The 57,671-nt window shown below is 42.0% G+C and carries 46 protein-coding genes (2 of these 46 cut by a window edge); 31 read left to right on the top strand and 15 right to left on the bottom strand.

Features of this window, described 5'->3' with window-relative positions:
• Together POV26_RS05880 and POV26_RS05875 are read right to left on the bottom strand one after the other, a co-directional pair.
• A protein-coding gene (locus POV26_RS05880) for a threonine aldolase family protein (protein ID WP_272855541.1) crosses the window boundary here: on the bottom strand, nt 1-998 show its 5' portion. It extends 28 nt beyond the left edge of the window; only the first 998 of its 1,026 coding nucleotides appear in the window; its start codon is at nt 996-998; its stop codon lies beyond the left edge, outside the window.
• 4 nt (nt 999-1,002) lie between these two features.
• A complete protein-coding gene (locus POV26_RS05875; protein ID WP_272855540.1) occupies nt 1,003-1,632 on the bottom strand; it encodes a hypothetical protein in 630 nt (209 codons plus the stop codon).
• Between the two features lie 324 nt (nt 1,633-1,956).
• Here POV26_RS05875 and prfB point away from each other — a divergent pair.
• Nucleotides 1,957-3,064 (top strand): peptide chain release factor 2 gene (gene prfB / locus POV26_RS05870; protein ID WP_272855539.1). Its coding sequence is split into 2 segments (ribosomal slippage): nt 1,957-2,019 and nt 2,021-3,064, totalling 1,107 coding nucleotides; the frame shifts between segments, so codons are not numbered across the junction.
• Nucleotides 3,065-3,573: 509 nt separating this feature from the next.
• Here the strand turns inward: prfB and POV26_RS05865 are convergent.
• The 4 genes from POV26_RS05865 to POV26_RS05850 are packed head-to-tail and all read right to left on the bottom strand — an operon-like array spanning nt 3,574 to nt 10,032.
• The gene (locus POV26_RS05865) at nt 3,574-5,304 is read right to left on the bottom strand and encodes a hypothetical protein (protein WP_272855538.1); all 1,731 of its coding nucleotides are present in this window, start codon (nt 5,302-5,304) and stop codon (nt 3,574-3,576) included.
• A gap of 2 nt (nt 5,305-5,306) precedes the next feature.
• Nucleotides 5,307-6,515, bottom strand: coding sequence for a DUF4249 domain-containing protein (locus tag POV26_RS05860; protein WP_272855537.1), 1,209 nt, complete (start codon nt 6,513-6,515; stop codon nt 5,307-5,309).
• A gap of 2 nt (nt 6,516-6,517) precedes the next feature.
• Entirely contained in the window at nt 6,518-9,280 is a 2,763-nt protein-coding gene (locus POV26_RS05855) for a carboxypeptidase-like regulatory domain-containing protein (protein ID WP_272855536.1), read from the bottom strand.
• Nucleotides 9,281-9,297: 17 nt separating this feature from the next.
• A complete protein-coding gene (locus tag POV26_RS05850; protein ID WP_272855535.1) occupies nt 9,298-10,032 on the bottom strand; it encodes a hypothetical protein in 735 nt (244 codons plus the stop codon).
• Nucleotides 10,033-10,175: 143 nt separating this feature from the next.
• Here POV26_RS05850 and POV26_RS05845 point away from each other — a divergent pair, with 143 nt between their 5' ends.
• From POV26_RS05845 to POV26_RS05835, 3 genes are all read left to right on the top strand, one after another.
• The gene (locus POV26_RS05845) at nt 10,176-10,655 is read left to right on the top strand and encodes a hypothetical protein (protein ID WP_272855534.1); all 480 of its coding nucleotides are present in this window, start codon (nt 10,176-10,178) and stop codon (nt 10,653-10,655) included.
• Between the two features lie 15 nt (nt 10,656-10,670).
• The gene (arsC, locus tag POV26_RS05840) at nt 10,671-11,012 is read left to right on the top strand and encodes an arsenate reductase (glutaredoxin) (protein ID WP_272855533.1); all 342 of its coding nucleotides are present in this window, start codon (nt 10,671-10,673) and stop codon (nt 11,010-11,012) included.
• Between the two features lie 84 nt (nt 11,013-11,096).
• Complete coding sequence (locus POV26_RS05835; RefSeq protein ID WP_272855532.1) at nt 11,097-13,613, top strand: TonB-dependent receptor; 2,517 nt, start codon at nt 11,097-11,099, stop codon at nt 13,611-13,613.
• Nucleotides 13,614-13,685: 72 nt separating this feature from the next.
• Here the strand turns inward: POV26_RS05835 and POV26_RS05830 are convergent, their stop codons facing one another.
• Nucleotides 13,686-13,856 (bottom strand): hypothetical protein, encoded by a 171-nt coding sequence (locus tag POV26_RS05830; RefSeq protein ID WP_272855531.1) that lies wholly within the window; start codon nt 13,854-13,856, stop codon nt 13,686-13,688.
• A gap of 193 nt (nt 13,857-14,049) precedes the next feature.
• On the opposite strand from POV26_RS05830, the gene fumC reads away from it, so the two are divergent.
• Nucleotides 14,050-15,435 (top strand): class II fumarate hydratase, encoded by a 1,386-nt coding sequence (fumC, locus tag POV26_RS05825; RefSeq protein ID WP_272855530.1) that lies wholly within the window; start codon nt 14,050-14,052, stop codon nt 15,433-15,435.
• A 109-nt stretch (nt 15,436-15,544) separates the two neighbouring features.
• On the opposite strand, the gene POV26_RS05820 is transcribed toward fumC, so the two are convergent.
• The 4 genes from POV26_RS05820 to POV26_RS05805 all read right to left on the bottom strand — a co-directional run bounded on the left by POV26_RS05820 (nt 15,545) and on the right by POV26_RS05805 (nt 20,600).
• Nucleotides 15,545-16,522, bottom strand: coding sequence for a hypothetical protein (locus tag POV26_RS05820; protein ID WP_272855529.1), 978 nt, complete (start codon nt 16,520-16,522; stop codon nt 15,545-15,547).
• Nucleotides 16,523-16,644: 122 nt separating this feature from the next.
• A complete protein-coding gene (locus tag POV26_RS05815) occupies nt 16,645-19,839 on the bottom strand; it encodes a cytochrome c biogenesis protein CcsA (protein WP_272855528.1) in 3,195 nt (1,064 codons plus the stop codon).
• A 62-nt stretch (nt 19,840-19,901) separates the two neighbouring features.
• Entirely contained in the window at nt 19,902-20,309 is a 408-nt protein-coding gene (locus tag POV26_RS05810) for a group III truncated hemoglobin (protein WP_272855527.1), read from the bottom strand.
• Nucleotides 20,310-20,312: 3 nt separating this feature from the next.
• Nucleotides 20,313-20,600 (bottom strand): hypothetical protein, encoded by a 288-nt coding sequence (locus POV26_RS05805; protein WP_272855526.1) that lies wholly within the window; start codon nt 20,598-20,600, stop codon nt 20,313-20,315.
• Nucleotides 20,601-20,681: 81 nt separating this feature from the next.
• On the opposite strand from POV26_RS05805, the gene POV26_RS05800 reads away from it, so the two are divergent.
• The 11 genes from POV26_RS05800 (at nt 20,682) to POV26_RS05750 (ending at nt 30,981) form a co-directional block, all read left to right on the top strand.
• Entirely contained in the window at nt 20,682-21,269 is a 588-nt protein-coding gene (locus POV26_RS05800; protein ID WP_045079426.1) for a Crp/Fnr family transcriptional regulator, read from the top strand.
• 248 nt (nt 21,270-21,517) lie between these two features.
• Nucleotides 21,518-22,153 (top strand): Rossmann-like and DUF2520 domain-containing protein, encoded by a 636-nt coding sequence (locus tag POV26_RS05795; RefSeq protein WP_336375898.1) that lies wholly within the window; start codon nt 21,518-21,520, stop codon nt 22,151-22,153.
• Between the two features lie 15 nt (nt 22,154-22,168).
• Nucleotides 22,169-22,696: a KdsC family phosphatase gene (locus tag POV26_RS05790; RefSeq protein WP_272855524.1), complete on the top strand. Its 528-nt coding sequence runs from the start codon at nt 22,169-22,171 to the stop codon at nt 22,694-22,696.
• A gap of 131 nt (nt 22,697-22,827) precedes the next feature.
• Complete coding sequence (locus tag POV26_RS05785; RefSeq protein ID WP_272855523.1) at nt 22,828-23,742, top strand: geranylgeranylglycerol-phosphate geranylgeranyltransferase; 915 nt, start codon at nt 22,828-22,830, stop codon at nt 23,740-23,742.
• Between the two features lie 53 nt (nt 23,743-23,795).
• On the top strand, nt 23,796-24,383 hold the full coding sequence (locus tag POV26_RS05780; RefSeq protein WP_272855522.1) for a Maf-like protein: 588 nt from the start codon (nt 23,796-23,798) through the stop codon (nt 24,381-24,383).
• A gap of 34 nt (nt 24,384-24,417) precedes the next feature.
• The gene (locus tag POV26_RS05775) at nt 24,418-25,353 is read left to right on the top strand and encodes a septum formation inhibitor Maf (RefSeq protein ID WP_272855521.1); all 936 of its coding nucleotides are present in this window, start codon (nt 24,418-24,420) and stop codon (nt 25,351-25,353) included.
• A gap of 5 nt (nt 25,354-25,358) precedes the next feature.
• The gene (locus tag POV26_RS05770) at nt 25,359-25,919 is read left to right on the top strand and encodes a mechanosensitive ion channel family protein (RefSeq protein ID WP_272855520.1); all 561 of its coding nucleotides are present in this window, start codon (nt 25,359-25,361) and stop codon (nt 25,917-25,919) included.
• A 55-nt stretch (nt 25,920-25,974) separates the two neighbouring features.
• Nucleotides 25,975-28,467 carry a PIG-L family deacetylase gene (locus POV26_RS05765; protein ID WP_272855519.1) on the top strand — a complete coding sequence of 831 codons (2,493 nt, stop codon included), beginning with the start codon at nt 25,975-25,977 and terminating at the stop codon, nt 28,465-28,467.
• 83 nt (nt 28,468-28,550) lie between these two features.
• Entirely contained in the window at nt 28,551-28,772 is a 222-nt protein-coding gene (locus POV26_RS05760) for a hypothetical protein (protein WP_272855518.1), read from the top strand.
• On the top strand, nt 28,750-29,163 hold the full coding sequence (locus POV26_RS05755) for a putative toxin-antitoxin system toxin component, PIN family (protein WP_272855517.1): 414 nt from the start codon (nt 28,750-28,752) through the stop codon (nt 29,161-29,163). Before POV26_RS05760 ends, POV26_RS05755 begins: the two co-directional genes overlap by 23 nt.
• Before the next feature lie 111 nt (nt 29,164-29,274).
• Complete coding sequence (locus POV26_RS05750; RefSeq protein ID WP_272855516.1) at nt 29,275-30,981, top strand: sodium:solute symporter family protein; 1,707 nt, start codon at nt 29,275-29,277, stop codon at nt 30,979-30,981.
• Between the two features lie 135 nt (nt 30,982-31,116).
• Here POV26_RS05750 and POV26_RS05745 read toward each other — a convergent pair whose 3' ends face one another.
• Nucleotides 31,117-32,160, bottom strand: a complete 1,044-nt coding sequence (locus tag POV26_RS05745; RefSeq protein ID WP_272855515.1) for a WD40/YVTN/BNR-like repeat-containing protein — start codon at nt 32,158-32,160, stop codon at nt 31,117-31,119.
• Nucleotides 32,161-32,464: 304 nt separating this feature from the next.
• Between POV26_RS05745 and POV26_RS05740 the strand changes: the two genes are divergently transcribed.
• Nucleotides 32,465-33,676, top strand: coding sequence for an RsmB/NOP family class I SAM-dependent RNA methyltransferase (locus tag POV26_RS05740; protein ID WP_272855514.1), 1,212 nt, complete (start codon nt 32,465-32,467; stop codon nt 33,674-33,676).
• A gap of 78 nt (nt 33,677-33,754) precedes the next feature.
• Here POV26_RS05740 and POV26_RS05735 read toward each other — a convergent pair whose 3' ends face one another.
• Nucleotides 33,755-36,673, bottom strand: a complete 2,919-nt coding sequence (locus POV26_RS05735) for a GEVED domain-containing protein (protein ID WP_272855513.1) — start codon at nt 36,671-36,673, stop codon at nt 33,755-33,757.
• A 214-nt stretch (nt 36,674-36,887) separates the two neighbouring features.
• Here POV26_RS05735 and purL point away from each other — a divergent pair, with 214 nt between their 5' ends.
• A complete protein-coding gene (gene purL, locus POV26_RS05730; RefSeq protein WP_272855512.1) occupies nt 36,888-40,604 on the top strand; it encodes a phosphoribosylformylglycinamidine synthase in 3,717 nt (1,238 codons plus the stop codon).
• Between the two features lie 158 nt (nt 40,605-40,762).
• Here the strand turns inward: purL and POV26_RS05725 are convergent, their stop codons facing one another.
• Nucleotides 40,763-41,251, bottom strand: coding sequence for a DUF4199 family protein (locus POV26_RS05725; RefSeq protein WP_272855511.1), 489 nt, complete (start codon nt 41,249-41,251; stop codon nt 40,763-40,765).
• A 376-nt stretch (nt 41,252-41,627) separates the two neighbouring features.
• Here POV26_RS05725 and POV26_RS05720 point away from each other — a divergent pair, with 376 nt between their 5' ends.
• The 8 genes from POV26_RS05720 to POV26_RS05685 all read left to right on the top strand — a co-directional run bounded on the left by POV26_RS05720 (nt 41,628) and on the right by POV26_RS05685 (nt 52,039).
• The gene (locus POV26_RS05720) at nt 41,628-43,409 is read left to right on the top strand and encodes an AMP-dependent synthetase/ligase (RefSeq protein ID WP_272855510.1); all 1,782 of its coding nucleotides are present in this window, start codon (nt 41,628-41,630) and stop codon (nt 43,407-43,409) included.
• Nucleotides 43,410-43,415: 6 nt separating this feature from the next.
• Complete coding sequence (locus POV26_RS05715; RefSeq protein ID WP_272855509.1) at nt 43,416-43,742, top strand: DMT family transporter; 327 nt, start codon at nt 43,416-43,418, stop codon at nt 43,740-43,742.
• 78 nt (nt 43,743-43,820) lie between these two features.
• Entirely contained in the window at nt 43,821-44,342 is a 522-nt protein-coding gene (locus tag POV26_RS05710) for a DUF488 domain-containing protein (RefSeq protein WP_272855508.1), read from the top strand.
• Nucleotides 44,343-44,594: 252 nt separating this feature from the next.
• Nucleotides 44,595-45,035: a MarR family winged helix-turn-helix transcriptional regulator gene (locus POV26_RS05705; RefSeq protein WP_272855578.1), complete on the top strand. Its 441-nt coding sequence runs from the start codon at nt 44,595-44,597 to the stop codon at nt 45,033-45,035.
• Nucleotides 45,036-45,191: 156 nt separating this feature from the next.
• Nucleotides 45,192-47,600: a 3-hydroxyacyl-CoA dehydrogenase/enoyl-CoA hydratase family protein gene (locus tag POV26_RS05700; RefSeq protein WP_272855507.1), complete on the top strand. Its 2,409-nt coding sequence runs from the start codon at nt 45,192-45,194 to the stop codon at nt 47,598-47,600.
• Nucleotides 47,601-47,712: 112 nt separating this feature from the next.
• Entirely contained in the window at nt 47,713-48,903 is a 1,191-nt protein-coding gene (locus POV26_RS05695) for an acetyl-CoA C-acyltransferase (protein ID WP_272855506.1), read from the top strand.
• Between the two features lie 304 nt (nt 48,904-49,207).
• Nucleotides 49,208-51,019 carry an acyl-CoA dehydrogenase family protein gene (locus POV26_RS05690; RefSeq protein WP_272855505.1) on the top strand — a complete coding sequence of 604 codons (1,812 nt, stop codon included), beginning with the start codon at nt 49,208-49,210 and terminating at the stop codon, nt 51,017-51,019.
• Between the two features lie 153 nt (nt 51,020-51,172).
• Nucleotides 51,173-52,039, top strand: coding sequence for a TolB-like translocation protein (locus POV26_RS05685; RefSeq protein WP_272855504.1), 867 nt, complete (start codon nt 51,173-51,175; stop codon nt 52,037-52,039).
• On the opposite strand, the gene POV26_RS05680 is transcribed toward POV26_RS05685, so the two are convergent.
• Nucleotides 52,036-52,770, bottom strand: a complete 735-nt coding sequence (locus POV26_RS05680) for a helix-turn-helix domain-containing protein (RefSeq protein ID WP_272855503.1) — start codon at nt 52,768-52,770, stop codon at nt 52,036-52,038. The two genes, POV26_RS05685 and POV26_RS05680, sit on opposite strands and share 4 nt — an antisense overlap.
• A gap of 453 nt (nt 52,771-53,223) precedes the next feature.
• Between POV26_RS05680 and POV26_RS05675 the strand changes: the two genes are divergently transcribed.
• The 5 genes from POV26_RS05675 to POV26_RS05655 all read left to right on the top strand — a co-directional run.
• Nucleotides 53,224-53,871, top strand: coding sequence for a M23 family metallopeptidase (locus POV26_RS05675; protein ID WP_272855502.1), 648 nt, complete (start codon nt 53,224-53,226; stop codon nt 53,869-53,871).
• A 3-nt stretch (nt 53,872-53,874) separates the two neighbouring features.
• Nucleotides 53,875-54,870: an amidohydrolase family protein gene (locus POV26_RS05670; protein WP_272855501.1), complete on the top strand. Its 996-nt coding sequence runs from the start codon at nt 53,875-53,877 to the stop codon at nt 54,868-54,870.
• A gap of 133 nt (nt 54,871-55,003) precedes the next feature.
• Nucleotides 55,004-56,335, top strand: coding sequence for a M28 family metallopeptidase (locus POV26_RS05665; RefSeq protein WP_272855500.1), 1,332 nt, complete (start codon nt 55,004-55,006; stop codon nt 56,333-56,335).
• A 59-nt stretch (nt 56,336-56,394) separates the two neighbouring features.
• On the top strand, nt 56,395-56,751 hold the full coding sequence (locus tag POV26_RS05660; RefSeq protein WP_272855499.1) for a four helix bundle protein: 357 nt from the start codon (nt 56,395-56,397) through the stop codon (nt 56,749-56,751).
• A gap of 75 nt (nt 56,752-56,826) precedes the next feature.
• On the top strand, nt 56,827-57,671 hold the 5' portion of the coding sequence (locus tag POV26_RS05655; RefSeq protein WP_272855498.1) for a M1 family metallopeptidase. The gene runs 790 nt beyond the window's last position; the window shows 845 of its 1,635 coding nt (coding positions 1-845); the start codon lies at nt 56,827-56,829; the stop codon falls past the right edge of the window.

The raw sequence follows: 57,671 nt of genomic DNA, 5'->3' as shown, positions 1-57,671 counted from the left end.
AGAAATTTTGCGTGCATTTCATCTGTATAATCCAAATGCGTCACTATCCGTAGCTTACCCTGCCCCATCGAGCTGATTTTTATATTTTTCTGAAACAAATCGTTCGTGAATTTTTCTTCGGAAACAGCTTCAGCGAGATAGAAGATTACAATATTCGTTTCGGTTGGCTCCACTTTTTTGATGTAAGCTTGTTTTGCAAGCATTGTCGAAATCTCCAAAGCCTTTTTATGGTCTTCGGCCAGGCGTTCCAATTGATTATCCAAAGCGTAAATTCCAGCAGCAGCCATAAAGCCTATCTGCCGCATTCCGCCCCCCAGCACTTTACGGACGCGCATGGCTTTTTTCATTATTTCTTTTTTGCCAATCAGCACACTTCCCATTGGCGCGCCCAAACCTTTACTCAGGCAAACCGAAATAGTATCGAAAATCCTCCCATAGTCTTTTGGGTTTTGTCTTTGGGCAACCAATGCATTCCAAATTCGCGCGCCATCCAAATGAAAACCCAAACCGTGGCTATCGCAAACCTTGCGGATTTTTTCAATTTCTGAAAAATCATAACAGGCGCCGCCACCCTTGTTTGTAGTGTTTTCCAAACAAACGAGACTCGTTAATGGACTGTGGTAAAAATCTGGCGGATTGATGCTCTCCTCCACTTGCGAAGCGGTAATCATTCCGCGGTTGCCATCGATCAACTTACAGGAAACTCCGCTGTTGAAAGAAATGCCGCCGCCTTCGTAATTGTAAATATGCGCCCATTTATCGGCTATCAACTGCTCGCCGGGCTGGGTGTGCATTTTTATCGCGGCTTGGTTGGCCATGCTGCCGGTGGGGAAGTAAAGCGCTTCGTCCATTCCGAACATGGCTGCCAGTTTTTGTTCCAGTTTGTTGGCCGTGGGATCTTCTTTGTAAACATCGTCGCCTACTTCGGCATTCATGATTGCTTGCATCATCCCCGGTGTGGGCCGGGTTACGGTATCGCTTCTTAAATCTATGATCATATCTTTAATTTTCCCGGAAAAATTTTCCGCTTTCTTCAAAATGCTTTATCATTTCCGAAATTTCTTCATCTAACTTTATCAGTACCAACGATTTGTTGTGGGATGCATTTACATTTTTGTATTTGGAGTCATTGGTCAAATCAAATTCCTTAAATTTTTTTTCAAAAACGTCGCCCCCAAAAACAAATTTATATTCTTTGTGGCAGGACTGTACGGGCATATTTCCATAGGCATCGTTGTCTATCTTTTCGGCTTTATACGGTTTTACCTCTTCGGTTTTTAGAGCTTGCTTGTCCTTCAGCGCTTTCCTTATGTTTTTGGTGATCGCTACGGGAAAAGACATAAAACTTCCACAATTATCAAATTTCTGGACCTTCATAACATCTTCGCCTTCTTTCCAAAAAACATAGACCGAGTAATAGGTTGACTTTGACGCGCAAGTACTTCCGTCTGGCAAGATAAAGATCTGGATATTTCCATCACAATAATCCTTTCTTAAAAAATATTCAGGGTTTTGTTGCATTTCCAGCACTGCCATTTTTTGGGCAACCAGTGCATCGACAAAGGCCTCATCGTTTTGGGCGGAAATAACACTCGTAATTATGAATGCGAAAAAGAGCAGTGTTTTTTTCATAAGGGGAATTTTGAATGGAATAATACTGTTTATAAATATTTTGGGAATTTAGATTACCATGATTTTTTGCCCTCACCGTAAAGGGAAAACATAGAAATCTTCATTTTTACTAAAGTAGTTTTTAAATTTCGACATAATTGGCTGTATCAAAGATATCATTGCATAAAAAATAATCTATTTCTAAGAAAGCATAAAATTAGCCGAAAAATTCGTTTAGCTCATCAAGTTAATAGTATTTTTGCTACCGAAAGATTTTGAAATATCGTATTCAAAATACTAAAATTAACTTGTATTGAAAAGATACCCGCTTTCGCGGACATGAGTATGACCACAACAGACCAAATAAAAGACCTTAAGGTGCGGCTAGATGCCTTGAGGCGCTATCTTTGACATTGCTGGCAAAAGCATAGAGATTACCAACGACGAAGAAAAAACCTTTGACCCCAATTTTTGGAACAACCCGCGCGAAGCGGAAGCGTTTATGAAAACGCTTCGGACCAAAAAGAAATGGGTCACCGATTATGAAACTGCGAAAAACCTTACCGAAGAGGCAGAAATACTGCTCGAATTTTACAAGGAAGGCGAAGGAAAAGCAGAAAGTGTAAACGCTGCTTTTGAAAAGGCGGAAAATGCGATTGAAGCACTGGAGTTCCGCAACATGCTTGGCGAAGAGGGCGACGATATGAGCGCCGTACTACAGATTACTGCCGGCGCCGGCGGTACCGAAAGCTGCGATTGGGCACAAATGCTGATGCGCATGTACCTCATGTGGGCGCAGAAAAACGATTACAAAGTAAAGGAACTCAACTTTCAGGCAGGCGATGTTGCCGGCGTGAAAACCGTAACACTGGAAATTGAGGGCGAATACGCCTTTGGGTGGCTAAAAAGCGAGAACGGCGTTCATCGCTTGGTGCGCATTTCCCCGTTTGACAGCAATGCGAAACGGCACACCAGCTTTGCAAGTGTGTATGTATATCCTTTGGTGGATGATACCATCGAGATTGAAATAAACCCTGCCGATATTTCGTGGGATTTTGCCCGAAGCAGCGGCGCTGGTGGCCAAAACGTAAACAAGGTGGAAACGAAGGCCATCCTTACCCACCACCCTACCGGAATCATTATCCACAATAGCGAAACCCGCAGCCAGCTGGACAATCGCGAAAAGGCGATGCAAATGTTGAAATCGCAGCTCTATGAAATTGAGTTGCGCAAACAACTGGCACAGCGGGCCGAAATTGAGGACAGCAAGTTAGCCATTGAGTGGGGCTCGCAGATACGCAATTATGTTTTGCACCCCTATAAATTGGTAAAAGACGTCCGTACGGGCCACGAAACGGGAAACACTGACGCTATGCTTGATGGCGAGATTGATGAATTTTTGAAAGCGTATTTGATGATGACTGGGCAGAAGGAGAAAACGGATGAACTTTGAAAATAGGTTTTCAGTTTTCAGTCACAGTTGACAGGTGGAAAGAAACAAAGGGAACAAGATTTGAAAAAATCTTCGTTCCCTTTGCAAATCATATTCCTTCTGCTGGCATTATCCGTTTCGAAGTTTTACGGGTATATTCTCAGCTGTTTAAACTTAAGCACCCCGATATGATAGTTTGATAAAAATACAAAAAATATCGAATTGGATTGACTCAATATCAAAACTTTAACATCTAATTTTTTATCCGCGCTTTCTGCACAGAATATCCGTGGCCCAGAACGTCAACAATACGATTACAAATATCCCGCAAATATATTTGGCCGGCTGCAGCCCTCCATCACCAATACCGATAAAACCAACGACTCCAAAGACTATGGCTAAAATTATATATATTGCCTTCCAATGAAGCATAAGGGTAAAATTGGTCAGGTTGTTGAATAAACGGAACTAAAGTTAAAACATTTTTCTTTAAATTTTAACAAAATAACGAACAATTTTAACACAAAATGTTAATTGTCACTTACCGTGAAGTAATTTTTGGCTGAAATAATTGTACCATCCACGGAATAGCCTTCCAAGGTAATTTCAAAAACTCCAGAAACATCCGATGTATAAAAGAAAGTTGAATATGCAGCTTCTTCAAACGTTAAATCAGGCTGCCAAAGCAGTTGCACCCTAAAATCTGGAATTCTTGAAAGTGTAGTTTTATTTGCATAATCTGCGTGGTACGGTGCCTTTTTCTTAACGGCTGGCGGCAGATTTAGTGCTTTAACGTAGTTTGATAGAGTAGGTACAAAATCGCCCTTTTTGGTTTCAACAGAAATAATACCGCTGTATATCTTAGGGCCATAACGATAAGGCTGGGTAATAACACGGATGCTTTTAATTTCACGCGCATTGTAGTTTATCAGGTCATCATTGTTCTGAACCTGCATGCCATCCATGAGCACCAAAGGTGCAATATCATTAAATTTTGCAATTCCATTTGGATCGTAGGCATTGTTGACCGAAAACCTGCTGTTCTCCCCCGAACCCCGAAGCGCGGCCAGGGTAACAACTTCTATAAAGGTTTCCCGAACGGAGGGGAAACGGGTGTAGTCATCCAATAAAAAAACCGTTCCCAAATTATCGTAAAATGGGGGATTTATTTTGTGGTTCAAAATACTGTCCTTTTTAACGTCAAAATAAGCGTTCTCTACCTGAACTTGTACACTTCGCTCTTGCAGCCAGTCTTTTAAATTTGGATCCAACTTCAATTCTTTTGCTTCAGTTTCGCCCAAGTCAAAATTCTTTTTGTCCAAAATCAGCTTGTAATCGCTTGATTTTCTATCAGATTCATTCAATTGAACGATGCTCTCCCCCGCATCATATCCTTCAGTTACCGAAAAGAAAAACCTTCCGTTGGCATCGGTTTTCGCCATTTTGAATATAAAATCCTTTCCGGGGATGGTGAGTGAAACTTCTTTGTTTGCCACGGGTGCGCCATCATCATTAGAAAGCACAACTCCTGAAATCAGTTCGCCTCTCAGTTCAGGAACATAGAATATTCCCGAAGTTATATCTTTTGGTTTTGGTGAAACATTGCCGGAAATTTCAATGGGGCTTATTTTTCTCACTGAAAGAACATAATTCCCTTCACTATTGCCCGAACCGTTTTCAATTCTCAAGCTTACTTTTTCGCGAAAGCCAAAAGATTGTTTGTTTGTGGTGATTTGGATCGTTTCCGCATTGCTTATTTTTTCAGAAAAATCTGAAATGGGCTTGGCGGCGAAGTCCACTTTAACGGTATCGGCTGTTTTCTTTGTGCCAGTTGGCTTTATAAAGGTATTTATAACGTAAATGTTTTTTTGAAAATAGGCATCCTGAACGTTATTCCTTGAGAAATTGGTATAGCCAATAAGATTGTAAACACCTGTTTTTAAGGTGGAAGGAATAAAGAAATCTCCGTTTGCCGCTCCGTTTTCAACTTTCAGTTTATGGCTAAAAACCACTGAATCGTTTTCATTTCGCAGGGAAACGTAAAGAATTTTGCTGAGTTCGCTCGGCTTGTTTGCGACATTGAGATTGAAGGCCTTATATTGAAGCAATTCCCCTGCCAGCAATACGTTGGAGTTAATGGCGAGCGTAACTTTTTCCTTGGGGAAAACAGCTGTATCTACCGATACATCCTGCTTCGGAATTTGTGCTTTCGCCGCAAAAACGACACCAATAAACAATATGAAGAATAGCTTTTTTGTCATAATCAATCTTCCCAAAAATCGGGTCTTATGTTTGATGAAAAAGAGGTGCACACTGCGCATTCCTGTTTGGCAATAGTATATTGGAACCATGGGCCGTGCTGTACCACTTGGTATCCAAAATACTTGAGATAAGTATAAATTGATTCCCGGTCGTTTGGATCGTTATCCAAAACGGTATTATCGCGATAATCCAGAACAAGCACATCGCAATCCACAAAGTATGGAGGTTTTTCCAATCCAAAATCTTCATAATTGAAATAAATCCGCTTTGAGGTCATGGAAGAAGCTTCAAAGAAGCCCAGAACCTTTTCGCCCGGATTCGCTTCAGAAACCATATTTCCGGCCACATAGCCCGGTTGGCCTTGGGATAGCAAGCTTCCCACACTTCCAAGTTCGTTCACTATTTTATAAAAGGTGTATGCTTCCACGCTCTGCACGTATTGTTTTACCAAAATACTATAACGGGTCTGCATTTTGGCATCCAGTTTTGAGAGATATTTTACAGGGAACCGCACTACCCTATTTTCGTTGAGTTCTGTAGTAGAGGTTTGGTCGATCCCTGTGGAATATTCGGTTGTATAACAGATTATTTCAGGTTCGCGTGGCGTAAGGATAACATCGAAGGTATAGAACTCACCATTAAAATTTATTATTTCGGCAGTATATGGCGATGGATATGGAGCCGTAATTTTATAGGTTTCCTCATATTCGTACCTAAAATATTTTGCATTGCCCGTTGGGTCTTCGGTATTGACCAGAACCTGTACGCCGTCTTTATCTTTAGTTGGGTCAACGATGCGCTCGGTGTAAACTTCGTCCATTTCCACCGTGGGTGGCAAGGTTACTTCAGAAGAATTATAGTGTTTGCCATCTTGGGTAATAATATTTAAAGTATAGGAGGTATTTGGCACGGCACGGAAGGATTGATCTGAAACATAAAAACCCGTTTCACTATCCTGCGAAAAACTATAATTGTCGCCATTGTCCCCAACAACGGTTACAGTTGCATTGTTTTCGGTTAAAACATCCGTATTCTCAAGGGAAGAGGTTCTGCTGAGTTTTACAATTTGTGGCTTCACTTCATCGGTAATAGTACTTTCTACCACCAAAACGTTTTCATAGTCAACTGTTTCTATTTCATAGGGTTCTGTGCAACCCATTTGAAAAAAGAAAATTGAAACGAACGCTATATATAAAATTTTTGTCTTCATACCTAAAACTTAAAGTTATATGTTATCGTTGGCACCGGCACCGAAAAGATGGAAGTTTTATAGGCTTTTATCTGCCCTTCCTCATTTACAAAAAATACCGAGTACGGGTTGTTTCTTCCCAAAACGTTGTAAACTGAAATATTGATAAAACTGTGTGCAAGTTTTTTCAATTTGTGGTTTCCTTCAATGTTTACGCCCAAATCCAAACGGTAATAATCTGGAATACGGAATTTGTTGCGGTCGCTGTAAAGCACCTGCTCCTCACCAGCGAAAACATACCGTCCTATAGGGTATGTAATCGGCCGCCCAGTTTGGTAGGTGAAATTACCCGAAAAGCTGAAACGCTTGGTAAGTTTATAGTTAGCGACCACCGAGAAATCGTGCGGTTTATCATAATTTGCGGGGAAAAACTCACCATTGTTTACGCGTTCCTGCATAATTTGGCTGTCCAATTTTATTTGGGCGCGCGAATAACTGTAACCCACATAGCCGTTGAATCTGCCGCTATTCTTTTTCACAAGAAATTCCACGCCATAGGCTTTTCCCTCACCTTGCAAAAGCTCGGTTTCAAGATCGTCGTTCAAAATTAATTGGGCGCCGATTTTGTAGTCCAAAAGGTCGTCCATTGTTTTGTAATACCCCTCAATGCTGAATTCCACATCCTTCCCGGGAAGATTTTTAAAGAAACCCAAACTGTACTGATTGGCGCGTTGCGGCGCAATGTTCAAATCGGAAAGCTTCCAGATATCCGTGGGCGATTGGGTGGTGTTTGTGGAGAGCAGATGCAAATATTGAATGGTTCTGTTAAAACCGGCTTTTACCGAAAATTCGTTCCCCAATAAATAACGTCCGGAAATTCGGTATTCCGGGCCACCGTAGGTTTTGATGGATTCGTTGTTGCCGTACTCTCTTACTTCTATTATGGAACTTTCGCTTTTAGGAGCACCATCTTTATATACATTTTGGGTTGCAGGCCCAAGTGCTGAATAAAAAGAGTAACGCAGGCCCAAGTCGAGCAATAATTTATCCGTCACTTCAAATAAATCTGCGAGGTAAACCGCAGATTCCAAGCCTTTTTCGCGGTCAATTGTTTTTGCCTGTACATCAGAATTTGCTCCAATTGGCGCAATATTTCCGGGATCTATGGAGTACAGCTTGCTACTGAGGCCGTAACTGAGTTTGTGCTTGCCGCTCAGTTTATAATTGAAATTGAGTTTTGCTTGATATTCGTTCAGTTCATAACCAAAATCGAAATTTTCATTGGCGTCCGCTTCATAATTGATTCCGTATTTATATTGACTATTCACCAAAATGAGTTCCGCCCTGCTCTTTTCGTTAAAATTATGACCGTATTTTAATGAAATTAACCGGTTGTTATAATCAAAAATAGAATCGGAAGTTATGCTGAAACGGTCTTTGCTATAATAAAATGTACCCTGAATATTATTTTTATCGTCAATAATGTGTTTGTATTTTACGATACCATCATAAAATGAAGCCTCGCTGTTTTTCAATTCTTCCTCATCCAGACTTCTTAAAATCCAATCGGAATAAGTAGCCCTAAAACCCGCAATTACAGACGCTTTTTCCTTTACTACGGGAACTTCCACCGCAAGGTTGGCGGTTATGGGCCCTACGGAACCTTCGCCCTTAAACTTTTCCATATCGCCCGATTTGGTCTCTATATCAAAAACCGAGGAAAGCCGTCCGCCATATTCAGCGGGAATGCTCGCTTTGTAGATTTCCAAACTTCCCGTAGTAAAAGGGTTTACTGCCGAAAAGAAACCCAAAAAGTGTGATGGATTGTACAGCACGGCATCGTCCAACAAAATAAGGTTTTGGTCCGCCCTGCCACCACGCACGTTAAAACCGCTGGAGCCTTCACCCGTTGTTTTTATTCCGGGCATGGTTGTGGCGACTTTTAAAATATCGCGCTCGCCCAAAACCAGTGGAATTGTTTTTATGGTTTCAATGTCAATATTGGTAACGCCCACCACGGCATCGCGCACATTGGCGTCTTTTTTCGATTTAACCACCACTTCTTCCAAAGATTCGGTATTTTCGCGCAGCTCAATGTTCAGCGAGCCATCACCGTACATAATTACGTCCTGGCGGATCTTTTCAAAACCCAAAAGGTTCGTTTCCAATTTATTCAAACCATACGGAAGACGAATGCTGAAGCGCCCTTCAGAATCTGTTACGGCATATTTGGTTCTATCAACCGTTGAAATGGAAAGGTTTTGCAATGGCTCACCCGTTTTCGAATTTTTAAAAACGCCCGAGAGCACATAGGTTTTATTCGCCGCATTAGGCCGCTGTTTCCCAATGGTTACCAATTTTCGTTGATGGACCGTTTGCCGTTCGGCATATTCTTCCTGAAAAATTGGGGCGTTGTTGTTTTCCTCAATTACCTTTTCATCGGGCTTTGCCTCGTTAAAATAATCTGAAGGCAATTCCGTATAAACATAGGTATTGTTCAACAGAATTACGTTTCCGTCGTTCAAAATGAAATTGATGTTTGTATTGCTGAAAATTCCATCCAACACTTTTCTGAGAGATTCGTTTTCAAAAGTCTTGGTTACGAAATGACCTTTCAGCCAAGATGCTTCAAAATAGAATTTTTTGTCTGAAAGGGTTTCCACTTTTAAAACAGCCTCCTTTAAAGGCGTATTATTGAATGATACCGTTATGTTTTGCTCGGTTTGCCCGAACAGTCCCACAGAGATCAATAAAAATATAACGACGGCAAAAACTTTATTTTGCATAAAAAAATTACATCAAATTATTGTTGGTTTTTTTCTGTTTCCAGCCCGTCGAGATATTTTACCAGTTTTGTCATAAAACTGTCTGGGTCTGATTTATAAAGGGCTTTGTAACTTTTATAAAAATTTCGGATTTCGTCTTCTTTTTCGGGAAGCAATTTCCGAAGTTCCCTTTCCGAATTGATAATTGTGTAGTTGCCACTATTTTTTAGAACATAGAAATTATATTCGGAAAACCTGTATTGCACGCCATTTTTCAATGGTTTGTCCTTTTTCTTTTTGGTGTGCTTTATGTAAAGGTCCAGTTTATTTCCAAGGTAGGCCGCCTCAAAATATCCATTGCCCGTGATTTCCAAATTAGTGCCCGGCATGCTAACAAAGTTGCGGCCGTAAATGGAAAACGACCCAACGAACTCTGGAATCAATTTCACATTGAAAATACTCAGATTGTCATCAGAACGCGTTAACAAATTGTCTTCCAAAAGGTCGTATTTCAAAAAAACGTTTACATAATATTGACCGTTGTAGGTTACCGAACCCACGGCATAATCATAGCCGTTGAAATATCTGTACGTTCCGTCCGTGTTCAAAAATAGATCGGTGAACTCTGTGCCGTTGAACAAGCCCGTATTATCCAGCCCCACGATATTGTCATAGGTTTCGTATATTTTGTTTTGGGAATTGGTTTGGGAAAACGCCCCGGTTCCAAGGAGAAGAAAGAGCGAAAAAGGGAGAAGCGTGTTTTTGAATACCATTTTTAATTTTTGCGAATTTAAAAGTACATAAAAATGCTTCTCATTTGAAAAGTTGAAATGTTAAAGCTTCAAATAAATATTTTATCGATAATTCCCGATCGATTCTTAAATATCAATAGTATTTTTACTTCCAACGAAATTTTATGAAAGCCGCATCCTTAAAAGAAATAAAAACCGAACTCAACCACCGTTCCACCCAGGAATTGCTGGAGCTTTGTCTTCGACTTTCAAAATTCAAAAAGGAAAACAAGGAACTGCTTACCTATCTGTTGTTTGAATCTGCGGATGAAGAAATGTTCATTCAAAGCATAAAGGATAAGGTGGATGCAGATTTTGAAATGATAAATACCAAGACCTTTTTCTACATAAAAAAGAGCGTTCGGAAAATTTTAAGGGAGCTGAAAAAATTCATCCGCTATTCGCAAAACAAAACGACCGAAGTGGAACTTTTGCTGTATTTTTGCGAAAAGCTGAAAGATTTCAAGCCCTCCATAAAACGAAATGCAACCCTTACCAATCTATACAACCGGCAGATAGATTATATTTCAAAAAAAGTAGAAACTCTGCACGAAGATTTGCAATATGATTATAACTTGGAACTGGAGGAATTATCAAAAAAGTAAAATTTAATGTAAATTATGACAACCCTCTACCACAACCCCCGTTGCAGCAAATCGCGCGAAGCCCTTCACCTTTTGGAAGAAGAAGGCGAAACCATAGAAATTGTAAAATATCTCGAAAACCCGCCCACGCACCAAGAGCTGAAACAAGTTATTGAACTGCTCGGCATTAAACCCATAGCACTTGTTCGAACCCAAGAACCCGAGTGGAAGGAAAATTTCAAAGGAAAAAATTTGAGCGACAAACAGATAATCGATGCTATGGTCCAACATCCCAAATTGATTGAACGACCCATAGCCATAAAGGGAACGCACGCCGTGGTGGGCAGACCTCCAGAAAAAGTGCTGGATATTTTATAGTTTGAACATTTTTATTTAACAAGAATTTAGCAGTTTCCAATTAAACCCCTGTTATTTTCGTGGGTCAAAATTGCTAAAAATTACATGAAAATTATCCTTGCTATTCTGTCCTTATTTGCCACTACCCTAACATTGGCCCAAAACCCTGAAAAAAAACAAATTACCGTTAAAGGCACCATCCTTGAAGAGGGTACAAATTATCCATTGGAATACTCCACGGTTTCATTTATTAACAAGCAAGGAAAAATTGTTACCGGGGGAATTACAGATACGGAGGGCAATTTCAGTATTGAGGTACCCGCAGGCGTTTATACTGTTAAATATGAATTTATCTCCTATAAAGCCAAAGAGGTCCCAAACCAAAACTTGACTAAAAACACTACCCTTCCAACCGTAAAATTAGCTTGGGATGCGGCCAGTTTGGACGAAGTAGTGGTACGTGCCGAAACCACAGAGGTACACGTTAGGCTCGACAAAAAGATATACAATATTGGCAAAGACCTTACCGCGGGCGGTGCCACGGTTAGCGATGCGCTAAACAACGTTCCGTCTGTAACTGTGGATGTAGATGGCACCATTGCGCTACGCGGAAATGACAACGTTAAGATACTTATCAACGGAAAACCATCGGCCATTGCAGGCTTTGGCTCTACCGATGCCTTGCGCCAACTTCCGGCCGAAGCAATTGAAAGAGTGGAAGTAATCACCTCCCCTTCCGCGCGGTACGATGCCGAAGGAACTGCCGGAATTTTAAATATTATCCTGAAAAAGGAAAAAACACTCGGTTTAAACGGTTCGTTAAGTACCAGTATTGGCGTGCCCCTTAATAGCAATGCTACGGCCAACATAAACCTCCGTACGGATAAATTCAATATTTTTAATACTACTGGCGTTTATTACAGAAGCGGCCCCGGAAAAGCCTTTTTCAACAACAACTACTTTTCCCGCCCGCTCTTGGACGAAAATGGAGCGCCCATTCTGGACGATGAGGGAGAGCCCATTACAATCGATCCAAAATTTGATCAGGTTATTGAAGACCGAAAATACGACCGTATGGGCAAAGGCTTCAATACCAATTTAGGGATTGAATATTTCCTTACCGATAAATCTTCCATTACGGCGAGTGCTTTTTATAGAAAGGGAGACGGTAATGACGAGACTACCAATAATACTTCAAATTATAACTTTGGTGAAGTTAAGGAACGCATTACGAGAATTGAGAACGAGGCCGAAGACGATGAAACCTACCAGCTCGCCTTAAATTACGCAAATAATTTCAACGATCACGGCCACAAATTGACCGCTGATTTTCAGTATGAAAAGGACAAGGAAACCGAAAGTTCCACTATTACGGAAAGGCGAATATTTCCAAATATTGCGGTATTGCCTTCTGAAGATATAATTCAAAAGCAAAACCAGACCGAATATTTAGCGCAGGCAGATTATGTGCTGCCAATAGGGGAAAATGCACAATTTGAAGCCGGATACCGCGGCAATTTTGAAGAAAACATTACAGACTACACGCTGCTGGAAGAAATTGGAACCACGGGCGTCTTTGTAAGAAATGATAGCATCTCAAACATTTTTACCTATAACGAAAACGTGCATGCGTTTTATTCGCAATATGGAAATAAATTTGGAAAGTTCTCCTTTCTGCTCGGCCTGCGCGTAGAAAATACCCAACTAAAAGGAAAGGTAGATGCCGAAAATGTGGTAGGTGAAACACCCATCAATCTAAACTTTCATAAAAACTATACCGGCCTCTTCCCCACGGTAAACCTAACCTATGAATTAAAGGAAAACGAAAACATTACCCTCGGGTACAACAGACGTATAAACAGACCGCGCCATTGGTTTATAAACCCGTTCCCATCGCGCTCCAGTGAAGCGAACATATTTCAGGGAAATCCAGATTTGGATCCCGCCTATGCCAGCGCTTTTGATTTGGGCTATTTAAAACGTTGGAAAAAATTAACATTGACCTCTTCACTTTACTATCAATACGAAACCGATGCTTTCGAAAGAGTACAACAAGAAACGGGCGAATTGACCAGCAATGACATTCCCGTAATCCGTACACTTCCCATTAACCTTTCAACAAACGAGCGTTATGGCTTTGAGTTAGGTTTGCTTTACAACCCAACAAAATGGCTTAATTTAAACGGAAGTTTTAACTACTTCCTGTTTAAAACCGAAGGATTTTATAATGATGTTGATTACGGCGCCAAAAACACAAGCTATTTTGGGCGTTTCAGCAGTAAAGTAAAACTTCCCGCGAAAATTGAATGGCAGACCAATGCTTTTTACAGAGGCCCTTCGAATAATTCACAGACTGAAACAGACGGCATCCTCTCCGTAGATATGGCCATGAGCAAGGATATTATGGACGATAACGGAACCTTGGCCTTGAACGTAAGCGATCTTTTCAACACCCGAAAAAGAAATAGTCTTACCACCACCGATTATTTTACCAGTGAAAGCGAATTCCAGTGGAGACAGCGCCAAGTAACGCTTACCTTTACCTATCGATTCAACCAAAAGAAACAGCGCCAACGCCCGGAAAGAGGCGGCGGATTTGACGATGGGGGCTTTGAAGGATAAATACTTTATAATGAAACACAAAAAAGAGAACCGAACAGGCTCCCTTTTTTTATATCTATAAGTTTGAAGTTATTACTTCAATTCTTTTTTACGTTTCTCTTCACGCTTCATTTTCCAGTTTTCATAAAGCGAGCCGCCAATCCAGTAAGGAAGTATTCCCACCAAAAAAAACATTAGCCAAAACCCGATGGTTACTACTAACATAATCGCGATAAATCCTAAATATTGTTCAAAAGTAAACATGGTGTAGCGGTTTTAAATTGATGCCCCAAAGATAAAAGGTTTTTTTATAAAACAACAACAAAACCCGCTGATTTATTCACAACAAATAAACAGCCGTGCGGGTTGAACAACTTTTGGCTTTTCGCTACCTTTGTCTTAAAATACGGAAGCTTTGCTGAAAGCGAATAATTAATTCAAAATAAATCATTTCACCATGCAATATAGAATAGAAAAAGACACTATGGGCGAGGTAAAAGTACCTGCCGACAAACTTTGGGGCGCGCAAACCGAGCGTTCTTTTGAAAATTTTAAAATCGGCCCGCGTGCTTCCATGCCGATGGAAATTATTTACGGGTTTGCTTATTTGAAGAAAGCAGCCGCCTATACCAATTGCGACCTCGGCGTACTTTCCGAAGAAAAAAGAGATTTGATTGCCAAGGTTTGCGATGAAATTTTGGAAGGAAAGCACGACGACCAATTTCCGTTGGTAATCTGGCAAACCGGAAGCGGTACCCAAAGCAATATGAACGTTAACGAAGTGATTGCCAACCGTGCCCACCAACTTGCGGGAAAAACCATAGGCGAAGGTGAGAAAACCCTCCAACCCAATGACGATGTGAACAAATCGCAATCATCCAACGATACTTTCCCAACGGGTATGCACATTGCGGCTTACAAAAAATTGGTTGAAAATACCATTCCCGGTGTGGAGCAGCTTCAGAAAACACTTTCCAAAAAAGCATCGGAATTCAAGGATGTGGTAAAAATAGGCCGCACCCATTTTATGGACGCCACTCCCCTCACCCTCGGGCAGGAATTTAGCGGGTACGCCGCACAGCTTGAGCACGGAATTAAAGCCTTAAAAAACACCCTGCCACATTTGGCCGAACTCGCTTTGGGCGGAACCGCCGTGGGTACTGGTTTAAACACGCCAAAAGGCTACGATGTAAAAGTTGCGGCGTACATCGCGAAATTTACCGACCTTCCCTTCGTAACCGCTAAAAATAAATTTGAAGCCCTTGCCGCACACGATGCTTTGGTGGAAAGCCACGGCGCTTTGAAGCAATTAGCGGTTTCCTTGAATAAAATAGCGAATGATGTGCGGATGCTCGCCAGCGGCCCGAGAAGCGGAATTGGCGAAATAAACATTCCGGCAAACGAACCCGGCTCCTCCATTATGCCCGGAAAAGTAAACCCAACCCAATGCGAAGCGCTCACTATGGTTTGCGCACAGGTAATCGGGAACGATATGGCTATTGCCGTAGGTGGAATGCAGGGACAATTTGAGCTAAACGTTTTCAAACCCGTCATGGCTGCAAACTTTCTTCAGTCTGCCCAATTACTTGGCGATGCCTGTGTTTCATTTGATATTCACTGCGCACAGGGTATTGAGCCCAATTACGAGGTAATCAAAAGACAATTGAACAACAGCTTGATGCTGGTTACTGCCCTCAATCCAAAGATAGGTTATTACAAAGCTGCGGAAATTGCAAACACCGCCCATAAAAACGGTACAACGCTAAAGGAAGAAGCTGTAAATCTCGGCTATTTAACTGCCGAAGAGTTTGATGAATGGGTTAAGCCGGAGGATATGGTTTAGAGAAGTCGGTAGTCGGTAGTTTTTAGACGGTAGATTTTTTAGGCCACGAATTCACGAATTTTTATAAATAATAATTCGTGAATTCGTGGTTTTTTTAGAAATTTAATTGCTATTTAAAGAACTCATATTCATACCTAAAAGTGGATTCATTCTCTCCATTATTTTTAACTATTTTTTTGGGAAGTAAATTTTGATAAAAAAATGTCAAAACTGTAATTCCATTCCTGTTCTTTGTGGTTTTAGATTTAATTAATCCATTTGGATAATATTCGAAATTTTCGAGAAATGATGGATAATCATTTTCTATAACCTGATTTTGTTCATTAAATTTATGTGTAGAGACTAATTGCAATGTATCATTACTATAAGCAGAATATCTTTCGATCTTATTACCCCTTACATCCGTTTTATAGGCTGAATAATCTTTTTCAGAAATCTTCAATCCACCAGAATACGTTATTTTCTTCGTAAATCCTTTAAGCAGCTTAGAGTCATAATAGTGTTGAAATTCCTTATACAATCCGTCATTATTGTAATTTAATTCTCTTTCATATTCGCCTTTTGAATTTTTAATATAAATTCCGCTTAAAACCCATCCATCTGAGGTATATCGCGAATAAATTCTGATATTTTCTTCTTTTAACTCAACTTCCCTGTCAATAGGAATTGCATTGCCCGTTTCAAATTTTGTTTTATAAAGTCCGTCGTATTCATATCTGAAACCATCTGTAAATTCTCCATTTAAATCAAAATAGGAAATTTCAGAAAGACGATCTTTGCTATCATATTTAAATTCAGATTTAGAAATTATCCTGTTTGAAGTATCAAAATTTAGAATCACGTTTCCGAGTTTATCAAAATATAAATCGCTCTGAAGTTTGTTATCCTGAAAGCAAGAAAGCCTTTTCAAATTATTTTCAGAAGCAATTTCTTTAAATGCTGAATTACTATTTCTTTCATTGTCTGGAACATTTAAGGCCAGAACAAAAGCTTTTCTGGATTCTGACTGTCCAATACAAATATTAGTGAACAGAAACAATAACATATAAAATACTTTAATGCTCAGGATAGACTTAATTACAAACATTGATTGATTTTAAGTTTTATTTCTTCTCCATGAACTCAGGAATTTCCTGCAAGGGACGTACTAGTGCAAGGAAAGAAGCAATCATCTTTAAGGCTTTAAAAAATTCGTGAATTCGTGGTTTTTCAATTCCCCTTTTGGGGGTTAGGAGGCCTCTTCTTCCCGTAAAATTTCTTATACCTAAAATACGATACAACACTAAGAATTACCGCAAACAGGGTTATCCACCAAACAAAGGTTGGCGTAGCAGGCGCATCGCCGCTTGCGTAGGAATGTAGGCCGCTCAGGTAGAAATTTACTCCAAAATAGGTCATCATAATGGAGGCATAGGCAAAAAGCGCAAAGACATTAAACGTCCATCTTCCGCGTAAGCCGGGAACCAATCTGGCGTGGATTACAAAGGCATATACCATTATACTGATCAGCGCCCAAGTTTCTTTTGGGTCCCAGCCCCAGTAACGGCCCCAACTTTCATTGGCCCATTGGCCACCCAAGAAGTTTCCGATGGTTAGCAGTACCAAGCCCGCGGTCAATGCCATTTCGGTAACAACGGTCAGTTCGCTGATGTTGATCTCCATGTTTTTATAATTCTTCTTGGTGGTAAAAATCATAAGGAACAGCGAAGTGACCGCCAAAATCATTCCGAGGGTAAAGGGGCCGTAACTCATTACGATTACTGCCACGTGGATCATCAACCAATAGCTGTCCAGAACGGGCTGTAGGTTTGCAATGGATGGATCCAACCAGTTTTCGTGTGCCACCCAAAGGATGATTGCGCCCACAAAGGCTGTTGAGGCCACGGTCAAATCACTTTTACGCCCAAAAGAGAGGCCGAAGAAAACCGTCGCCCAGGCCACATATACCACAGATTCATACGCATCACTCCAAGGAGCGTGGCCGCTTACATACCAACGCAATGCCAAACCGAGTGTCATTAACCCAAAGAAAACCCACATCAGTACTTTTGAACTTTTTATGAGCACCCGCAATATCTTTCGATCCTTAAAAAGCTGTGCGATGATAAAGACGAACATCAAAATACCGAAAACCGCAAAATATTTATAGAGTCGGTTGAAAATGTCGGCTTTGTTATAAATAGTCTCTGCCCGAAGTTTGTTTTCCGAAGGCATCACTTCCTTTCCATATTTCTTTTGGAAATTGGTAATGCTTTCCAAAAATTCATTCGCCTGTGTATAATCGCCGGTTTCGCGCGCTTTCTTCAAGCTGTCAAAGTACAGCGGAAGAATGTTTTTGGCATACAGCGAATCCATTCCCTTTAAGTTGGCTTCGCCCAATTCTGGATAGGAAACCCACTTGTTGCCCGGATCTTCGGGAATTGGGAATATTTTTAAGATACTTCCGCTCAAAGCAGCATTTAAAAGTGAAAAGTTTTCGTGGGCCTTAATAAAATCCTTTTGAAACTGATTCGGATTTGTGGTTCGCGTAGCCGCTTCCAAATAAGGCTCCAGTTTATAGTTTCCTTTTTCATCAAAAAGATCGAGCAGGGCAATATCCTTTTGGCCCTCGGGCACGCCGGCCACGTGGCGGATACTGTCGTTGCCGCGTTTTAGATATATTAAAGGTACTTCAACCCAAAGTCTTGGAAACTCTGTCATTGAGATAAAAACCTGGTTGGCATCCAAACCTTCGTAATGGTCATCACGGCTTATTTTCCGCAACAATTCACTTGCAAAAGTATTGATAGGCTTCATCCGCCCATTGTCCTGGATTATCAAATGTCCAAACTTTGCCGCGTGTTCTTTGCTCACTGCATTCGCCTTTATCAACGAATCTATCTGCTGTTTGGGAACGGTGGTGTGTGCAGGTTCCTTTGCCACTTGCGCCATTCCCGAAAGCGAAACGAAAAACACCAGCAACATGGTCATTTTTGCTTTCTTTTTCTTGATGCGATTGAGAATTTTTTCCAAATTCTTAAAACGGCTTCCCTTAAAGAATAGAATTCCCATTAACCCTATATATAGGAAAAAATAACCTATGTATGTAATCCATGTGCCCCACCAGTCGTGGTTTACGGAGAGGATGGTTCCTCCCTCATCCGGGTCGAAACCGGACTGGAAAAAACGGTAGCCATGATGGTCCAAAACGTTGTTCATGAAAATGTCCGCATCAAAATGGGTTTTGTCCGCATCTATGACGGTAACTTTACTTTTGAAGGAAGAATATCCCTTTTCGGTACCGGGATATTTTTCCGCGATAAAATCGTTTAAGGTTATGCTGAAAGGAAGGTCGATCTCGTTAGAACCGTAACTCGTATAAACCTTTAAGCCTGCAATTTCGGTTTCCACGGGATTCGGCGCAGTCCCCTTTCCGCCTAGCATGGAAACGGTTTTTGTTTCATTGCCTGATGATATTTCAAGGATAAGTGCGTCTTGGTTGGCGGGTTCACCGGGCGCCGCTTTCACAATACCGAAGTTTCCTTTGGTTATAGGCTCTGGCACTACAAAAGAAATACCGCCCATTCGGTATAGCGAACGCAGATTAAATGTTTGAACGCTATCTGCTGCTACTTCTCCCTGCATTTGGTCTGCCATTCTCATAAAGTTGCCTTCAAAAGGGCTGGAAATGGTATAGTTGCCATCTTCGGAATAGCTGATATTTATGGCCCCCTCCGTTGGTTTGTTTATTGCGAAAAGAATATTATGGATATTGGAAACCTCCCCTACCTTTACCCAATGGTCGTGGCGCTCTCCATCACCGGATTCCACTATTTTAAGGTATTCCTCGCCATTTTCATCTGGTGTCAACCCTTCCGTGGCACCACTAATAAAATCTTTAAATTTGATAGTTACGGGCTGGCCGTTGTAATCTGTGTTTATGCTGAAATTATTGTTAAGCTTTTCAGAAAGCCGGAGTTTCTTCGGCTTTAGTTTTCTGCGCTGCGCAACGCCATCAATCATATAATCGCCATCAATAAAGACATCGAGATAGGTTTGTTCTGAAAGGATCGTATTTTCGGTCTGCCCTTCGCGAATGTGCATTACGCCCTCAAAACCAATATAGCGTGTAACAAAAGCGCCTATAATTACCAAAATAAAAGCCAAGTGCAACATCAACGAAGCCCACATTTCGCGTTTGTGGAGGTTATATCTAAAAATATTACCGACAAAATTTATTACAAAAAGCAACATGATTGCCTCAAACCACCACGCGTTGTAGATAAGTTCGCGCGTGTAGGGCGTTGGCGGACTTTGGGAGTCGGCGTCCATAAAGGTTCCTGCGGCCATGGCGACTGCAAAAACGATAAATAAAACGGCGGTTAAACGGGTGGAGAAAAGAACGGAAGCAATCTTTTTTTGCATTACAGGAAATTTTGGCGCAAAAATAAGGAATTACGCCCATTTAGACTACTTAAATCTGTTAACTATTCAGCCTTTTTTGAAGTCTCATTTCGGGCATTAAAAATGTTCAGGTGAATGAAGGTTCCCATATTTCTCGCCCGGTTTTTTGCGATATTGGCGGTTTCGCCCTCAAAAAGTTCGTCGATGGTTTGGTGCCATAGGTTAATCCACGTGCCAAAGTGAAGTTCGTTGATGGTTCCCCCCACTTTTTTATCAACCTCAATGTGTGCGTGCATCGGGTTTCCGAAGTATTTTCGTTTAAAGAAAAGATTGGTCTCCCAAAAATCGGTAAGGAGTTCAAGGTGGGTGTCCCAATCGGTTATGATTCCATTGAAAATAGGCCCGAGAAGTGCGTCTTTCCTCACTTTTCCATAGAATGTATTTACGAGCAAAGACACATCTTCGCGGGATTCAATTTTCTTTTTTGCCATTTTTTATAGCAAAGTTATTAAAATCAATAACATATTTACTGCTAAACTTACTAGCAATAGCCAAAAAGCAAACTTTCTGTTTGAACCAGCAAGCAAAGCTGCATTGTAGCCCATGCAAAGTGAAACACACAGCGTCAGTTCAATACCGGAAAGCAAGGATGTGCCCTGTGCCAAAATAGTCATGGCAGCAATAGAACCAATACAACTGTTCAAAATAATTGTTAATGGAACGTACATATAATAATCGTACACAAATTCGTCCTGCATTTTTTTAAGGGAAAGGGTTTTCATAATATAAATAGGGTTTTGATTTTTAAGGTGTAAATTTACAATGCAGAACAGGCCTTATTTTATGAGGCAAATCATAAACGCATGATTCCAGAAAATTTACTGTTGAACTACGGCGCAACCCTTGAAAATATTAAGGCTTCGGAAATAATTCTTCACGAAAAAAAGCGGGCAGATTTCTATTTTCAGATAAAGACCGGCGAGGTAAAAATGTTCAACATCAACGAACAGGGAAAGGAATTTGTACAGGGCATCTTTTACGACGGGGAAAGTTTTGGCGAGCCGCCATTGCTGGGCGATTTTAAATATCCCGCTTCCGCTTCGGCCGTAAAACAAACGCAGCTGTACAAATTGAGCAAAACAAAATTGTTTGAATTGCTTACCGAAAACCCTGAAATAAACCTAAAATTTACCAAAGCCCTGGCAAAACGGCTCTATTACAAAGCCACCATTTTAAAGGAAATTTCAGTACATCCGCCCGAACATCGCATCTTGACCTTGATAGATTTTTTAAAACGAAAATACGGTTCCGAAGAACTTTTTCAAGTAGAACTGACCCGTCAACAAATTGCCGACTTGACCGGGCAGCGCGTGGAAACCGTAATTCGCGCCATCAAGCAACTGGAACAGGACGGCGAGATAAAATTGATAAAGCACAAAGTATTCCGTTGAAAATTTTTGGCAGCGCAAAGAGGAAAGAGGAAAGACGAGTCTATATTACAACAGGAATTTTGGATTACATCTTTCTTTATTCTTTATTCTTTTTTTCTCTATTCCTTTTTTCTAAAAACCGCTAACTTCGCACTATGATAAAGGTAGTTTTATTAGGCTTCGGAAATGTAAATAGCCATTTACTCAATGCTTTACATAATAATTCGAAAGTTTCTGTAATACAGGTTTTTAACAGAAATTTTATCAAAATGATTTCTCCTTTTGAAAAGATTCCTTTTACCGATGATATTTCTAAAATTGCCGATGCCGATATTTACATAATCGGGATTCCCGATGATGCCATTTCAAGCTTTTCCGAGTCGCTTTCATTTCAAAATAAATTGGTAGTTCACACTTCCGGCGGCGCTTCAATGAACGCACTTGCCGCTAAAAACCGACGCGGTGTCTTCTATCCGTTGCAGACTTTTTCCAAGCAACGGAAAGTTGCCTTTAAGGAGATTCCTATTTGCATAGAAGCTGAAAATACCGAAGATTTGGAACTGCTGCGAAAATTAGGCGAGACCATTTCAGAAAATGTGGTTGAAATTTCTTCGGAAAAAAGAGCCAAGCTGCATCTTGCCGCGGTGTTCGTAAACAATTTCGTGAATCACTTATACGGCATTGGCAGTGAAATTTTAAAGGACGAAAAGTTGCCGTTCCATTTGCTGAAACCACTGATTGCCGAAACCGCTTCAAAGATTAAAACCCTTTCACCCGAAGAAGCGCAGACCGGCCCGGCAAAACGGAACGACAAAAAAACCATTGAAAAACATTTACATTTGTTGGAAAATAGCGCTTACAGAGATTTTTATGAAATGTTTACAAAAGCGCTGAAGAAAGACTAAAAAAACACCACATTTATGAGCTATAAAGAATATTTAAAACACATAACCACCTTCATTTTTGATGTGGACGGCGTTTTGACCGATGGTACAATCCAAGTAAACACCGAGGGTGAGATGTTCCGGACGATGAACATTAAAGATGGTTACGGACTAAAAACAGCGGTTGACCAAGGTTATAATGTTTGCGTTATCTCAGGTGGTTCCAATGAAGGCGTGCGCGTGCGGCTGCAAAATTTGGGCGTGAAGGACATCTTTTTGGGCGCCCACCACAAAACCAAAATTCTGGAAGACTATTTAAAAACCAACAACATAGAGCGCGAAAACACGCTATTTATGGGCGATGACCTTCCCGATTATGAAATTATGCAGGAAGTGGGCCTGCCTACGTGTCCGCAAGACGCTGTTCCCGAAATCAAAGCGATTTCAAAATACGTATCCCATAAAAAAGGCGGCAAAGGCTGTGTTCGCGATGTGATTGAACAAGTGCTGAAAGTACAGGGAAAATGGAAGGTTACGGAGGGCGTGAGCGCAAAGTATGATTGAGCGGGGTGCGGGGTGCTGGGTGCGGGGTGCTGGATGAAATCTGCCAAACTTCATCCGTCATCTGTCATCTGTCATTTGTCATTTGTTATCTGAAAAGCATTCATAGAATATAAAACTTTCAAAATTAAACCTTGAACTACCTAAACCTCATCCGTTACCAAAACCTGTTTTTTATTGCCTTAGCGCAGGTTTTCATAAAATACGGCCTGTTTCAGCCTTTTGGGGTAGATACGGCCTTGACCAATTACAGTTTTGCCTTGCTCGTAATAGCCACAATCTGCATAGCCGCTGCGGGAAATATCATCAACGATATTTACGATGTGGAAATTGACAAAGTCAACAAACCGAATAAGGTTTTAATCGGCAAAAGGATTTCGGAACGCAATGCGAACAGGCTTTTTGTACTTTTCAACATTGTAGGTGTGGCGATAGGTTTTTATCTTGCCAACAGCATCGGCAAGCCGAGTTTTGCTGCGCTGTTTATCGTTTTTTCGGCCTTGCTTTATTTGTATGCTTCCTATTTAAAAGGAATATTGCTCATCGGCAATCTCCTGGTTTCAGCCTTGGTAGCGATGAGCCTAATAATTGTAGTGCTTTTTGATTTATTCCCTGCAATTACGCCACAAAACCAAGCTACACAATCGGCCGTTTTTAAAATTGTGTTGCAGTATGCGCTCTTTGCGTTATTCATAAATTTCATACGTGAAATTGTAAAGGATTTACAGGACATCAACGGCGACAAAAAAGGAGGCATGAACACATTGCCCATTGCTTTGGGGCGAAAAAGAACCATTTCGATAGTGTTCCTTTTGGGTGTGTTTATGACTTTAGGCGTTGTTTATTATATGTATGAAAATTTATACAACCAACAAACCTTGCTGCTTTATTTTCTGTTTGCCATTGTTGCGCCGCTGCTCTATTTCTGCATAAAATCTTGGGATGCCGACTCGCCAAAGGAATATGCCTTCCTTTCAAAACTGTTGAAAATCATTATGTTTTTGGGAATATGCTCCATTCCGCTGTATCAATTTGTAATTTTGAAATAATTTACCCAAAACCTAATCTTGAAACTTGAACCTGAAACCTGAAATCTCAAAAAATGCTTCGCGAAAAATTAAAAAACCACAACATCATCCTCGCTTCCGGCTCACCGCGCAGACAGGCTTTTTTCAAGGAATTGAATTTGGATTTTACCATTCAGGTAAAGGCTGTTGATGAAACTTATCCGAATAATTTAACACGTTCAGAAATAACCGATTACCTTTCCCAACTTAAAGCATCCGTTCTTGTCGATTTAGGCGAAAATGACATTCTTATTACCAGCGATACGATTGTTTGGAAAGACGAAAAAGCCCTCGGCAAACCGAAAGATTTTGGCGAGGCCAAAGAGATGCTTAAAAATTTAAGCGGGCAAATGCACGAAGTTATTACTTCGGTGTGTTTTACTTCAAAAGAGTTTCAGAAAACAGTGAATGATGTTACAAAGGTTTGGTTTAAAAATCTTTCCGAAGAAGAAATTGACTTCTACATAAAAAACTATAAACCATTTGATAAAGCTGGAAGTTACGGCATTCAGGAGTGGATTGGCTATATTGGCATTGCAAAAATTGAAGGCTGCTATTTTAATGTGATGGGGTTGCCCACGCGACTTGTTTATAAAACGTTAACCGAGATTGCCAACCATTGAATTTGTGGTATTTTTGAGCAAAATTCTTCGAATAATGGACTATTTCAGATTCTTTCCTCTTCTCGTTTTTTTAATGTTGCTGAGCGGTTGCAATTCTTCCGAAGAAAAAAGTGATTCACAAAAAATTTCATCCAAAAAGAAAGCTGCCATAACTGCGACCCCACGGACCATTTCAAAGGAATTTAAAGAATATTGGTACAGCGGAACTGCCGAAATAACCTCGTATAGCCTGATGCAGGAGCGGTATGGGGAGATTCGCGAAGGAACAGCGGTCAACATCTTTGTTACGGAAGATTTTTTAACGGATGCACAGGTAAAAGCAAACAATGCTTCCGAAGAAAATATTTCGGTCATGAAACTGAACCAAATGAAGAATTTCAATACCGGAATTTATCCGTATTCCATAATGACTAGTACTTTCAGTCCGATTGCAACGAAAGAGCATCCGTTAAAAATCACCAACAGCGTGCAGGAATGGTGCGGCCAGGTTTATATGCAGCTCAACAACCGGGAGAATTTTGAAATTGAGAGCCACTCCTATTTTCAGGGCGAGGCAGACCAAAAACTCTCTTTGCCAAAAACCTATTTGGAAAACGAACTTTGGAACCTTATAAGAATCAATCCAGAAGAACTGCCCACAGGCGATGTGATGATTATCCCTTCGTTTGAATATTTACGGCTTCGGCACAAGGAAATAAGGGAACACAATGCTTTTGCCAGTTTGAAACAGGGCGATTCCATAACCATTTATACTTTGAATTATCCCGATTTACAGCGGCAGTTGATGCTTTTTTTCAGCAGCACCTTTCCGTATGAAATTGAAAAATGGGAAGAGGTAAACGCCGCCGACCAAAACGACACACTGCGATTGAAAACCACGGCTACCAAACTGAAAAGGATAAAAAGTGATTATTGGACCAAAAACAGAAATGAAAACCTCAACCTGCGCGATTCGCTTCAACTGAAATAGAAAATATGAACATTCAAGAACACACCCTTCAACTTATAGAGTCAGCCGTATTGATTCTGGTATTGCTATTTATCCGGGTCATGCTCAAAAGAACCGTCCGCAATTTCGCCAAAAAAATAGAAAGGCTGGAGCACCGCACAGGGCTTATAATGAAACATGTGGATTTTGGTATTTTCTTTTTTATGGTTTTGGGTCTCATACTTATATGGGGCGTGGATTTTAGAAATCTGGGGCTCGCCATGTCTTCCGTTTTTGCGGTTATCGGGATTGCTTTTTTTGCCCAATGGTCCATTTTGAGCAATGTTACGAGCGGTGTAATCATGTTCTTCACTTTCCCCTATAAAATAGGCGATTACATAAAAATTCACGACAAGGAAATGCCTTTGGAAGGCATTATCGAGGATATAAAAACTTTCCATATCATTCTCCATACAAAGGACAATGAAATTGTAACCTACCCCAACAGTATGATGCTCCAAAAGGGCGTAAGCATTGTAAATGTGGAGGAATTTTACGAACAGCAGCACGAGCTCGACAAAAATAAGGAAGGGCTTCCCCACGAATAATTTTCTCAAATAAGTATCTTTGAAGGGTTTTCGAATAAATCAGCACTTACAATTTATGCACAAACCGTTTTTTTTCCGACTTCTATTTTTATTTTTTTCGATAGTCGCCGTCGCGCAAGCTCCCAAAAAACCTACCGCTTCCGAAATATATCACGACCTGCAAAAGTTGAATTTTGTAGGTTCCGCATTGTATATTGCCGCACATCCCGATGATGAAAACACGCGGCTCATCTCCTATTTGGTGAACGATGTGCACGCAAATACGGCCTATCTTTCCATAACCCGTGGCGATGGCGGACAAAACCTTGTCGGTCCCGAACTCCGCGAACTTTTGGGCGTAATCCGCACCCAGGAATTGCTGGAAGCACGAAAAATTGACGGCGGACACCAGTTTTTTACCCGCGCGAACGATTTCGGTTACAGCAAAAACCCGGAGGAAACTTTTGAGTTTTGGACAAAAAATGAGGTGCTGGGCGATGTCGTGATGACGATTCGCAAATTCAGGCCAGATATTATCGTAAACCGTTTTGACCATCGCAGCCCGGGCAGCACGCACGGCCACCACACGGCCTCGGCCATGTTGAGCTTGGAGGCTTTTGATATGGCTGACGACGCTTCCAAATTTCCAAAATCGGCTGCCGAATATGGCGTTTGGAAACCGCAGCGCCTATTTTTCAATACTTCGTGGTGGTTTTACGGCAGCCAGGAAAAATTCGAAAAAGCCGATAAATCGCAAATGGTCTCGGTTGAAACGGGCAACTACTTTCCGGCGCTCGGGCTTTCCAATGGCGAAATAGCTTCGTTGAGCAGGAGTATGCACAAATCGCAGGGCTTTGGCAGCACGGGCTCCCGTGGCAGCGAAACGGAATATCTGGAATTATTAAAAGGAAACAAACCGTCGGACAACAACCTTTTTGAAGGCATAAACACAACTTGGTCCAGACTGGAAGGCGGAAAGGAAATCGGGGCGATTTTGAATCCTTTGGAAGCGAATTTCAACTTTAAAAATCCTTCGGAAATGTTGCCGCAGCTATTGAAGGCGTATCCCTTGGTCGCAAATTTGAAAGATACCCATTGGCGAAAAATAAAGCTCAAACAATTGAAACAACTCATTTTGGATTGCGGCGGTATTTTTATTGAAGCCGTTTCCGAAGCAAATTCAATCAATCCGAACGAAAATTTCAAAGTAACCGTTGAAGCCGTCAATCGCGGCAATGCCGATGTGGTTTTGCAATCGGTAAAAAATTCGGAAGATAAAATGCTTTGGAATGAATCTACAGTCCTTCCCTTTAATGAAGATAAAAAACTGGAGATAACGGTCAATTCGGGGGTTCACAACCCCAAGTATTCTTCGCCCTATTGGCTGAACGAAAAGGGAAGCGTCGGTATGTACGTCGCGCCGGAAGCCTTGATTGGATTGCCCGAAACGCCCGCTTTGGAACAACTTACTTTTGAACTGCAATTCGGGAACGTTACCATTCCTTTTACGAAAGATATAATTTACAAATTCAACGACCCCGTCAAAGGCGAAGTCTATCGTCCGTTGGAGGTTTTGCCCGAAGTTACCGCTTCCATCCCCGAAAAAGTCTTGATTTTTGCCAACAATGAAGCTGAAACTGTTTCGGTAATCGTGCGCGCGGGAAAGGATAGCATTTCCGGAACCATAAGCCTTCAACATCCCGAAGGTTGGCAAGTAGCGCCTTCGCAGCAAACATTTCAGCTTGACAGAAATGGCGAAACCAAAACCTTTACTTTTACGGTAACGCCACCAAGCGGACAAAGTGAAGGTTTTTTAAAACCAATTGTAAATGCTGAGGGAAGAATTTTCGACAGGGAATTGGTAACCATCGATTACGAGCACATTCCGTATCAAAGTGTGTTATTGCCTTCCGAAGCGAAAGTTGCAAAAATCGACATTCAGAAAAAAGGCCAAAAAATTGGCTACATAAACGGCGCGGGCGATGCCATTCCCGAAAGTCTGAAGCAGATTGGCTATTCGGTTACAACCATTGACCCTTCAAATATTTCCGCAGAAAACCTTCAAAATTTTGATGCCATTGTTGTCGGTATCCGTGCGTACAACACCGTCCCCGAGCTCGCCTTTGCGCAGCCCGCTCTAAATAAATATGTTGAAAATGGCGGAACGCTCATCGTGCAGTACAATACCAGTCGCGGTTTGGTTACCGAAAACCTGGCGCCCTATGAACTGAAACTATCGCGCGACCGCGTAACCGATGAATTTTCAGAAGTAAAAATACTTGCCCCCGAAAACCCTATCTTAAACACCCCAAATAAAATCACCCAAAAAGATTTTGAGGGTTGGGTACAGGAACGCGGCCTGTACTTTCCCGATGAATGGGCCAAGGAGTTTACGCCAATCCTCGGAATGCGCGACAAAGGCGAGAAAATGACAAAAGGCTCGCTGCTGGTGGCCAAATACGGAAAAGGGTATTATATTTATACGGGGTTGAGTTTTTTCCGCGAACTGCCCGCCGGCGTTCCCGGGGCTTATCGATTGTTTGCGAATATGCTGTCAATCGGAAAATAGGGTTAAAAAAGAACGTGTTTAAATCTTCCCGAAAAAAGAAGGTCTAAAAAAATTATCGTAATTTCGAAGAAAATGTTGGTAATATGGACACTTTGAGAATAAAAATATTGAATCCTAAGGCGGAAAAACTTTTGAAGGATTTGGCCGACAGAGATTTGATTGAGATTACAAATCCCGAGAAAGAATTTTTGGAGCTTTTGGAACGTCTAAGAAGTAAGGCCGACAAGGCTCCCTCACTCGAAGAAATCACGAAAGAAGTAGAAATAGTGAGAAAAGCGAGATATGAGCAAGAGAATAATCGTTGATACCAATTTGTGGATCAGTTTTTTGATCACCAGAAAATATCAAGCCTTTAAAAATCTTATAATATCCAAAAACATAACGCTACTATTCTCTTCACAATCCGTTGGAGAATTTTGGGATGTCTCCCAAAGAACACATCTTCAGCAGTTATTTCCCATTGAAGAGGTTCAAATTCTGTTCGCCATCTTTAAATTTTATGGTACTTGGATAGAACCGACCTCCGATTTAAAAATTTGCCGCGACGGTAAAGATAATTTTCTTTTAAATTTAGCCGTGGATGGCAAGGCAGATTATTTAATAACCGGCGACAAGGATTTGCTGATTCTCAAAAAAGTTGAAAATACAAAAATCCGCACCTATTCTGAGTTTGTGGCCGAAATGGAAAAACAATAAATGAAAAACCAATCCCAAAAATTCACCTGGAAATGGAGCTACACCTTAGTGCTCCTATTCAATGCCGTTTACATCTATCTGTTTTATTTACTAATGCAAAACTTCGCCTAAATGCAGCAGATTGATTGGATTGTTTTAATTGGGACCCTTCTTTTTATCGTGCTTTACGGCACTTGGAAATCGCGGCAGCAGCGCGATGTGGGCGATTATTTAAAAGGTGGAAGCACCGCGCATTGGTGGACTATTGGGCTTAGCGTTATGGCTACCCAGGCCAGTGCCATTACCTTCCTCTCCACTCCCGGACAGGCCTTTCACGATGGGATGGGCTTTGTGCAGTTCTATTTTGGGCTGCCCATTGCGATGGTAATTATCTGTTTGGTCTTTATCCCCATCTATCACAAACTCAACGTTTATACGGCCTACGAATATCTGGAAAGCCGTTTCGATAAAAAAACCCGGACGCTTACTGCAATATTATTTCTAATCCAACGCGGTTTGGCCTGCGGCATCACCATTTTTGCGCCTTCCATCATTCTTTCGGCAGTTTTGGGCTGGAATTTGATTTATCTGAATATCATCATCGGCGTACTTGTAATTATCTACACCGTTAGCGGCGGTACAAAGGCTGTGAGCGTTACGCAGAAACAACAAATGGCGGTCATCTTTTTCGGGATGCTGATAGCCTTTCTTTTGATACTGAACTATCTTCCGCTTGATATTTCTTTTTCCAAAGCGCTTGAAATTGCCGGGGCCAATGGCAAAATGGACATCCTCGATTTCTCCTTTGACTTTGACAACCGTTATACTTTTTGGAGCGGAATTATTGGCGGAACTTTTTTAGCCCTCTCCTACTTCGGGACCGACCAAAGCCAAGTGCAACGCTATCTTTCGGGCAGAAGCGTGAAACAAAGCCAGATGGGTCTAATTATGAACGGCTTGCTGAAAGTACCAATGCAGTTTTTCATATTGCTCGTGGGGGTTATGGTCTTTGTTTTTTATCAGTTCAACAGTTCGCCTTTGCACTTTAACCCTGCTGCGGTAAAAGACGTAAAAAAATCGGAATATGCGGGTGAATACAAGGCTTTGGAAGTTCAAAAGGAAGCAATCGACCAAGAATTGGCGGCCACGCAAATAAGTTACTCCAAAGCGGAAAGCGATGCCGCCAAACAAACCTTGGCCAACGAAATTGAGCAACTCAACAATACTGAAAAACAGTTACGCGAACAATCCGTGGCCGTAATCAAAAAGGCAAATCCAAATGCGGAGACCAACGATAAGGATTACGTTTTTATCCACTTTATCCTCAACAATCTTCCACGCGGGTTAATCGGGTTGCTGCTGGCGGTGATTTTGAGCGCGGCCATGTCATCTACCGCGTCAGAACTGAATGCGTTGGGAAGCACGACAACCATCGACCTTTATAAACGCAATGTCCCCGGCAAGCGCGAAAGACATTATGTAGCGGCGTCGCGCGGGTTCACACTTTTATGGGGAATTATAGCGATTTTGGTAGCCTGTACCGCCCATTTATTCGACAACCTGATCCAACTTGTAAATATCATTGGCTCCATTTTCTACGGAAATGTTCTGGGTATATTTCTTCTCGCGTTTTTTATAAAATACGTGCGCAGCAAAGCAGTTTTTATCGCAGCGCTTATCACCCAAATTATCATTATCTATTTTTGGTATATAGACCTTATGCCCTATCTGTGGCTGAATTTGGTGGGTTGCGCAATTGTTATGGGAATTGCTATTTTATTACAGCTATTTTTCCCGAAGAAAAATGATGCTGAAATAATCCTTTCAGAAGAAACATAAAAAATCAGCCACGAATTCACGAATAATTATGCGAAAATATTCGTGTATTCGTGGTAAAAAAGTTGGGCTGGCGAGTCTGCAACTTTGCTGGCGCGAGTTTGCAACTCGTGCCCACTCCAAAAGAGAATCCTTATTTTATTTCCTAAAAATCAATTTTGAAATACGATTATTCCCCGAAGCGAAAGCAAGGCTATCATTCACAAATTCAATTGCGAAAAAGCCTTCCTTTGAAAGAAGTTTCCAGTTTTTGCCGCCGTCGCCGCTAAAGGAAATACCGGGCGAGCCGATGGCCACTATCCCCTGCCCTTCCGTTCCCGGAATATATTTTACTGACGAACGATACCCGGGTTCTTTGCCGTTGGCAATCAGTTTCCAAGTCTTACCGCCGTTTTTGGTGATGGCCTTATTACCTTCGTTAAAAGGTTTGTCCTCCCAATTGCCACCGAAAATGATTCCATGCTGTTCATCCCTAAAGTCAATACTGTAAATACCCGTCATCGCCTTTCCCTGAACAATTGGCGTATCAAAAACTTCCCAAGTTTTTCCTTTGTCGCCCGTGTGCATTACCCGCGATTTTCTTCCGCCGGTAGCTACCCAAGCATTGTCGCCAAAAATAGCGATGTTGCTATTGCTGGCCGCAAAAGCTGCTTCGCCTCTTTCCACTTTCGGCAAATTATCGCACGGCAGTTTTTCCCAAGTGTTTCCGCCGTCGCGAGTGATGATTATGGACATACAATCTTCCACGGGGTCGCCAATGGCAATGCCTTCGTTTTCGTTCCAAAATTTCATGGAATCGTAGAAAACCTTTTCGCCTTTTTCGTTATAGACTTCTTCAATATTGGTCGCTTCGGTGCCGTTAAAACCAATTTTGTACAGCACTGCCGGATTGGAAATACTCAAAACAAACACCGCTTCCTTAGTGGCGGCGATGGAACGAAAATGCAGCAACGAATCGCCGTATTTTATGATTGCGAGCTTTGGCGTATCGCCGTCAATCAATCCTACCTTTCCTTTGTCCGCGGCAAACCAAACCCTGTTTTCATCCAACGGCTGGATGGCACGAATGCTCAGACTATCTATAAATACAGGCGTAATTTCAACGGAGTTGATTTCAATTTCAGTTTTCTTTTCACAGGAAACAAGAAAAAGGACGATAAACGTGGCAATGGCAAAGCGCATAGATTCAATTTTTGGTAAAAGTAGTGATTCTAAAATTTCAAATGGGTTTTTGGGTTGTTGGGTTATTGGGTTATTGGGTTATTGGGTTATTGAGTTACTGAGTTACTTAAAGGTTATTTCCATTTCGATTTCGATTTCGATTTCGATTTCGTATTTCGTATTTCGTATTTCGTATTTCAAAAATCTAAGTTTAAAAAGATACCTTTGCAATCGCAAAAGATTTCAAAATAAATTGAAGTCAAAAAAGGTAACCACGAATAATTATAAAAAACATTCGGAAATCCGTGGCAGAAAAGATATACAAATGAAACTACACCGAAACCTCGTATTCGCAACCATAGATTCCCTTCACTTGATTTTTAACGAAAACAAGCAAGCGGACAAGGTGCTAAAAAATACCTTAAAGCGCGACAAGCGTTGGGGCGCCCGCGATCGTGCCTTTATAGCCGAAACCACCTACGACATTGTACGCTGGAAACGGCTCTATGCCGAGATTGCCGAAGTGCGCGAACCCTTTGACCGTCCCAATCTTTTCAGGTTGTTCACGGTTTGGGCCACTCTGAACGGAATTGCCATCCCAGAATGGAAACAGTTTGAGGACACGCCAACCCGCCGCATAAAAGGAAAATTTGACGAACTCTCAAAAATCAGAAAATACCGCGAGTCCATCCCCGATTGGTTGGATGAATTGGGACAGAAGGAACTGGGCAAAAAGTGGGACAGGGAAATTGCCGCGCTAAACCAACAGGCAGACGTGGTGCTACGAGTAAACACCTTAAAAACCACGGTTGAAAAACTTCAAAATGAATTGGCCGACCTTGAAATAGAAACCGAAATTTTAAAAGGTTATCCCGATGCGTTGAAGTTGAAGGAGCGCGCAAACGTGTTCACAACCGATGCTTTTAAGAATGGGCTGTTTGAAGTGCAGGATGCCTCTTCACAGAAAGTTGCGGAAATCCTCGACCCAAAACCCGGAATGCGCGTAATAGATGCGTGTGCCGGAGCGGGTGGAAAAAGCCTTCACATTGCCACGATGATGGAGAACAAAGGCCAATTGATCGCCATGGACATTTATGAAAACAAGTTGAACGAGCTGAAACGCCGCGCCCGTCGAAACGATATTTTCAATATTGAAACCCGCGTGATCGACTCCACGAAAGTGATAAAAAAGCTGATTGATAAAGCCGATAAAGTGTTGATCGACGCCCCTTGCTCCGGTCTGGGCGTTTTAAGAAGAAATCCGGATGCGAAGTGGAAATTGCAGCCCGAGTTTTTGGATAATATCCGCGCTACCCAAAAAGAATTGCTGGACAGCTACTCCCGAATGGTAAAACCGGGCGGCCAGTTGGTTTACGCCACTTGCTCCATTCTTCCTTCGGAAAACGAATTGCAGGTAAAGGATTTCTTGGCCCGTGAAGCCGGAAAGGATTTTACCCTGTTAAGTGAAGAAAAAATAATGCCCAGCAAAAGCGGATTTGATGGATTTTATATTTCTCTGCTACAGAAAAAACAGTAATTGCTTCAGTAGAAAATAGAAAAGAGCGGATATTTATTTACCCGCTCTTTTTTAGTTTAAATATTTCAGCTGAAGAATTTATTCAACAATAATCCTTCCTGTTTTGAAGGATTTGGTGTCCTTTCCTCCAACTTTTACAATATAAACACCGCTCGCGGCTTCACTCATATCGAGTCTGGCTTTATAGGAATCGCCCGACTTGTTGATCATTTTCACTTTAAGTTGCTGGCCTAACATATTGTAAATTGCCAAATAAGCGGCGCCGTCATAAGCAGTTGTGAGTGAAACTTCATATTGTTTGTTTCCTTCAGTCGTGATTATCAAATTACCATTTCTAACAGAAAAATCATCTACGCCAAGGGTACCAATATTTGCTGTGTAGTCTTCTGTTTCGCCATATGTGGTTTCTTCACAGGCATCATTTGGCACGGGGCTGTTCCAGTTGGTTTTTGCGCGCATACGGTGTGGGCCTAATGCAGCACCTGCTGGCACCACTAAATCCATGGTTTCAGTATAGGTTCCACTCCCTTGGCCCGGAGCAATTTGATAATTGTTTACAACAACTTCATTTGCAGTAAAATTAGAATCGTCGTTGTAATCGATCCATACTTTAATGTATTGGCTTCCATAGTTTGTAGTAACGGTCAAATCATTCGTACTATCTGGAGCTAAATTTGCTACAAGATTTGTGAAATCGGCGTATCCCTCACAACTGGATGGATTATTGATCTCTGCTATTGAAAACAATCGAAGCCCGTCACCTAATTCACAATTACTTGTAGGTTGGCAAAGTATATTTTCAATTACCGCGGTTACTGCATCATTGGAGGCATTGCCATCTCCTCCCAAAGAGGTTGAAACGGTAACATTATATGTTCCCAAGGCAGAAAAGTCTGCAGTTTGGGTAAAACTATAGGTCATTTCCTGCTCGGAAGCTATTGGTCCAGTGAATGTTTCAACCACAGGTGTTCCGCCATCAATTACATACTGAACATTAAAATTTGATTGTGAAGCAGCACCGAAGTTTTTAATTGTAGCCGTAATGGTTTCGTTGCCGAGACCGGAGCCAGAAATAGGCGCCGTAATTTCTGTTGCGCCCACGTCGTTCGCTAAAAGATTTGTAATATCTTTTGTAAAAGGATCGTTTGCAGGAAATTCATCTCCAGCTAAATTTGTTCTAATTTCAATGGAATAGGTTTGTCCAGAATTAGATAAATCAACCGTTTGCGCAAATGTATAAGTCGCTGTTGAGTTAGCTGCAACAGTACCTGCAAAAGTTTCAGAAGCCACTAAGTTTCCGTCCACACGAAGCTCCAAGGGAATATTGCTCTGAGGGTCGGTTCCAAAGTTCCGGATGCTTACCTCTACGGTTTCTGCATTCGTCAAAAGGCCGTTTACGGGCTGAATCAAGGCGTTGACCCCAACATCTTTTGCAAAACCTCCTGAAAGTGTGAAAGCTGCGATCTGTGTTCGCCAATTGTTATCAGAAGAAAAATATTCCGCAGTATGCCAAAAAGTGAAGTTGTCAGGATCCATGGTAAGATGTGAATAATCTCCAAATCTATTTGTAAATGTCTGCACCCCTGCACCGGGAATTATTTCAGTTTCGGCAACTGTCATTTGGCCCAAAGGATCTCCATCAAACCTTCCTGTATAACGAATGGATGCTTTAAGCGATCCACTGGCAATATTAAAAGCCAACCCTATATTCCCTGCGGCATCTATTCCGGCACTTCCCATAAAACGGCTGTGCCCGTCAGCGGGTGCATAGGTTCCTTCCTGAAATATGGACCACGGATTGGAGGCATCGTTTCGCAATTCAATCCAACGGATCCCTGAGGTATCGTTATTGTCAATATCTGTATTAAAAGTGATGAGCCAACTATTGTGGCCCGCAAAACTGCGGTAGTTTGCGGCGTAGGAAATTACCCCGCCAATCATATCAATTTTTTGATTGACCCCCGGTTGTGCAACATCGCCTGTTCCAAATGGAGCAAAAACGGAATTGAAGGGATCTGTAGGGATTTCCAAAGGTGCGGAAATTGTTGAGTTTCCTGTATTGTTCCAGTCCAAGTCTATTTCCCATACTTTTAAATGATCAAAGCTCACGCCCGACCATCCGTCGTCCTGAAGATAGGTAACATAACCGGGCGCATTTGCCGGAAAATTTGTTCCCAAAAGATTTGCAGGTTCAGGGCTCAAAACGGTATTTGTATTTTGGGTACTTCCGGGAAGCGGAAATCCAACTATTTTTGGATTAGCACCACCAGCAAGCATTACGTCTCTTTCCACTGCATAAACTTTATTGGTGGTACCAATATTTGCAGTTAAATAATACGCATCGTGCCAAACGCTGTAATGCGGATAATCTGGAAAACTTCCGAAGGTATATTGATATACATTATAAGCTCCTGTTGGATCACCGGTTTCAGAAACGCCAATCGCCAATGAATTGTTCAAGGAGCCAAATTCACTAACAAACCAGCGGTCTGCAAGTTGGTCATACATAACTATCGGGTCTCCGGAATTTGAACCGATTCCCAAGAAGGTTCCCAAAGACACCGGGCCTACTAATAAAGCTCCTGTTTTACTGAAAATTTTCACAATGGAATTTACAGAATGTACGTAATGATTTGGTCCTGCAGCACCTGTAGGATCAGGTGGTACAAAGCCAGATTCAGAGGAAGAAGCCCCGATAAAATTCTGTTCAATGGCGCGAGTTTGGATTTCACCAAACTCCTTTTGGACGTTTTGTTCAATGCCATTTGGCAATGCGTTTGCATTTACCTGAGGATTGTACCGTGATCTGTTGGCGACCACCTTGACTTCCTTAATACTCTGATCGTGATTCTCTTCCTGAATGGCGTAATCACGTAAAGGAATGGTTTTTCCTATAAAAGTTCCGATGATAACCTCATCTGGTGGGAAAGTTTGCTGGGCATAGACCCCAACCCCGAATAAGAGAAAACTTGCAAATAGTAGTTTTTTGAATTTCATGGTTTGTTTTTTTAAGTTTTTGAACCAGACCAAGATACTCGATAAAATTTAATTTTTATTAATCCAAACCCACAAGTTTAAAACAAAGAAAAGAAACATAAATCCATATTTTCAGATGCTTTAAATTTCTTCAAATTTGGTTACCTTTGCACCTTTGTTCACCGAAGCTTTGGCGAAGGTGAGCCTTTGAAAATGAACAAATACATTTAAACAAATGATTCACTTTTTTGGGAACGTTGAAAACACCGTTTTTGCAGTCCAGGCCCACGGAACTATTTCAGAAGAAAACACTAAAAAGTTGGAGTGGCTTTTCGGCAACCAACCTAAAATAAAGCAATCCGTCCTGCACCCAAACGCGACGGATTTTTTTATTGGCCCCCGTGCCGCGATGATTACTCCGTGGAGTACCAATGCCGTGGAAATAACCCAAAATATGGGCATTGATGGCATCATCCGCATCGAGGAATTTCACAATAGTAAAGTTGAAAAGGAAATTTTTGACCCAATGCTTTCGCAAAAATATAAGCAGTTGGACCAAGATATTTTCGACATCCACATTAAGCCGGAAGGGATTCTGAAGATTGACAATATTTCGGAATACAACCAAAAAGAAGGGCTCGCACTGAATGCCGAAGAGGTTGAATATCTTGAAAATCTTTCCAAAAAACTAGGACGAAAACTTACCGACAGCGAAGTTTTCGGCTTTAGCCAAGTGAACAGCGAGCATTGCCGCCACAAAATCTTCAACGGAACTTTTGAAATAGACGGCAAGGAAATGCCTACTTCCCTATTCAAATTAATTAAAAAAACCTCTGCCGAAAACCCAAACGATATTGTTTCGGCATACAAGGATAACGTTGCTTTCGTAAAAGGCCCAAATGTGAAACAATGGGCCCCAAAAAGTGGCGACAAGCCCGATTGGTATGAAGAAAAGGATTTTGAAAGTGTAATTTCGCTTAAAGCGGAAACCCACAACTTCCCAACAACCGTGGAGCCCTTTAACGGCGCGGCAACCGGAAGCGGTGGGGAAATCCGCGACCGCTTGGCTGGCGGTAAAGGTTCGTTGCCATTGGCGGGAACTGCGGTTTATATGACTTCATATTCTCGCTTAAACGAAGAGCGTCCCTGGGAAAAAAGTATGAAAGAGCGCGATTGGCTCTACCAAACGCCCCTCGATATTTTGATAAAAGCCAGTAATGGCGCTTCCGATTTTGGAAATAAATTCGGACAACCCTTGATTGCAGGTTCTGTGCTAACGTTTGAACACGAAGAGGATGCCCCCTCCGGCTCCCCCGAAGGGGGAGAGCATGACGCTCGCAAGTTAGGATATGATAAAGTGATTATGCTGGCTGGCGGAATCGGTTACGGAAAAGCAAGCCAGGCCATTAAGGGCAAACCGGAGGAAGGCGATAAAATTGTAGTTTTAGGCGGTGACAATTACCGTATCGGGATGGGCGGTGCCGCGGTTTCTTCGGCAGATACGGGGGAATTCCACAGCGGAATTGAATTGAACGCAATCCAACGAAGCAATCCCGAAATGCAGAAACGTGCAGCAAACGCCATCCGCGCAATGGTTGAAAGTGATGAAAACCCAATCGTTTCCATTCACGATCACGGCGCTGGCGGGCATTTAAATTGCTTGAGCGAATTGGTAGAGGATACTGGCGGACGTATTGAATTGGACAAACTCCCCATTGGCGACCCTACCCTTTCCGCGAAGGAAATTATGGGCAACGAAAGCCAGGAACGCATGGGCTTGATTATTGGCGAAGAGAATATCCAAAAACTTCAAAAAGTAGCAGACAGAGAGCGCTCACCCATGTATGAAGTAGGCCACGTTACCGGCGACAGACGTTTCTGTTTTGAAAATGAAAAAGGTGAAAAGCCAATGGATTTCGCTTTGGAAGATATGTTCGGCAGTTCGCCAAAAACTATAATGAAAGACAAAACCGTAAACAGAAATTATAAAAATGCTGCTTACGAAGTTTCCCGTATAAAAGAATATTTGGAGCAAGTGCTCCAATTGGAAGCCGTGGCCTGTAAGGACTGGCTTACCAACAAAGTGGACCGTTGTGTTACGGGCCGTGTTGCCAAACAGCAAACCGCAGGGCCGTTACAACTTCCATTAAACAACTGCGGCGTCATGGCGCTGGATTTCCACGGAAAGGAAGGTGTTGCTACGAGTATCGGACATTCGCCATTAACGGCTTTAATTGACCCTGCTGCCGGTTCGCGCAATGCCATTACAGAATCGCTTACCAACATTGTTTGGGCGCCGTTAAAGGACGGATTGAAAAGTGTGTCCCTTTCCGCAAACTGGATGTGGCCCTGCAATAACGAAGGCGAAGATGCCAGACTTTATGCCGCCGTAAAAGCCGTTTCAGACTTTGCGATTGATTTGGGAATCAACGTTCCCACTGGAAAGGATTCGCTTTCCATGAAGCAGAAATACAAGGATGGCGAAGTAATTTCTCCCGGAACCGTGATTATTTCAGCAGCGGGAAATTGCAACGACATTCAAAAGGTTGTGGAACCAGTTCTGCAGAGAAACGGAGGTTCTATTTATTACATAGACATTTCGCAGGACGATTTTAAACTGGGCGGTTCCTCATTCGGGCAGATTTTGAATGCCATAGGAAATGACGCGCCAACAGTGAAAAGTGCGGAATATGTAAAAACCGTTTTCAATACGCTGCAGGAATTGATTCGCGAGGAAAAAATCCTTGCCGGGCACGATGTGGCTTCGGGTGGATTGATTACCACTTTGCTTGAAATGTGTTTTGCCGATGTGGATTTGGGAGCGGATTTGGATCTTTCAAATTTGGGTGAAAACGATTTGGTGAAAGTATTATTTGCGGAAAACTGTTGTGTTGTGATTCAAGCTTCGGAAGATACTTCGGTTGAAAAAATGCTTTCTGACAATAAAATCGATTTCCAAAAGATTGGAACTGTTTCAGAAAGTGCTTCCCTTTCAATAAAAAATAATAATAAAGAACTAGAATTTTCTATTTCTGAAATGCGCGATGCTTGGTACAATACTTCGTATTTATTGGACAAAAACCAAAGTGGCGAAAGACAGGCAAAAGCGCGTTTTGATAATTATAAGAACCAACCGCTGAAGTTTGTGTTTCCAAAAAATTTCAATGGTAAACTCCCCTCCTTCGGAGGGGTCGGGGGAGGCCGACCCAAAGCCGCAGTTATCCGCGAAAAAGGAAGTAACAGTGAGCGCGAAATGGCTTATATGATGCACCTCGCAGGTTTTGATGTAAAGGATGTGCATATGACCGACCTGATTGAAGGCCGGGAGGATTTGGAAGACATAAAACTATTGGTGGCCGTTGGCGGTTTCAGCAATAGCGACGTTTTGGGTAGCGCAAAAGGTTGGGCGGGCTCGTTTTTGTACAACGAAAAAGCGAACACGGCCCTAAAGAATTTCTTTGCAAAGGATGATACCCTTTCACTGGGCGTTTGTAACGGTTGCCAGCTTTTTGTGGAACTCGGCCTTTTAAATCCCGAAGATGATGAAAAGCCGAAAATGCTCCATAACGATACCGGCAAGTTTGAATGTGTGTTTACTTCAGTGAAAATTCAGGAGAACAATTCCGTGATGCTATCTTCAATGGCGGGAAGCACTTTGGGAATCTGGTCTGCACATGGGGAAGGGAAATTCAGTTTTCCAAAGGCGGAAAGCCATTATAATATTGTAGCAAAATACGGCTACGATGCCCTACCAGCCAATCCCAACGGCAGCGATTTCAACACGGCGATGATGACTGATAAAACAGGAAGACACTTAGTGATGATGCCGCATTTGGAGCGCTCCACCTTTCCGTGGAACTGGGCGTATTACCCAAAGGATAGAAAAAATGATGAGGTTTCGCCTTGGGTGCAGGCGCTTGTAAATGCCCGGGAGTGGATTGAGAAGAAGTAATATTTTCGTTTAGTTTTTTTAAGGAAATTTTTAAGGGTCACGGGTGGGACTTCCAGCTAGGGCCCGCGTTGCAAACGCGCGCCAGCTTGGGGATTGGTCTTTAAGAAATTATGGGGTTGTGCGACGGTTACCGGGGTTTATGACAGTGGTTTTAAATTTTATTTAATATGGAATATATGGAATCGCTTCAGTACAATGGTACTCAATATAGAATATAAGGTTCCGAAAACCATACACACAAAAATGTAGATAAAGCCCCTAATGGCTGGGTTTAATTCTGTTACAGCTATTGAATCTATAATGTCTTCCTTAGATAATTCGGAGCTATTTGAGGCAAGCTCCTGTTTATAATACTCGACTACTTGGGAAGAAAGGTCTGGAACAATATAATTGTTAAGGATGATAATATAGATTGTATATAATGCCCCACTCAAGAGTCCGGCCAAAAGGCCAATTTTCACTGTTTGACGCAATGAAAAAGAGGAAGGGTCAAGTTTTCTATATCGGGACACGGCAAAAAATACAGAAAACGCAAATATGGTCCAATATACATAGTTTAGTGTTTGTTCGTTTCGAACAATCATACCTGTTTTATATCGTATGATGCCAATGCAGACCACCACTATGCCTAAGGTTGTGCCTAGCACCGTTCCAATTTTAATTGGGAGATTTTTGTTTTGTAACATGGAATTATTATTTCCCGATAAGTCGAGATTCAGGCTTAATTTGTTACAAGGTGTATAAAGGTATCTATTTGATGCCCTTCAAGTATCAAAAAATCAAGCTTTGGCGTAGCGGTATGGGACCTTTGCCACTAACATCTCGGCTATGAGCAGTTGCGGGGCAGGCGCTTGTGAATGCCCGGGAGTGGCTTCAACAGAAAAAATAGTCTTTTGTATTTTTTCTAAAAAATTTTCATTTAAAAACAGTATATTTAAGGAATGGCTCCATGGGTCATTCCTTTTTCTTTTCTGGGAAAAACTGAAATAATTTTGCTATTTTCACTTTCTTAATAATACTATCATGACAGATCCAAAAAGACTCTTCGATTTCCCATACTATCAACTTGAAAAATACCCTCAGGAAAAAGCGCTCGTTACCAAATACAACGGTAGGTGGGTCGCCACTTCCACCCAGGAATATATAGACAAGGCAAATGCCATAAGCAGGGCCTTGATACAGATGGGCGTAAAACCCAACGATAAAGTGGCCCTCATATCCACGACCAACCGATCTGAATGGAACATTTGCGACATAGGCATTATGCAGACCGGCGCACAGGACGTGCCCATTTACCCAACCATTTCGGAGGAAGAATACGAATACGTTTTAAACCACAGCGAATCCATCTATTGCTTTGTTTCAGACAAAGAGGTTTATGACAAAGTGATGGCCATTAAAGCGAACGTTCCCTCCCTGAAAGAGGTTTTCACTTTTGATGAAATAGAAGGGGCCAAAAACTGGAGCGAAGTTCTGGAAAAAGGAAAGGACGAAAGCAATCAAAACGAACTGGACAAAAGAAAAGAAGCCACAAATGAAGATGATGTGGCCACCTTAATATACACCTCTGGAACCACAGGAAAACCAAAAGGCGTGATGCTCTCGCATAAAAACATTGCCAGCAACGCGAAATACAGCGCGGAAAGATTACCCATTGAACTCGGCAAATCGTCAGCGCTGAGCTTCCTGCCCGTATGTCACGTTTACGAACGGATGTTGCATTATATGTACCAATATTGCGGAGTGGAACTCTATTTTGCAGAATCTCTTGAGACGATCAGCGATAACCTCAAGGAAGTAAAACCCGAAGTGATGACCGCAGTGCCGCGGGTACTCGAAAAAGTTTACGATAAAATATATGCCAAGGGTGGAGAACTTTCCGGTATAAAGAAGAAGCTGTTCTTTTGGGCCATAGACTTAGGGCTAAAATACGAACCCTATGGCGAAAACGGCTGGTGGTATGAAATGCAGTTGAAACTTGCCAATAAGCTAATTTTCAGCAAATGGCGCGAGGCCCTGGGCAACAACCTAAAAGCCATTGCCTCCGGTAGCGCCCCGCTACAGCCCCGTTTGGCACGCGTTTTTAACGCTGCACAAATCCCGGTGATGGAAGGATATGGGCTCACGGAAACCTCACCAGTAGTTTCGGTGAACGATATGCGCAACCACGGATTTAAGATTGGAACCGTGGGAAAACCGTTGCGCGAAACCGAGGTGAAAATTGCTGAAGATGGCGAAATTTTGGTAAAAGGCCCACAAGTAATGGTTGGCTATTACAAAAACCAAGAACAGACAGACGAAGTTATAAAAGACGGCTATTTCCATACTGGCGATATTGGTGAGATTGATAGCGAAGGTTTTTTAAAGATCACCGACCGCAAAAAAGAAATGTTCAAGACCAGCGGCGGTAAATATATAGCTCCACAAGTAATTGAAAACGTGATGAAACAATCCCGTTTTATAGAACAGATAATGGTTATTGGCGAAGGCGAAAAAATGCCAGCGGCCCTTATCCAACCTGATTTTGAGTTTATTAAGGAATGGGGAGAACTTAAAAACCACAACCTACCTTCCGACCCAAAGGAATTGGTGAAGAACCAAGAAGTAATTGCCCGCATACAAGAGGAAGTAGATCATTACAATGAGAAATTCGGACATTGGGAAAAGGTGAAAAAGTTTGAATTAACCCCAGATGTTTGGAGTATTGAAGGAGGACAACTTACGCCTACTATGAAGATGAAACGGAAAGTGATTAAGGAACAGTATAAGGATTTGTATGATCGGATTTATGGGCATACCTCCTAAAAAATCATGAACTGGCTCCTCCTCATTATCGGCGGCCTCTTTGAGGTTGGTTTCGCAGCTTGCCTTGGTAAAGTAAAGGAAACTTCTGGTTTGGAATCAAAACTGTGGTTCTTCGGATTTCTGGTATGCTTGGCAATAAGTATGTTTCTCTTAATAAAAGCTTCAAAAACGCTTCCAATCGGTACCGCCTATGCGGTTTGGACTGGCATTGGGGCTGTGGGAACGGTATTGATAGGAATTTTCTATTTTAACGAACCCGCCACCTTTTGGCGTGTCCTTTTTCTTTCAACCCTGATAATTTCAATAGTGGGCTTAAAATTTGTAACCAATTAAAGTTGCGTTAAACCACCCATAATCCTTCATAGAGCCTTCCCGATTTCTTACCTTTAAGGATAATTTTTTCATTTGAAAATGAAGACCATTTGGACTATCGGTCATTCAACCAGAACATTTGACGAATTTTTAAAATTGCTGAATTCCTTCAATATAAAAATGCTCGCCGATGTACGCCATTATCCCGGTTCCCGAAAATTTCCGCAGTACAATAAGGACAATTTGGAAACAACACTGCCCGAAAACGGAATCGAATATACCCATCTCGTAGATTTGGGCGGCCGCAGAAAACCAGAGCCAAATTCAAAAAACGATGCGTGGCGGCTCGATTCCTTTAAAGGGTATGCAGATTATATGGAAACTGAACAGTTTCAGCATTCCTTAAAAATTCTAAAAGAAAACGCCTCAAAAAAACGGACTGCCATAATGTGTGCGGAAGCTGTTTGGTGGAGTTGCCACCGCTCGCTTATAGCGGATATTCTAAAAGTGGATGGTTGGACCGTAATGCACATTATGGCCGAAAATAAAGCGACGGAACATCCCTATACTGCTCCCGCAAAAATAGTGGACGGGGAGTTGGATTATTCTAAAGAGATTTAAGACGGTAAGACATAGGACGTAAGACGGTAAGACGTAAGACGGTAAGACGTAGGACGTAAGACCTTAAACTACTGTTCGTGCCGTAATTTAATAATTGGAAGGACGTGATTTCTATAAGGCCTACTTCTTACATCAACCAGTCCTACGTCATTAAATCCTAAGTCCAAAAAACTCCATAATATACTATGCGTGCATAATAAAATTTCGTATCTTTGGGATTCCACTTTTTCAAAATCTTCAATGCAAGAGAAAATTAAAGAGAAGACCATAGACTACATATTGCGCTCCACTTGGATGAGCGTCATAAAAATGTACAACGAAGAAGCCGGCAAAAAGGGAAGTACGATGGCAACCGGTTTTGCTTTAATAAGCATTGATCCCGAAGATGGAACGCCCTCAACCGCGCTCGGGCCGAAAATGGGGATGGAAGCCACAAGCCTTTCCCGCACCTTGAAAGCTATGGAAGAAAAAGGTTTGATAGAAAGAAGACCCAACCCAGAGGACGGTCGCGGAGTGTTGATCCATTTAACGCCTTTCGGAAAGGAAATGCGCGATTTTTCAAAAGGAGTGGTTCTGGGCTTTGACGAAGCGGTGAAAAAAAATGTTCCCGCAGAAGAATTACAAATCTTTCGAAAAGTGGCAAACACAATTAACGAGTTGATAAATTCAAAGAAAATATATAATTCAGAGTAGAGAGTAGAGAAAATAACACTTCAGAATTAGGAATTAGGAATTAGGAATTAGGAATTAGGAATTAGGAATTAGGAATTAGGAATTAGGAATTAGGAAAAATAGTTATTTCGAACTGACAAATAACTAATAACTATTAACCAATAACTTTAAAAAAATATGTCAAAAAGAAGAATTAACAAAGTAGCGGTAATCGGTTCCGGAATTATGGGAAGCGGCATAGCCTGCCATTTTGCCAACATTGGCGTGGAAGTGCTTTTGCTGGACATAGTACCGCGCGAGCTTACGGACGATGAAAAGAAAAAAGGCCTCACTCTTGAAGACAAGGCAGTCCGCAACCGAATTGTGAACAACGATTTGCAGAAAGCCATAAAAAGCAATCCCGCCCCACTCTATCACAAGGATTTTGCAAAGCGCATCTCCACGGGAAATTTGGAAGATGATATTTCAAAAGTAAAAACTGCCGATTGGATAATCGAAGTGGTAGTGGAGCGTCTCGACATTAAAAAACAGGTCTTTGAAAACCTGGCCAAGCACAGAAAGGAAGGCACACTCATAACCACAAACACTTCCGGAATCCCAATCCATTTGATGAGCGAAGGCCATAGCGAGGATTTTCAGAAACACTTCTGTGGTACGCACTTCTTCAATCCACCGCGCTATCTTAAACTTTTTGAAATCATTCCCGGGCCAAAAACCGCGCCCGAGGTAATCGACTTTTTAAGGGAATACGGCGAAAAATTCCTCGGAAAAACTTCCGTAGTCGCAAAAGACACGCCCGCATTTATAGGAAACAGAATCGGAATCTTCGGCATCCAAAGCCTTTTCCACCAAGTAAAGGAAATGGGCCTGACCGTTGAGGAAGTAGATAAACTTACCGGCCCGGTAATCGGCCGTCCAAAATCCGCAACCTTTAGAACCGTTGACGTTGTTGGTCTGGACACCTTGGTGCACGTGGCCAACGGAATCTATGAAAACGTGCCCGAGGACGAAGAGCACGAAACCTTCAAGCTGCCCAAGTTTATCAACACCATGATGGAAAACAAATGGTTGGGAAGCAAGAGCGGCCAGGGTTTTTATAAAAAAGTAAAAGACGATGACGGCAACAGCGAAATCCTCGCTTTGGATTTGGATTCCATGGAATACCGCAAGAGCAAAAAAGCGTCTTTCGGTACTTTGGAAAAAACCAAATCGGTTGATGTGGTAGCAGACCGTTTCCCAATTCTTATTGAAGGCGATGACAAAGCAGGCGAATTTTATCGAAAAAATTTCGGGGCGATGTTCGCGTACGTTTCCAAAAGAATACCCGAAATAACCGACGAACTTTATAAGATTGATGACGCGATGAAGGCCGGTTTCGGTTGGGAAAATGGTCCGTTTGAAATTTGGGATGCCGTTGGCGTGAAAAAAGGAATTGAATTAATAAAGAATCTGGGAAAAGAACCGGCTCCATGGGTAAATGAAATGCTCAAAAACGGCGTGGAAAGCTTCTACGAAGTACGCGAGGGCAACACCTATTATTACAGCATTCCTGACAAGACCCATAAAAAAATACCCGGACAGGATGCCTTTATCATTTTGGACAACATCCGAAAGACCAAGGAAGTTTGGAGCAACAAAGATGTGGTTGTCGAAGATTTGGGCGACGGAATTTTGAACGTGGAATTCCGAAGCAAGATGAACAGCATCGGTGGCGACGTACTTGCCGGCGTAAACAAAGCAATTGATTTGGCAGAAGCCAGTTTTGACGGCTTGGTGATTGCCAATAACGGCAAAAACTTCTCGGTAGGCGCGAACGTGGGGATGATCTTTATGATGGCCGTAGAGCAGGAATATGATGAGCTGAATGCCGCCGTAAAATATTTTCAGGACACCAGTATGCGACTTCGCTACTCTTCCATCCCAGTAATCGTTGCCCCACACGGGATGACCTTGGGCGGCGGGTGTGAGTTCGCACTTCACGCAGATCGCGTGGTGGCGGCGGCCGAAAGTTATATTGGCTTGGTGGAATTCGGCGTGGGGGTAATTCCCGGCGGCGGTGGTTCCAAGGAAATGGCGATGCGCGCCAGTGATACTTTTATGAAGGATGATGTGGAGCTGAACAGGCTTCAGGAATATTTCCTGACCATCGGAATGGCCAAAGTTTCCACTTCGGCCTACGAAGCCTTCGATACCGGAATCCTGCAGAAAGGAAAGGATATTGTAATCGTAAACCAAGATCGCCAGATTGCCGCAGCCAAAGCCGTTGCCCGTTTTATGGCCGATCAGGGTTATACCAAACCAATAAGGCGCACCGATGTAAAAGTACTCGGAAAACAAGCCTTGGGAATGTTCCTGGTGGGAACCGACCAAATGGTAGCCGGAAACTACATCAGCGAACACGATAAAAAAATAGCCAACAAACTCGCTTATGTAATGGCGGGAGGCGATTTAAGCGATGCTAGCTTCGTAAGCGAGCAATATTTGCTTGACCTTGAAAGAGAAGCATTCCTAAGTTTGACCGGAGAACGTAAGACTTTGGAAAGACTTCAGCATATTATTCAGAAGGGGAAACCTTTGAGAAATTAAAAGCCCCACCCTGCCTCCCCAAAGGGGAGGAGTAAGAATAGAAAAAATGTTTAATTAAAAAACTACCCCGTTTCAATTTCTCCCCCTTTGGGGGAGTTAGAGGGGGCCGATTATGAGAACAGCATATATAGTAAAAGCATACCGAACCGCAGTGGGCAAAGCCCCCAGAGGAGTATTCCGTTTTAAAAGACCGGATGAACTGGCCGCGGAAACCATTAAATATATAATGAACGAACTGCCGCAACTCGACAAAAAACGAATTGACGATGTAATTGTGGGCAACGCCATGCCCGAAGCTGAACAGGGCCTGAACATGGGGCGCTTCATCTCGTTGATGGGTCTGGATATTGTGGAAATTCCAGGGATGACCGTCAACCGTTATTGTGCTTCGGGATTGGAGACCATTTCCATTGCAACCGCCAAGATCCAAAATGGAATGGCAGATTGTATCATCGCAGGAGGTGCGGAAAGTATGAGCTTTATTCCTATGGGCGGGTTCAAACCCGTTCCCGATTATAAATTGGCAAAGCAAGGCCACGAGGACTATTATTGGAATATGGGCCTAACTGCGGAAGCAGTTGCCAAAAAATACAACGTTTCCCGTGAGGACCAGGATGAATTTGCCTACACAAGCCAGATGCGCGCGCTAAAGGCCCAGGAAGAAAATCGCTTCCAAGATCAAATTGTACCCATAGAAATTGAGGAAACTTTTGTAAATGATTCAGGGAAAAAGGAAACAAGAAAATATACGGTAACCAAGGATGAAGGTCCAAGAAAGGGAACCAATCTTGAAGCTCTTTCCAAACTTCGACCCGTTTTCGCCCAAGGCGGAAGCGTTACCGCAGGAAACTCATCGCAAATGAGCGATGGCGCTGCCTTTGCCGTTATTATGAGCGAGGAAATGGTAAAGGAACTAAACCTGGAACCTATTGCCAGATTGGTAAGCTTTGCCGCTGTTGGGGTGGAGCCGAGCATTATGGGAATTGGTCCGGTTTACGCAATCCCGAAGGCTTTAAAACAAGCAGGAATGAAGCAGGACCAAATGGAACTTATAGAATTGAATGAAGCTTTTGCCTCACAGTCGTTAGCGGTAATCCGCGAACTCGGATTGGATAAGGAAAGAGTAAACGTAAACGGCGGTGCCATCGCTTTGGGCCACCCACTGGGCTGTACCGGTGCTAAACTCTCCGTCCAACTTTTTGACGAAATGCGCAAACGAAACCTCCAAGGCAAGTATGGAATGGTAACGATGTGCGTGGGGACCGGGCAAGGGGCTGCTGGGGTTTATGAGTTTCTTAAATAGAGACTTAAGACGGTAGGACATAAGACGTAAGACTAAATTTTTAAAACCTAAATAATATGGTAGCAAGACATAATTTTAGATAACTTACAATTTGGAATGAAAGAATTGAATTGGCAAAAGAAACCTTTGAACATTTAGAAAGAAAGGTTCAATCCATTCAAGGAATAATTACAAGATTTATGGAAAACCCAGAAAAGAATATTTCTTAAAAATATAATTAAAAAAAATACAAAAAACAGTAATAGTGATGGCAACTTAAGTCTTACGTCTTATGTCTTACCGTCCTACGTCAAATTAAAAAAATATGAGCGCAACTGAAACAAAAAATAACGAATTACTTCGAGGAGGACAATTTCTCGTAAAGGAAACCAAAGCCGAAGACGTCTTCACACCCGAAGATTTTTCCGAAGAACAAAAAATGATGCGCGATTCCGTGAAGGAATTTGTAGATCGCGAAATCTGGCCCAAAAAAGAACGGTTTGAGCATAAAGATTATGAACTTACCGAGGAAATCATGAAAAAAGCCGGGGAACTCGGTTTGCTCGGTGTAGCCGTACCCGAAGAATACGGTGGACTCGGTATGAGCTTTACCACGACCATGTTGGTCTGTGACTATATTTCAGGTGCTACGGGCTCCATTGCCACGGCTTTTGGCGCCCACACAGGTATTGGAACATTGCCTATCACCCTTTACGGCACCGAGGAGCAAAAGAAAAAATACGTCCCAAAACTCGCCACAGGCGAATGGTTTGGCGCTTATGCCCTGACGGAACCCGGCGCGGGAAGTGATGCCAACAGCGGTAAAACCAAAGCGGTGCTTTCCGATGATGGAAAATATTACAAAATCAGCGGCCAAAAAATGTGGATTTCCAATTCAGGTTTCTGCCATACCATGATTGTATTTGCCAGAATTGAGGATGACAAGTACATCACCGGGTTTATTGTTGAAAATGATCCTGAGAACGGAATTTCAATGGGCGAGGAAGAAAATAAACTCGGAATCCACTCCTCCTCTACCCGCCAGGTTTTCTTCAGTGATACCAAAGTTCCGGTTGAAAATATGCTCGGCGAGCGCGGCGAAGGGTTCAAGATTGCGATGAACGCCCTGAACGTGGGTCGTATAAAACTCGCCGCCGCCAGTCTGGACGCGCAACGCCGGGTAATTGCCAACGCCGTGAAATATGCGAATGAACGGGTTCAGTTTGGCGTGCCCATCTCTTCCTTCGGGGCAATAAAACTGAAACTTGCCGAGATGGCAACCAGCGCATACGTAGGCGAAAGCGCCAGCTACCGTGCCGGAAAAAATATTGAGGACCGAATCGCGCTTCGCGTAAAAGCTGGCAATAGCCACCAAGAAGCCGAATTGAAAGGGGTCGAGGAATACGCCATTGAGTGCTCCATTTTGAAAGTAGCCGTTTCCGAAGATATTCAAAATTGTAGCGATGAAGGCATACAGATTTACGGTGGAATGGGTTACAGTGCAGATACTCCTATGGAATCTGCCTGGCGCGATGCTCGTATTGCCCGTATTTACGAAGGAACAAACGAAATAAACAGAATGTTGGCCGTGGGAATGCTCGTCAAAAAAGCGATGAAGGGCCACGTAGATTTGTTGAATCCGGCGCAGGCAGTGGCAGAGGAATTGATGGGAATCCCTTCCTTTGAAACTCCGGACTTTTCGGAATTGCTTTCAGAGGAGAAGGCGATGATCGCCAAACTGAAAAAAGTATTCTTAATGGTTGCCGGAAGCGCCGTTCAAAAATACGGAACCGAATTGGAGGAACACCAACAAACACTAATGGCGGCCGCCGATATATTGATTGAAATCTATATGGCCGAAAGCGCAATATTGAGAACGGAAAAAAACGCAAAACGTTTCGGCGAGGATTCGCAAAAGGAACAAATTGCAATGTCGCAATTGTACCTTTATCACGCCGTTGACATAATTACCGTAAAAGCCAAGGAATCCATTCTTTCCTTTGCCGAAGGTGATGAGCAACGCGCGATGCTGATGGGGCTTAAGCGTTTCACCAAATATCAAAACATGCCGAACATAGGTGAGTTGAGACGAACGATTGCCCATAAGGTAATTGCTGAAAATACATATCCTTTCTAAAAGTGTATTGACTATACCGGACCCCAAAGGTTTTTGAAACCTTTGGGGTCTTTTTTTAGGGATTTCTCAAATAAATGCTAAAGTTAGTTTTGAATCCGTGGTTTTCTTTTTTATGGCGCAGACTTTGCTATTTTTGAAGAAAAATGATTTGTAATGAAAAAGCTCCTTTTCCTTTTTATCCTCGCCACTTCCCCTTTCACATTTGCACAAGAAAACACCGAAGTATATGTTTTTGATATTGCGCCCGCATACGAAGGGTTGCAAGTGCTAAACGCCCGAAATATTTCAAATAACGAAGGTTACGACAATCAGCCTTCCTTCATTTCAAATGAAAAACTTGTTTTTGCCGGAAATAATAATGGGCAGACAGATATTTCAGAATATGATTTGACTTCAAAGCTTCAAAAGTGGGTCAATCAAAAAACCGAGGGCGGCGAATATTCGCCACAAAAATTTCCTTCAAATGAAGACGTGGCTGCCGTGAGATTGGACAAAGATGGCTTGCAGCGGTTGTATCGTTACAGTCCGGCTACGGGCAAGTCTTCAGAAATTATAAAAGATTTGCAAGTTGCATATTTTGCCTTTTACAACGACAAAAAAATGCTCGCCACGGTTTTGGATGGCGATAAAATGGATTTGGTGCTAATCGATGTGGCTTCAAAAACTGCCGATACTCTGTTTTACAATGCCGGCCGTTCGCTTCAAAAAGTTCCAAAAACAAATACGATGAGCTATACCCTGGTTAACGATGAAGGAAATTTGGACCTTTATCTTTTGGATATGGATTCGCTGGAAAATTTTTTCGTGACCCAGTTGCCCATTGGAATTCAGGATTATGTTTGGATAAACGACACGCAGATTTTGGTGGGTAGCGGTAGCAGTCTGTTTATGTACGACACCCTCGGCGAGCCCGAATGGAACAAAGTGGCTTCCTTAAGCGATTATGGTATAAAAAACATTAGCCGTATGGCCATTAGCCCCGATGGTAGGAAATTGGCGCTCGTTGCTGAGGAAAACTAACTATTTTTTCGGGAGTGTTTTCTGAATTTTCCCGGAGTCATTCCGCAGAATTTTACAAATGCCTTGTTGAACGTTACGTTGTTGTTAAAGCCCGAATCAAAGGCGATGGCCAGAATTTTTAGGTTGTCGAATTCAGGGTTTTGCAACATTTGTTTTGCGTATTCCACCCTTTTTTCATTTATGAAATTGGAAAACGAGGTATTGAATTCCTCCGAAAAAACCTGGGAGACGTAGTGTGGCCGCTCGCCTATCATTTCGCAAAAACTTTTTAGATCGATTGCGCTGTTCAAAAAGAATTTTTCCCCAGACTCCAATTGCCCTATTTTCTGGGCGATCCGTTTTCGTTCCTTCTCGTTTAGATTGCTGCTGAAATATTTTTGATGGATTTGCTGCAAAATATTCGGATATGCATAAAGTATAAATCCCGAAATCAGAATTATGGTGGAAGCGATGAAAAAGTAAATTACAAACTGCCGATAGCTATCTGCAAAAGATGTGAGGTAACTCTGCAAAATTGCCGAAACAAAGTAAATAGCCACAATTATAGTGAGATAAATTCCCTGTTTCTTCATTTTATATATCCTTTCTTTCACAATAAAATAAACCATCACAAAACCATAAATACTTACGTGCGTGGTGCGCAGATAGTTGAGCGGCATCATCTTCTCCATAAAATTAGCCTGGGAATACGCCAGTCTTTCTGCCCCTGAAAACCTAAATAATGGGACCATAAAAATTAGAATAAAGAGTAAAAAAGGAATCATATGTGCCAAATCCCAAACTTGGAATTTCCTTTCTGGGCTTTTTACATATTTAAAATGAATCCAAAGAGATGGGCCAAATAATAAGCAGATTGGGTAAATAATCAAAAAATATTGAGGGTATTGTTCCAGTAAAGGGCTGGTGGTGTATAGAAAATCCAACTGTTCCAGCGTGAAAAAAAGTATAAACAAGGCCAAGGAAATATTGGCCACACTCCGTTTATAAAAGAACAGCCCTCCGGAAATAAAAATTCCCAGAAAGCAATATAAAAATATTAAAACCCGGAGTATTTCCACCCTTCAAAAATATGGAACGTTGGAGCTAAATTGCTTAAATATAATTATTATTTACTGAAAAAAGGTTTATTTAAAGCTGCTACAAATTATGGCTAACTACATTTAAACCAAACAAATATTCCAATTATGAAAATAGTTGCCCTGCTTATTCCAATACTGTTTTTAATTTCAGAATGTTCAGAAAATCAAGACTCCCAAGATCCTGCTTCGGAAAACCAGAACACTAACCACACAAATACAGGTTCAGAAAAAGTTGGTTGTCCGAACGCGGATTATCCCGATTGGGAAACCTCGGCCTACGTTCTGCCCTATCCCGTGGGTAAAACATTTAGGACGGGTTTAAGCCAATGTAGCGGTTCCTACCACAGCGAAGGCCAACCAGATCAATTTGCAACGGATTTCAATATGGTTATTAGCTCCATAATAACAGCTTCGCGTGCGGGGACGGTGGTCCAGGTTGAGGAAAGCGGCCTGGATTATGAATTTCCAAATAATTTGGTGGTCATAAAACACGACGACGGCTCCTTTGCCCAATATATGCACCTAACATTAAACGGGGCTTTGGTAGAGATAGGAGATATAGTCTCGCAAGCTGATACCATCGGAAAGAGCGGTGCTACAGGCCTGGCCGGCTATCCACATCTGCATTTTGTGGTTACGCGTCCCGGCAGTTGGCAGTACCCTTACGAATCCATTCCACATAATTTTAACAATACCAGTCCAAATCCGCACGGCCTTAAAAAAAATACAAGTTATGAAGCCAACCCCTATTAATCGATGAAAAGAATCCATATCTTCAATTATTTGTGGATGATAATTGTATTGCTTTCCTGTTCTGCCGTAATCCCAAACGCAGGAAAAAAGAAGCGCATAAAAATATGGTACGATGGCCACGTTCATATTATGAGCCCAAAACTCATTGTGGATTGGAAGGCGCTTGGCATTCCTTTTTCCAAAGAAGACTACCATTATTCAAATATTGATAGCATTTTAAAGAGAAATGGAGCAACCACCATTGCACTTATTGGAATGGGCTACGTTTATGGAAGTCCAGAGTTTTATAAGGGAAAAGACAACTATGAAGCACTCCAGCGGGAGAATGATTATCTTTTTAACGCTTCAAAAAAATACCCAAAAAGAATAATACCCTATTTTGCCATTGACCCACTAAAGGAATACGCTTTGGAAGAAATGGAGCGATGTTTGGCAAAAAACACGCAAAGCGGCCTAAAATTACATTTTAATGCTTCCCAAGTATATCTTACCGAGCCGGCGCATTTAGAAAAAGTAATCCCAGTGTTTAAATTGGCCGCCCAAAGCAAGCTGCCCATACTCTTACATTTTGACAATTCGCACCCTAAATTTGGTGAAACAGATGTTGAAATACTTGTAGATTCCATTTTAAGAGATTTACCGCCCGTCAAACTTACCATCGCGCATTTCGGGACTTCGGGCGGCTTCAACCAAAAAACCAAGAATGTTTTGGATACTTTTATATCGCTTTTTTCCAAAAGTGAAATTTTAAGAAAACATTCCATTTTGTTTGACATTTCCGGCGTGGCACTTGACAAAAACAGTGAAGGCGTAAAAAAACTAACCGATACGGAATTTGCAGACTTGAAACGATATATCGATAAATTGGGCAAGGACAGAATAGTTTTCGGCACGGATTATCCGCTTTACACCGCTGACGAATATGTGGAGATTTTAAAAACCAAAGTCGGACTTTCAGAATCAGATATCCAACTTTTCACAACAAATCGATTTAGATAAAACTTCAGCATTGTTTTAATATATACTTAAATCGCTAAATCTTTCAGCAGAAATTTTATCACTAAAAAGGTTTTTATCGAGCTTGTAGGTCTTTGCTTTTCTTTTTGGTATTTTTAAACAAAAATTTCCTTAGATGAAAAGTCTTTTTCTAATTGTCAGTCTAACTATTTCGTTTTCCATATTTTCCCAAACCAATCAGAAAATTTATGAAATCATCAACTCGGTTTCTGCGGAACGGATTGGGGCAGACATCACCACGCTTGCCAACTTCGGCACACGCAACACATTTAGCGATACCGTAAGCAATACCCGTGGAATCGGGGCTGCCCGAAGATGGATTAAAAGGGAATTCGAGACCATTTCAAAAGATTGTAACGATTGCCTAAATGTTTTCTACCAAAAGGATTTCGTAAAAGCTGAAGGCAATGACCGCATTCCGAAGGATACTTGGATTGTAAACGTGGCCGCTGTTCAAAAAGGCACAAAATATCCCAACCGCTACATCATTATGAGTGGCGATATCGACTCCCGAAATAGCGACGGCAGCGATTTCACCAAAGATGCACCCGGTGCCAACGACAATGCCAGCGGAATGGCCGGAACCATTGAAGCGGCACGGGTTCTCTCAAAATATAAATTTGAAAGCAGTATTATCTATTTAGGTTTAAGCGGCGAGGAACAGGGACTTTTCGGCGGTAAAGGTTTTGCAGACTATGCCAAAGCACAAGGCTGGGAAATCATTGGCGTTTTCAATAACGATATGATTGGCAACATAAAAGGCGTGGACGGCGTAATAAGCAATCGCGATTTTAGGATTTTCAGCGAGCCCGTTCCTCCCACAGAAACAGAACGCGAGCGACAAATGCGACGCTTTTATGGTGGCGAGGTTGACGGCATTTCGCGCCAACTTGCCCGTTATGTTCTTAAGACTACGCAGACATATATGCCAGAAATGAACCCAATGATGATTTATAGATTGGACCGTTTTGGTCGCGGCGGCCACCATCGTCCCTTTAACGATTTGGGCTGGGCCGGAATCAGGATTATGGAAGCACACGAAAATTACAATCAGCAGCACCAAGACATCCGCACTGAAAACGGAATAGAATACGGCGACAAACTGAAATTTGTAAACTTCGATTACGCCGCCAAGCTCACAGCGGTGAACGCCATAAATCTGGCCAGTCTTGCGTGGGCGCCCCCTGCGCCAACAAACGTTGCCATTGGCGGCATTGTAGAGCCTTCCGCAAAGCTGAAATGGGACAAAGTTGATGGCGCAGTGGGTTATAAAATTTATTGGCGCGATACCACAAGTCCAACTTGGGACCACAGCCGATACGTAGGCGATGTTTCAGAATTTACCTTGGAAGGTATTGTGATTGACAACTATTTTTTCGGAGTAGCTTCCGTTGGAAAAGATGGTTTTGAAAGCGTTGTTGTGTTTCCAAATTCAGTATTTAGATAGAAATCTCAAAAAACAAATCTCAAATCACAAACCGTAAAAAGGATTGAAAAAGTTTATTTATGGAAAAACCTTATGATTTGGAAGTTAGAACCTTTTTGTTTGCAAAATCAGCTCGGAATTTAATCTATTCGCTTCAAAAAAGTATAGCAAACATTGAGGATGGCAAGCAGTTAATCCGGTCTTCAGGGTCAGTTGCTGCCAATTATATAGAATCCAATGAACATATAAGTGATAAAGATTTTGATTTTAGAATAAAAATATGCCGGAAGGAAGCAAAAGAATCGCTTCTTTGGTTAAAATTGTTACAAAATGAATTTAATAACCAACATTCTATTAAGTTGGTCGAATTAATAAATGAAGCGGATGAGTTAAAAAAGATTTTTTCCGCAATTGTAGAAAAAAGGAAATCAAGATAAAAACAAGGCTATCGTGATTTGTGATTTGTGATTTGTGTCCCGATAGCTATCGGGATGTGATTTAATAAAATTATTATGCTTAAAAAATTATTATTTATTTCAATCTGTTTTCTATGGGTTACTTCAGTTTTTCCCCAAAAGAAATTCACCCGCGCCGATACACTTATAGGAAGCATCACCCCCGAGCGTGCTTGGTGGGATGTTACCCATTACGATTTAAAGGTAAAGGTGAATCCCTCCGAAAAAACCATTGAGGGCAGCAATACCATTTCCTATAAAGTTTTGGAGCCAAAGGAGGTTATGCAGATTGACCTGCAAGCACCGATGAAGATTGATAAAATACTCCAAGACGGAAAAGAGATTTTTTATACTTCCGAAGGAAATGCCCATTTTTTAAAACTTCAGAAGAAACAGGAAAAAGGAAAGGAAGAGAAAATTACAATTTACTTCTCAGGAAAACCAATCGTAGCAAGACGTCCGCCTTGGGATGGCGGTTTTACTTGGAGCAAGGACAGCAATGGCAAGCATTTTATTGCAACGAGCAACCAAGGAATCGGCTCCAGCGTTTGGTGGCCCTTGAAGGACCATCCTTCCGAAGAGCCCGATAATGGGGTTACCATTTCAGTAACAACGCCAAAGGATTTGATGGACGTTAGCAACGGAAGATTGATTAAAGTAATTGAAACCGATACTACAAAAACCTGGGTATGGCAAGTGGTAAACCCCATAAACGCTTATGGCGTGGACATCAACATTGGCGATTATGTACATTGGGGCGAAAAGTACAAAGGCGAAAAAGGTCCGCTGGATATGGATTATTACGTACTTCGGGAAAATGAGGCGAAGGCAAAGGAACAATTCAAACAGGCTCCGATGATGATGGAAGCTTTTGAGCATTGGTTTGGCCCCTATCCTTTTTA

It is taken from the genome of Aequorivita todarodis, assembly GCF_028561335.1.
GTDB classification, from domain to species: Bacteria; Bacteroidota; Bacteroidia; order Flavobacteriales; family Flavobacteriaceae; genus Aequorivita; species Aequorivita todarodis.
The sequence above is the reverse complement of the archived record's forward strand: the minus strand, read 5'-3'. Positions and strand labels throughout refer to the sequence as shown.

Excerpts from the sequence above, each read along its gene's own strand:
- POV26_RS05875 (WP_272855540.1), bottom strand. The coding sequence starts at position 1,632 with ATGAAAAAAACACTGCTCTTTTTCGCATTCATAATTACGAGTGTTATT.
- POV26_RS05865 (WP_272855538.1), bottom strand. The coding sequence starts at position 5,304 with ATGACAAAAAAGCTATTCTTCATATTGTTTATTGGTGTCGTTTTTGCG.
- POV26_RS05860 (WP_272855537.1), bottom strand. The coding sequence starts at position 6,515 with ATGAAGACAAAAATTTTATATATAGCGTTCGTTTCAATTTTCTTTTTT.
- POV26_RS05855 (WP_272855536.1), bottom strand. The coding sequence starts at position 9,280 with ATGCAAAATAAAGTTTTTGCCGTCGTTATATTTTTATTGATCTCTGTG.
- POV26_RS05850 (WP_272855535.1), bottom strand. The coding sequence starts at position 10,032 with ATGGTATTCAAAAACACGCTTCTCCCTTTTTCGCTCTTTCTTCTCCTT.
- POV26_RS05845 (WP_272855534.1), top strand. The coding sequence starts at position 10,176 with ATGAAAGCCGCATCCTTAAAAGAAATAAAAACCGAACTCAACCACCGT.
- arsC (WP_272855533.1), top strand. The coding sequence starts at position 10,671 with ATGACAACCCTCTACCACAACCCCCGTTGCAGCAAATCGCGCGAAGCC.
- POV26_RS05835 (WP_272855532.1), top strand. The coding sequence starts at position 11,097 with ATGAAAATTATCCTTGCTATTCTGTCCTTATTTGCCACTACCCTAACA.
- POV26_RS05830 (WP_272855531.1), bottom strand. The coding sequence starts at position 13,856 with ATGTTTACTTTTGAACAATATTTAGGATTTATCGCGATTATGTTAGTA.
- fumC (WP_272855530.1), top strand. The coding sequence starts at position 14,050 with ATGCAATATAGAATAGAAAAAGACACTATGGGCGAGGTAAAAGTACCT.
- POV26_RS05820 (WP_272855529.1), bottom strand. The coding sequence starts at position 16,522 with ATGTTTGTAATTAAGTCTATCCTGAGCATTAAAGTATTTTATATGTTA.
- POV26_RS05815 (WP_272855528.1), bottom strand. The coding sequence starts at position 19,839 with ATGCAAAAAAAGATTGCTTCCGTTCTTTTCTCCACCCGTTTAACCGCC.
- POV26_RS05810 (WP_272855527.1), bottom strand. The coding sequence starts at position 20,309 with ATGGCAAAAAAGAAAATTGAATCCCGCGAAGATGTGTCTTTGCTCGTA.
- POV26_RS05805 (WP_272855526.1), bottom strand. The coding sequence starts at position 20,600 with ATGAAAACCCTTTCCCTTAAAAAAATGCAGGACGAATTTGTGTACGAT.
- POV26_RS05800 (WP_045079426.1), top strand. The coding sequence starts at position 20,682 with ATGATTCCAGAAAATTTACTGTTGAACTACGGCGCAACCCTTGAAAAT.
- POV26_RS05795 (WP_336375898.1), top strand. The coding sequence starts at position 21,518 with ATGATTTCTCCTTTTGAAAAGATTCCTTTTACCGATGATATTTCTAAA.
- POV26_RS05790 (WP_272855524.1), top strand. The coding sequence starts at position 22,169 with ATGAGCTATAAAGAATATTTAAAACACATAACCACCTTCATTTTTGAT.
- POV26_RS05780 (WP_272855522.1), top strand. The coding sequence starts at position 23,796 with ATGCTTCGCGAAAAATTAAAAAACCACAACATCATCCTCGCTTCCGGC.
- POV26_RS05775 (WP_272855521.1), top strand. The coding sequence starts at position 24,418 with ATGGACTATTTCAGATTCTTTCCTCTTCTCGTTTTTTTAATGTTGCTG.
- POV26_RS05770 (WP_272855520.1), top strand. The coding sequence starts at position 25,359 with ATGAACATTCAAGAACACACCCTTCAACTTATAGAGTCAGCCGTATTG.
- POV26_RS05765 (WP_272855519.1), top strand. The coding sequence starts at position 25,975 with ATGCACAAACCGTTTTTTTTCCGACTTCTATTTTTATTTTTTTCGATA.
- POV26_RS05760 (WP_272855518.1), top strand. The coding sequence starts at position 28,551 with ATGGACACTTTGAGAATAAAAATATTGAATCCTAAGGCGGAAAAACTT.
- POV26_RS05755 (WP_272855517.1), top strand. The coding sequence starts at position 28,750 with ATGAGCAAGAGAATAATCGTTGATACCAATTTGTGGATCAGTTTTTTG.
- POV26_RS05750 (WP_272855516.1), top strand. The coding sequence starts at position 29,275 with ATGCAGCAGATTGATTGGATTGTTTTAATTGGGACCCTTCTTTTTATC.
- POV26_RS05745 (WP_272855515.1), bottom strand. The coding sequence starts at position 32,160 with ATGCGCTTTGCCATTGCCACGTTTATCGTCCTTTTTCTTGTTTCCTGT.
- POV26_RS05740 (WP_272855514.1), top strand. The coding sequence starts at position 32,465 with ATGAAACTACACCGAAACCTCGTATTCGCAACCATAGATTCCCTTCAC.
- POV26_RS05735 (WP_272855513.1), bottom strand. The coding sequence starts at position 36,673 with ATGAAATTCAAAAAACTACTATTTGCAAGTTTTCTCTTATTCGGGGTT.
- purL (WP_272855512.1), top strand. The coding sequence starts at position 36,888 with ATGATTCACTTTTTTGGGAACGTTGAAAACACCGTTTTTGCAGTCCAG.
- POV26_RS05720 (WP_272855510.1), top strand. The coding sequence starts at position 41,628 with ATGACAGATCCAAAAAGACTCTTCGATTTCCCATACTATCAACTTGAA.
- POV26_RS05715 (WP_272855509.1), top strand. The coding sequence starts at position 43,416 with ATGAACTGGCTCCTCCTCATTATCGGCGGCCTCTTTGAGGTTGGTTTC.
- POV26_RS05710 (WP_272855508.1), top strand. The coding sequence starts at position 43,821 with ATGAAGACCATTTGGACTATCGGTCATTCAACCAGAACATTTGACGAA.
- POV26_RS05700 (WP_272855507.1), top strand. The coding sequence starts at position 45,192 with ATGTCAAAAAGAAGAATTAACAAAGTAGCGGTAATCGGTTCCGGAATT.
- POV26_RS05695 (WP_272855506.1), top strand. The coding sequence starts at position 47,713 with ATGAGAACAGCATATATAGTAAAAGCATACCGAACCGCAGTGGGCAAA.
- POV26_RS05690 (WP_272855505.1), top strand. The coding sequence starts at position 49,208 with ATGAGCGCAACTGAAACAAAAAATAACGAATTACTTCGAGGAGGACAA.
- POV26_RS05685 (WP_272855504.1), top strand. The coding sequence starts at position 51,173 with ATGAAAAAGCTCCTTTTCCTTTTTATCCTCGCCACTTCCCCTTTCACA.
- POV26_RS05680 (WP_272855503.1), bottom strand. The coding sequence starts at position 52,770 with ATGGTCCCATTATTTAGGTTTTCAGGGGCAGAAAGACTGGCGTATTCC.
- POV26_RS05675 (WP_272855502.1), top strand. The coding sequence starts at position 53,224 with ATGAAAATAGTTGCCCTGCTTATTCCAATACTGTTTTTAATTTCAGAA.
- POV26_RS05670 (WP_272855501.1), top strand. The coding sequence starts at position 53,875 with ATGAAAAGAATCCATATCTTCAATTATTTGTGGATGATAATTGTATTG.
- POV26_RS05665 (WP_272855500.1), top strand. The coding sequence starts at position 55,004 with ATGAAAAGTCTTTTTCTAATTGTCAGTCTAACTATTTCGTTTTCCATA.
- POV26_RS05660 (WP_272855499.1), top strand. The coding sequence starts at position 56,395 with ATGGAAAAACCTTATGATTTGGAAGTTAGAACCTTTTTGTTTGCAAAA.